This is a genomic window from Bacillus sp. 204(2023), from assembly GCF_037027505.1.
Classification (GTDB): domain Bacteria; phylum Bacillota; class Bacilli; order Bacillales; family Bacillaceae; genus Bacillus; species Bacillus subtilis.
Genome location: NZ_JAXCHE010000002.1, coordinates 576,716 through 623,177 on the forward strand (window position 1 = coordinate 576,716; position 46,462 = coordinate 623,177).

Consider the following 46,462-nt stretch of genomic DNA (forward strand, 5'->3'; position numbering starts at 1 on the left):
GGATGCTTGCCAAGATACTCCCTGTTTCTTTTATATAAGGTTTGATGTTACCTAAAACTGCCCACGGGTCTATTAAGTGCTCCAGAACATCACCGAAGATAATGTGATCAAATGTGTTTTTTTGAAAAGGCAGCTTCAGTGTTTCAATGTCTCCCGTTATTACTTCGTCAATATAATGTGTTGCTTTTTCGGCAGCTGGTGGATAAGACTCGATCCCGTAATAGGAGCAATTCGTTTTTTCCTTCACAGCTGCGCCAAACAAGCCTTCAGCACATCCGACTTCAAGAATGGTTTTCGCATGCGGTTCTACCAGATCAAACAGTTTCCAGTTGATGCCTTTGTAATACTCTTTATCTTTTAGCTGATACTCTTTCATAGACTCAGCTAGTGACCTTTTATTGCTTTCCATGCTGTTCACCTCCGGAGCTAGCTTGCTGCTGAAGGATATCTTCAAAATATTTTTTGTTGGCTAGCATTCTTGAATCATGGGGACGGTATTGTAATGCCGATTCATTATGCTGATAGGCAAGCTGATGTTGGCCGAGTTTATCGTAGCAGACGGCTAATTGCAGGTGGGGAAGCCAGGTCGCGCAGGCGCGGTTTTGAAAAGCCAGGTTTTCTGCTCCTTTGTTTTCTATTGCTTTTTCATACCAATAGACAGCACTTTGAAAATCGTTTTTTTCTAAAAAAGAGTATCCCAGCCTGCAGCAGGTTTCTGCTCTAGGCGGTCCGTAGACGAGCGTGTGGAGCACCCAGCTTAATTCTTTTTCCTTCAGCCCCAATGAATGATAGCAGTCTGCTAATTTATTGCACGCTCTGATATTATCCTCGACCCATCCCTGCTTCGTTTGTAAAAACCGTAAATAATACTCAATCGCTTGCTCCATTTTTCCGTGATCACACAACTCGTTCGCATAGTAAAATAAATCTCTTGGAGAAAAATCCTTTCCTGACGAGGCCATTTTTTCATAAATTCGGAGGTTGCGATCCGCGTCATGGCTAAGTGGCAGGTGAGAAACCGCTGCATCACTGTGGTGAAGTTTCCCATATACTTCTAGGTATTCATGAACCGCGCCGATCCATTTAAAGCTCTTTTCCCGTTTTACGAGCCGGTATCTCCTTAAGCTGGATGTGACGTTATTTTCTTCATCAAAAGCCAAATGGTATTTCATTGAGACCGCGTCTATATCCGGGTCAAGCGTTCTTTTTAAATCCAATAACAGCTCTTGATCCTTCTTGGTAAACACGTCGTCGGCGTCAAGCCATAAGATATAGTCGGATGTCGCCTGCTGAAACGAAAAATTTCGGGCTGCCGCAAAATCGTCAATCCATTTAAAATCAAAGATTCTGTCTGTATAGCGAGCAGCAATGTCTTTCGTCTTGTCACCTGACCCGGTATCCACAATATTGATCTCATCAGCTATCTCCTGCACAGAATCTAAGCATCGGCCAATAACAGCCTCTTCATTTTTTACAATCATGCATAAACTGATTGAAATCACATCGCCACCTCCGTTTTATTCTGTTTTTTCTTTATGGCATGGACAAACATGTAATCAATATGGGCATGTTTTGACAAGTGATCCATAGACAAACCAAATTGCCCGGCAAGGAATTGAAGTTCTTGTAAAAAGAGCTGTATGTTTAATTCAGTACCGGAGGAATGGGAGGTGATGGATTTTATGTCATAAAGATATTCAGGAAATAGGGTATTTACGTTGCGAGGTGTGATGAAATGTGTGTACGTCGATGCACCACATAATAAAGAGAAAAATGTATCTGCATAGGCAGTATTTGGGATGCTGCAAATCAGCGAGCCAGATGGCTTTAGATAAACGGCAAGAGTCTCAATTGTATGTCTGGGATTTTTCGAGCAGTTTAAAAGGTCACCGATCAAAATGACATCGAAAAAGGCCTTAGGGTAAGGGAGGTCGCATGTTTCCACATCTGCCGAAATGACTTGTTCGTAATAGGGGCTTGCAATGGTCTGTAATAACTCATCCTTTTCAATCCCATACAATAAACAGGATTGCCGGTTCAAAAGCTCTGTCCCCGCAGCTCCCGTGCCGCAACCGATATGTAATATAGAGTCGGCTTCCGCTGGCACAAGTGCTGTCAGCTGGGGCTGGGAGTCAAAGAATGTTGTTACATCCACCTTCCATTTATCGATGAAGCGTTGCCGGTTTTCTTCATATAATTGACTGATGCTTAAATCTGGATTGCCTGTAAACGTGGCATGACCGTGATGGTGGACAAACGAATCAAGAGCGATTTTTAGCTGATACCCCGCTTGCAGTACGCGAAGGCTTAAATCATCGTCCTCAAATGAACCGCCTACAAAACGTTCATCAAAACCGCCGACTTGATCCAACACCTTCTTTTTGACAAGCAGGCAAAATCCGACCAGTCTCAATACAGCTTTTGACCTGCCTCGCTGCTGCAGACAGTAAAGACGAGAAAAATCTTCAATTTCTTCAACTTTTGTATAGTTAACGGGAACTTGTTGCGGACCGCTGACATAATTGCTTACAGGCCCGACCATACCGATTTTATCATCCTGATAAAGCAGCTTGATCATTGGCTCCAGCCATTGATTTGTTACAACAGTATCATTGTTTAAAAAAAGAATATTGTCCCCTGAGGCAACTTCAAGGCCCTGATTACAGGCTTTTGCGAAGCCTTCGTTCGTTTTATTAAAAATCGCCTTAATTGAAGTTATCTGTTTGAGGTAGTCACGTGTACCGTCATGAGAGCCGTTATCTATAACAATTACTTCTATACAGTCATTATTCGTATGCTTCCATATGCTCTCCAAGCATTGTTTTGTTAAAGCTAATTGATTATAAGTCAGAACAATAATACTCGTTTTCACCATAACCTCCGCCCTTCGCCATATCATTCGGATACTATATGTATATCGTAATGTTCAGACGGAATGATTCTTTCCTGTAAAAAGGAGAACGCTGCTTAAACGTAAAAATGTGAATGGTTTTTTAAAGAAAAAGTCGATGAATTTGTTTTACATTTAGTTTTCCCTTAAGGGGATCAACAAGGTTGGGGAATTCAGGGAAATAGGGATGATAAGTTGCCTTAACCAGTTTGTATGAAAGTCATATTTAATTCTTTCTGTATTAAATGGTGAATTAGGAGTTATATATTTAGATCTTCTAGTCTATGAGGGACTTGAATTTAACAAAGAATTGCTATCGAGACTATTTGAGATGCGTCGCAAATCCACAAACTTTAGAAGAAGAGATCATTTGCTCCAACACAAGCCCTCCTATATTAAATATGTAATATTTTATCATATTTAAATGAATATGGAAGACTAATGTTATATTAAAAAACAAAAAAGCCTCCTGTTAAATTAAGAGAAGGGTAAGGGAATTATTTTGGAGAATCATATTCCTTTGCTTCTTCATAGTCAGAAATCCTTGAGTTGTTCTAGCAAGAGGCAATATTGTTGAATAAGGATAGTTTTAAAGAGGTTATTGTTGTCTTAATATCGAAATAAAGATCAAGTAAGCATGAGGGGAGTTACTTTAATGCACATAACAACAAAAAGGTTATTGATACGTGAATTTGAATTCAAAGATTGGCAAGCTGTATATGAGTATACATCTGATAGTAATGTAATGAAGTATATACCTGAAGGGGTTTTTACTAAAGAAGATGCAAAGGCATTTGTAAGTAAAAACAAAGGTGATAACGCTGAAAAATTCCCTGTCATACTAACAGATGAAGACTTTCTTATAGGCCATATTGTTTTTTATAAGTATTTTGGTGAACATACATACGAAATTGGGTGGGTGTTTAATCCCAATTATCAAAATAAAGGGTATGCTTCTGAGGCAGCCCAAGCTATCTTGGAATATGGATTTAAAGAAATGAACTTACATAGGATTATAGCTACGTGTCAACCTGAGAATATTCCTTCATACCGAGTTATGGAGAAGATCGGAATGAGAAGAGAAGGATTTTTTAAAAAATGTATTCCGAAAGGCAATGAATGGTGGGATGAATATTATTACGCTATTTTAGAGGAAGAGTGGAATTGTAAGAGGGGTAATGCAGGAATTTGAAACCATAACAGCTATAGAACGTATAGTGATAGTAGGGCTTATAGTGGTTAATATGAATGATGTGAGAGGGGTATCCAAATGCAAATTCATCTCACCAAAAGCGGAAAACAAGACAATCATCATAAATGGTTAGGAACTGTCTTGCTCAGTTGGGGAACATTCGTATTTGCTTTGTTTTTTGCTACTTTAGTCGGTTCACTGGCTAGCCAAGCAGGAGCTTCCAAGCTTTTGAAGCAAGGCATCCAAGCAGGTTTAGTCACATTAATAACTGTCCCGTTGCTCTATATTCTTCTTAAACGGATGTCTAGTAGACCCTTTTATTCTATAGGACTGTCTGGGTGGCGGCAAGCCATTCCGAAAGCCATAATAGGAGCAATATATGTGATTGTATTATCCGGGTCTGGTTTCGCTATCGCCCATTTATTAGGCTGGATCAAAGTTACGCAATTCCACTTCTCTGTCCATTTAGTGACAGCATTGCTCTTAAATATGATTATTGCATTCTTTTATGAAGCTTATCCAGAGGAATTAACTTTTCGTGGGACGGTGTACTATGCTCTAAATAAGCGTTGGAACTGTTTTATGGCCTTACTCCTACAACCAATCCTGTTTGTGCTTGCACCAATAATTGTAAGTGTTTTGCAATATATAGTTGGAATTGAATCACCTGCTATCACATTAGATTACATCGTTTTATTGTTGACTTTTGGATGCATCCTTCAACTCCTGCGTATTGTAACAGGAAGCTTATGGACGTCTATCGCTTTTCATCTGGTCTTTCTCGAAAATTCTCGGTTCTTCGTCCTGCAGGGGAAGGAGCGCTTTATTACCTATGAAGAAATTGTTCCGGGAACAGGTGCGCTGTTTGTGATCTTTTTTATGTTGCTTACTGTCGGTACTCTACTATTAATACCTGTTGCAATAACTCGCCGAAATACTATTCCATGGCGGAAGAATGAAAAATGCGACCAAGATGTTTAATTTCTAAGTAGAACAGTAGTTTTAAAGTGATTTTAAGGAGGATCTAGACAATGTTGAAGAAGCATTCATGATGAAAGATTAGTAGATTTTGATTCTCAAGGTGGAAAACATATTAGTGTTTATTTAGCTACTCACTTTGAGTTATCTGATCAGTCGTATAAAGATGTATTAAGCTTTAATGATGATCTTTTGGGTATGAAGCATAACTGTTCGTATGCAATGGATATTCTAAGCGTTAAAGAGGAATTTGATTTCGATTTCCTATTTAATATGCTTGCAATAAAAAGCTACGTACAAGTATTAATAAAATGTTAGGGATTGATATAACTCTGCCTGAAATGAAAGAAAGAGATTTTGACAAACTTTCTCAAGACTAAATAAAACTACAATTTTAAGGAGAACGGAGACTTGCTTTCAATATGAATATTAGAAAAGCTACCAGCTATTTTTTTAATCACGATTCCAATTATCTCAGCTATCTTAATTATTAATTTTTTTACAGGAGTTATGTCAATTCCATGGCAAGGAATGCCGGTGTTTTTTCCACTATTACTTTCCCCTATAGGAATCATTTTAGCGTTCGTTTCAATAAAGACAAATAAACGGTGTGCTGTATAGGATTGTCTTAAATGCAATTATGTTTCCATTTCCTTTTTTCTGGTTTATAGGAGGGACTTTGTTATTTGGAGTTTAAAATTTAAAGAATAGCGGAGGTACCATTTTGTGGTTATATAAACCGTTAGGCAGTTACGCTTATACATTGGTATTTTCAAGCTTATCATATGGTCTAATCTTTGGCTTGTATATGTTTGTTTATTCAGGTTTTATGGCGATCGCATTAATCACAATAGGAATCATAGCATTCTACTCATTTATCACTTACTTATTATTTGCTATTCCTTTGCAAAAATTACTAAGAAGAAGGCCCAGAAAATTCAGTTTGATCAATTTGTTAATTTATGCTGCAGTAGCCTTTTTAGCTGTGTTTTTTTTCTGGTTTGTTGATTATCCGTCAAATGCTCTTACCGTATTCAGAAGCTTTGGGTATTACATTATGAGCATTATTGCTGCGTTAATTTATTGGTTCTGGGACTCAATATTTCTGCGAATTTAAATTTGATTTAAATAATGTGTTTACACCGTTCACAATAAGTAAAGGCTGCTGAAACAAGCAGAGTGAATATTCAGATTGTTTAATTAATCCGAGAGCATAAGAAGTGTTATTTTTAATTGGGGGAATTGACTTGAATTTTTTTATTTGGATTTGTAATATTATAGTTATTTTTGGCGGCCTCTATGCAGGTTACAAAAGGAATAGGAAGAACTTTTAAAAATGATGAAAAGTTAAATACATAAATTTCTTTGTATATGACTGTCGGATACCAAAAGCAAAAAGAGCATTAAACTAAATGCTCTTTTTCATTCCACAACATCGGCATTCACGCATCAAAAGGAGGGGAATACCACCATGAAAAAATTAGTTTTATTATCCAGCTTTTTCGGGATTTTGCTATCAATTATTGGACAATTATTTGGAGTCCTAACAGATTTCTTTATTTTCAGGTATTGCACGACTTATAGGGGTTTTAGCCGGTATCCTAGTATTACTTAGCCTGAAGTCAAGAAACACAGAAATGCAGGCATTTATAGTGAGTTCAAGTACTGCCCTGGGAATAATGGGTGCAGGAATTTTATATTTTCCAGCAGCGATTGTCAATGTCTTAATTGGGTTTAAGCTAAACAAAAAGTTAAAAGAAGAAAACACTAAGGAGCAGATCTGAATAGACTGCTTTTGGTTGGAGAACTTGGGGGAATGAAGTATACTATGAATTTAAAATTCTATACACTTATTACAACAAATGGAACCGATTTTTTTAAGTAATACAAAAGGCTTTTTAGATGAAAGCATTCTTTTAAAGTGGAGATTGTAAAAATGATCTTCAGGGTTTTTAGAGTTTTAAAATCTCGCCTGTTTAAACTTTCTGAAAAAGATGTTGAAAAAGTCGAAAGGATTTTATAATATTAAATCAAGTTAGTTTGTTCGATCAACAAACTAATGAGATGAACTTTCATTGTCCACAAGATAAGGTCTTACTAATATGGATGGAAGGGGGATAAGAGGATCGATTTAATGGAGCTAAACAATATAAAAAACGAAAGAATGAGGCTTTTATCCTTTTCCAGGTATATAAGGTATGACGAAAAAAGATGAATTTTTTGCTTGCTGATCACCATATTTTTTTGCACTGTTTTGAAAGCGCTTTTATAAACGTTTACTGACCGTACATTCGAGAAATTGTTATACCGTTTCACACTGTTCCATATTAAAGGATCGAAAAGGGGAGAAATCATGCTCAGTGAAAATGTAAAGAAGATTAGCATGGTTGAAAAAGTTGGATATGCGTCTGGAGATTTTGCTTGTAATTTAATTTATGCAACAGTGTCTACGTATCTTTTGTTCTTCTATACAGATGTTTTTGGTTTATCGGCAGCAGCAGCCGGTACTATGTTTTTAGTGGTTAGAATAATTGACGCTCTCGCTGATCCTTTTATCGGAACAATAGTTGACAGAACGAACAGCAGATTTGGACGCTTTAGACCGTATCTTTTATTCGGAGCTTTTCCATTTGTCATACTGGCAATACTCTGTTTTACAACACCAGACTTTTCGGATATGGGGAAATTAATATATGCCTATATAACCTATGTTGGCTTGTCGCTTACATACACAACGATAAACGTTCCATATGGCGCGTTAACTTCTGCAATGACTAGAAATAATCAAGAAGTTGTTAGTATAACTTCTGTTCGCATGTTATTTGCGAATCTTGGGGGACTTGTCGTTGCATTTTTTGTTCCCTTACTGGCTGCTTATTTAAGCGATACGTCCGGCAACGAGTCTCTTGGCTGGCAACTAACCATGGGTATTTTGGGAATGATAGGCGGGTGCCTTTTAATCTTTTGTTTTAAAAGCACAAAAGAGCGGGTCACTCTTCAAAAATCCGAAGAGAAAATTAAATTTACGGATATATTTGAGCAGTTTCGTGTTAATCGTCCACTTGTTGTATTAAGTATTTTCTTTATTATTATTTTTGGAGTGAATTCCATCAGTAATTCGGTTGGCATTTACTACGTAACGTATAACTTAGAAAGAGAGGATTTGGTGAAGTGGTACGGTTTGATAGGAAGTTTGCCCGCTTTGGTCATTTTACCGTTTATTCCAAGGCTTCATCAATTTTTGGGGAAAAAGAAATTACTAAACTATGCATTATTACTGAATATTATCGGCCTCTTAGCTTTACTGTTTGTTCCGCCAAGTAATGTTTACCTCATACTTGTCTGCCGATTAATCGCAGCTGCTGGAAGTCTCACTGCCGGGGGATATATGTGGGCGCTTATTCCTGAAACAATTGAATATGGAGAGTACAGGACTGGGAAAAGAATGGGTGGGCTCATTTACGCTATAATCGGATTTTTCTTTAAGTTTGGTATGGCCTTAGGAGGAGTTGTTCCGGGTCTGGTTCTTGATAAGTTTGGATATGTAGCAAATCAGGCACAAACCCCGACGGCATTAATGGGGATTTTAATTACAACAACCATTATTCCCGTGTTCTTGCTTGTTCTAGCTTTAATTGATATTAATTTCTATAACTTAGATGAGAAAAAATATAAAAACATGGTTCGAGAATTAGAGAATAGAGACAAAGTTTATTTGGATCATATTGATGATTTCAAGGCTTAAAAAAGAAAATAAACTGAGGAGGAGTCCCAAATGAAGATTACCAATCCAGTACTCAAAGGATTCAATCCCGATCCAAGTATTTGTAGGGCAGGAGAGGATTATTATATCGCTGTATCTACATTTGAGTGGTTTCCGGGAGTCCAGATACACCACTCAAAAGATTTAGTAAATTGGCACTTAGTTGCACATCCATTACAGAGAGTTTCACAATTAGACATGAAAGGAAATCCAAATTCAGGTGGGGTTTGGGCACCATGTTTAAGCTATAGTGATGGGAAGTTTTGGCTGATCTATACGGATGTTAAGGTAGTAGATGGCGCATGGAAAGATTGTCACAATTATTTAGTTACTTGTGAAACGATTAATGGTGATTGGAGTGAGCCGATTAAATTAAATAGCTCGGGGTTTGATGCTTCTTTGTTCCATGATACGGATGGAAAAAAGTATTTATTAAATATGTTATGGGATCACCGTATTGATCGGCACTCATTTGGAGGAATTGTTATACAGGAATATTCTGATAAAGAGCAAAAATTAATCGGTAAACCAAAAGTTATATTTGAAGGAACTGATAGAAAACTGACAGAAGCTCCGCATCTTTATCATATCGGGAACTATTATTATTTATTAACTGCAGAAGGAGGAACACGGTACGAACATGCTGCTACAATTGCCCGTTCTGCAAATATTGAGGGGCCATATGAAGTTCATCCCGATAATCCAATTTTAACGTCATGGCATGACCCAGGAAATCCATTGCAAAAATGTGGTCATGCATCCATTGTTCAAACACATACAGATGAGTGGTATTTAGCTCATTTAACGGGACGTCCTATTCATCCTGACGATGATTCAATTTTTCAGCAGAGAGGATACTGTCCTTTGGGCAGAGAAACAGCTATTCAAAAACTTTACTGGAAAGATGAATGGCCCTATGTAGTAGGTGGAAAAGAAGGAAGCTTGGAGGTAGATGCACCTTCTATACCCGAAACAATATTTGAAGCAACGTACCCGGAAGTTGATGAATTTGAGGATTCAACATTAAATATAAATTTTCAAACTTTAAGGATTCCATTCACGAATGAATTAGGTTCATTGACTCAAGCGCCAAATCATTTACGATTATTCGGTCATGAATCATTGACCTCGACATTTACTCAGGCATTTGTAGCCAGACGCTGGCAAAGTCTCCATTTTGAAGCCGAAACTGCTGTTGAGTTTTATCCGGAAAATTTTCAACAAGCCGCTGGATTGGTGAATTACTACAATACAGAGAACTGGACGGCTCTTCAAGTCACGCATGATGAAGAACTTTGCCGCATTCTTGAATTAACAATATGTGACAACTTTTCTTTTTCACAGCCATTACACAATAAAATTGTTATTCCTCGTGAAGTAAAGTATGTATATTTAAGAGTAAATATTGAAAAGGACAAATATTATTATTTCTATTCTTTTAACAAAGAAGATTGGCACAAAATTGACATTGCACTGGAATCGAAAAAATTATCAGATGATTATATCCGTGGGGGAGGATTCTTCACAGGGGCCTTTGTAGGGATGCAATGCCAAGATACCAGTGGTAATCATATTCCGGCCGACTTTAGATATTTTCGTTATAAAGAAAAATAATTTGCACATGAAAAAGGAGATTTCTATTTTAGAACTCCTTTTTCATACGAGAAGGTGCCTATATCAATATTGCTTCAGAAATATTCCTAGAATAAAAAAGCTCATCTTTAAAGATGAGCTGTCCATTCCATTAAAATTACATTGTAACCATGTCCAGAAAATGATCAATCACAATGGAGGACATTCCTAATGCCGGCGCATTCTGTCCTAAGGAAGATGGCAATAATTCATAGCTATTGCCTAATTGGGAATAAACCCTTGACGATACTTCACTTCTCATTGAATTTAAAACCATAGGATGCGATTCAATTATGCTATTTCTTAAAATTACGGCTTGTGGGTTGAAAGTATTTAGAATATTGGTAAGGCCTATTCCTAAATAGAATCCAAAATTTTGTAATGCATTTAAGGTTCCGATATCATTCAGATGGGCGAGGTCTATGATATCTTGATAGGACAGTTTTTTCTCTTTGGTCTGAAGAGATTTTAATAAAGCCTTCTCTGAAGCATACAATTCCCAGCAGCCTCGGTTTCCGCAACTGCATTTAGGACCATTAAAGTCTATTGTCATATGTCCCATTTCTCCAGAAAAGCCGCTTACTCCTCTATATAAATGGTTGTTGATAATAACACCGATCCCTATCCCTGTGCTGATACTTACGTAAATAATGTTATCGTGATTTTTTGCAGCTCCAAATACTTTCTCTCCATATGCGCCAGCATTTGCCTCATTTTCAATAAAAACAGGCACATTGTACTTCTCTTGTATCGAAGATTTTAAGTCAATATCTCTCCAGTTGGAGTTCGGAGTGAAAACAATTTTTTGATCTTTATCAATGAGTCCAGGCACGCAAATACCTATACCAATAAGCCCGTATGGAGATTGGGGCATATGCGTTATAAAGTGATGAATCATATCAATCAAAATGTCTTTCGTTATTTCTGGAGAATTGGATTCCAAATGACGGTATTGATCAAGAACGATCGTTCCTTCAAGGTCTGTTAAAATGCCATTAATATAATCCACACCAACATCTATTCCTACGGAGTATCCTGCCTTTTTATTAAAAACAAGCATGACAGGTCTTCTTCCGCCACTTGATTGTCCTTGACCTATTTCAAATACCAGATTTTCTTTCATTAACGTGCTTACCTGTGATGAGACAGTTGATTTATTTAATCCAGTCATTTCAGATAATTTTGCTCTTGAAATAGGTGAATTTTTAAGTATTTCTTTTAATAATAACTTTTGATTTACTTTTTTGACAAAGGTTTGATCTGCGATATCCACTTCATCCACTCCATTTGTTTAATCTTTAAATTAAGTATGAACATAGTACATAGCGAATCTTCCCTTTATTATATCTAATGTGTTCATAAAAAACTAAAAAAAATATTGAAAATACTGATGAGGTTATATAAGATGAAAATAAGTTAGTTTGTTTAAACAACAAACTAATAGGTAATGTACTTACTATATGAAATAAAATGCATCTGTATTTGAATGAATTTATTTTTAAGGGGGAAATTACATGGCTCAATCTCATTCCAGTTCAATCAACTATTTTGGAAGCGCAAACAAAGTGGTTTACGAAGGGAAAGATTCGACTAATCCTTTAGCATTTAAATATTATAATCCTCAAGAAGTAATCGGCGGAAAAACGATGAAAGAGCATTTGCGATTTTCTATTGCCTATTGGCATACATTTACTGCTGATGGTACAGACGTATTTGGAGCAGCTACGATGCAAAGACCATGGGATCACTATAAAGGCATGGATCTAGCGAAGATGAGAGTAGAAGCAGCATTTGAGATGTTTGAAAAACTAGATGCACCATTCTTTGCTTTTCATGACCGGGATATTGCACCAGAAGGCAGTACGCTAAAAGAGACAAACCAAAATTTAGATATGATCGTAGGCATGATTAAAGATTACATGAGAAATAGCGGCGTTAAGCTATTATGGAATACCGCAAACATGTTTACGAATCCCCGTTTCGTCCATGGTGCCGCGACTTCTTGCAATGCAGATGTGTTTGCGTATGCTGCAGCACAAGTGAAAAAAGGGTTAGAAACAGCAAAAGAGCTTGGCGCTGAGAACTATGTATTTTGGGGCGGCCGTGAAGGATATGAAACATTGTTAAATACCGATTTAAAATTTGAGCTTGATAATTTGGCTAGATTTATGCATATGGCAGTGGATTATGCGAAGGAAATCGGGTACACAGGGCAGTTTTTGATTGAGCCAAAACCAAAAGAGCCGACCACCCATCAATACGATACAGATGCAGCAACAACCATTGCCTTTTTGAAGCAATATGGCTTAGACAATCATTTTAAATTAAATCTTGAAGCCAATCATGCCACATTAGCCGGGCATACATTCGAACATGAATTGCGCATGGCAAGAGTACATGGTCTGCTTGGCTCTGTTGACGCAAACCAGGGTCACCCTCTTTTAGGCTGGGACACGGATGAATTTCCGACGGATTTATATTCTACGACATTAGCAATGTATGAAATCCTGCAAAATGGCGGTCTAGGAAGCGGCGGATTAAACTTTGACGCGAAGGTCAGAAGATCTTCTTTTGAGCCTGATGATCTAATATATGCCCATATTGCAGGGATGGATGCATTTGCAAGAGGATTGAAAGTTGCCCACAAATTAATCGAAGATCGTGTGTTTGAAGATGTGATTCAACATCGTTACCGCAGCTTTACTGAAGGGATTGGTCTTGAAATTATAGAAGGAAGAGCTAATTTCCACACACTTGAGCAATATGCGCTAAATCATAAATCAATTAAAAACGAATCTGGAAGACAGGAGAAATTAAAAGCGATATTGAACCAATACATTTTAGAAGTATAACAGGATAAGCTCCAGATCCTGCTATCAATACCAAGTCACTGAATTACCCGTCATGATTCCTTTCCTATTGCTTGTTGTTATGACGGGTAACTTCTATAATTAGGATTTATTTAGAGTGAATGGTTTTTTAAAAGGGCAAGGAGTGAAAAAATGAAGTATGTCATTGGAATAGATCTTGGAACGAGTGCTGTTAAAACCATTTTAGTTAACCAAAACGGCAAGGTTTGTGCAGAAACGTCCAAAAGGTATCCGCTCATCCAAGAGAAGGCGGGATATAGTGAGCAAAATCCTGAAGACTGGGTGCAGCAAACAATTGAAGCATTGGCTGAATTGGTTTCTATATCCAATGTTCAAGCCAAGGATATTGACGGGATAAGCTATTCGGGACAAATGCATGGATTAGTCCTGCTTGACCAAGATCGTCAGGTGTTACGTAATGCAATTCTTTGGAATGATACCAGAACAACGCCTCAATGTATCCGGATGACCGAGAAATTTGGCGATCATCTTCTTGACATCACAAAAAACCGTGTTTTAGAAGGGTTTACATTACCTAAAATGTTATGGGTGAAGGAACATGAACCTGAACTTTTTAAAAAAACTGCTGTGTTTTTGCTTCCGAAAGACTACGTGAGATTCCGTATGACCGGTGCCATTCACACCGAATACTCCGATGCAGCAGGAACTTTACTTTTACATATTACTCGCAAGGAGTGGAGCAATGATATTTGCAATCAAATTGGTATTTCTGCAGATATATGTCCTCCGCTTGTTGAATCTCATGATTGTGTAGGGTCGCTGCTTCCGCACGTTGCCGCGAAGACCGGGCTATTAGAAAAAACAAAAGTGTACGCTGGGGGAGCAGATAATGCTTGCGGCGCTATTGGAGCAGGTATCCTTTCTTCCGGAAAAACTTTATGCAGTATTGGGACCTCAGGGGTCATACTTTCCTACGAAGAAGAAAAAGAAAGAGACTTTAAAGGCAAAGTCCACTTTTTTAATCATGGAAAAAAGGATTCTTTTTATACGATGGGCGTCACGCTCGCTGCAGGATACAGCTTGGACTGGTTTAAAAGAACGTTTGCACCAAACGAATCGTTTGAGCAATTATTGCAGGGGGTGGAAGCTATTCCGATAGGAGCCAATGGACTGCTATACACTCCTTATTTAGTTGGTGAAAGAACGCCGCATGCTGATTCTTCTATTCGGGGAAGCTTGATCGGAATGGATGGAGCCCATAATAGAAAGCACTTTTTGAGGGCAATAATGGAAGGTATCACATTCTCTTTACATGAATCAATTGAGCTATTCCGCGAAGCGGGAAAATCAGTTCATACTGTTGTTTCTATTGGTGGGGGAGCTAAAAATGATACGTGGCTGCAAATGCAAGCTGATATTTTCAATACGAGGGTAATTAAGTTAGAAAATGAACAAGGGCCAGCTATAGGGGCTGCAATGCTGGCTGCCTTTGGAAGCGGTTGGTTTGAATCACTTGAAGAATGTGCAGAGCAGTTCATTCGTGAGGCTGCTGCATTTTATCCAAAGGCGCAAAATGTTCAAAAATATAAAACACTATTTGATTTGTATAAGAACATTTATACTCACACAAAGGATCTCAATACAGCTTTGAAGAGCTTTCGAAAAAACTAATGATGTTATTGTCCGGAGATCAACCGAAAAACAATTAATGATCAATCATCATCAAAGGCCTTTGATGACATGGCTGCCTTCTTTTGAAAAGATGGTGAGAATAAGGTATCGCAACCTTTAAACAGTATTGGAGTGTCCAGCAGACAAAACGAACGAGCGGAACCGTATTCTGTCAGCGAACACTTCAAGAAGTGGGGAAGCTTAGGAATGCCAATGGGTAAGATGTATGAAACCGCGCTAACGACGGTAGAGGGATCTCTTGATTTATGATGAAATAGGAAGGATGTTTACACACAAATAACCCCCTCACATTGACGTGAAGGGGTGTTTTTTATTGTTACTATACAGCGGAAATTTTACAGGCTAGTTGCATGATTTTAGCTTGATAAGCAGAATGAAAACTAGACACGCCATCATCTCTTTCTCATTATTTGGAAACTGCATTCTGCTAGGTTTGCTGCTTTTTTTAACAAACAGTGTTTTTCTATTTCACACAGCCATTAAATCCTCTGTTCGTCACATAACCGCTCTTACTCCAAATTGATTGTTTATCTGATTTTGCTTCTTGCTCATCTAGTCTGAATTGGTCTATGTATTTTGTGTTAGGCTCATATACATATGCTACTCTGGCCAATCCCTCTTTCAATAATGTCTCTTGAACAGATTTGCCGTCAACATAAACGTATGCTAACAGTCTTCCATACTTATCTCTGCGATCGCCTTTATCAAATTCCAGCTGTAGCTTACCACTGTTGACCAATTCTTTATTTCGTTTCGACGCATCCTCACCGTATGGTTGAACACAAGAATTTGGTTTCTTCGTCTCAGGTGTATCAACGAGCAAGTAGCGAACTGTGTCTTTCTTTCCGTTGTAAATAACCTTAATCGTATCTCCATCTATTGCTCTATCTAATGTAACATTGACCAATTTCTTCTGCTTTTTTGAATGAGGCGTGCCGGCCTTTTGTTCTGTCTGATTATATTCATTAGATTGAGTATCTTGAGAGACTTGCTCCGTCCCATTAGAATCTGAATGGTTTTTGGCTGCGTGATGTGATCCGCAAGCTGCCAAAGTAATACTTAAAACGATTGCGATCATACTGATCAAAATCTTCTTCATATTGATTCCCTCTTTATCATTTTCTCTTTTCGCGATTAAACATCATCATTATAACGATATGGACATTTTTTGTGAATGGAAAACTTCAAGGGAACTTATAACATTCAAATTGCCTTTGGTTAACTTCACAACGAGATGATCAAAACATCACCACCACATAGCGGAAATAAATAATTCTGAAAATAATATTGACTGAAAATGCTTTTGGAATTATGATAATATGAGAAATGACAATAATGTGACAAAAACATTACTACAATATAACAACTAATAGCTTAGGTATTCTATTGGCTAAAAATGTAAACGGTTACAAATCCAGAGGCGAAAATCTAAGATAGAGATGACTTTAGTTTTGACTCAATATCCACACTGAAAGAGCTTATTAAGTATTCTTAATAAAGGCAGGGGAAATGGATATGAATGAACATCGAAATCGAAGGTTGAAATTAATAATGATTTCAGCAACTTTTGGAGGGCTTCTCTTTGGATATGACACCGGAGTTATAAATGGAGCTTTACCTTTTATGGCAAGGCCAGATCAGCTTGATTTAACACCGGTTACAGAAGGGCTTGTTACGAGTATTCTTTTATTAGGTGCCGCGTTTGGAGCGTTGTTATGCGGAAGATTGGCTGATCGATATGGCCGCCGTAAAATGATCCTTAATCTTTCCTTTTTATTTTTCCTGGCATCACTGGGAACAGCGTTAGCACCTAATGTTTTCATCATGGCGGCCTTTCGTTTTTTACTGGGGCTGGCTGTTGGAGGAGCCTCGGCGATGGTGCCGGCCTTTTTAGCAGAAATGGCACCGCATGAAAAGAGAGGGCGTATGGTAACCCAAAATGAACTAATGATTGTTGGCGGGCAATTTTTAGCATATGTTTTTAATGCGATCCTCGGTGTAACAATGGCAAATACGGGACATGTTTGGAGATACATGCTAGTCATTTGTGCTGTACCGGCTATCATGTTATTTGCCAGTATGCTTAAGGTACCAGAAAGCCCCCGATGGCTAATCTCCAAAGGCAAAAACAGTGAGGCGCTGCGAGTTCTTAAACAAATTCGAGAAGATAAACGTGCAGAAGCTGAATGTAGAGAAATTCAAGAAGCGGTAGAAAAAGATACAGCACTAGAAAAGGCATCACTCAAGGACTTTTCTACACCATGGCTGCGCCGTCTTTTATGGATTGGAATCGGTGTTGCCATAGTGAATCAAATTACAGGTGTGAACTCGATTATGTATTATGGCACACAAATCCTTAAAGAATCTGGTTTTGGTACAAAAGCGGCTTTAATCGCTAATATTGGAAATGGGCTGATATCAGTTATTGCAGTTATATTTGGGATTTGGCTGGTCGGAAAAGTGAGACGGCGTCCAATATTATTGATTGGTTTGGCGGGGACGACTACAGCTCTCCTATTGATTGCGATTTTCTCAATTGTGCTTGATGGATCTATGGCACTTCCTTATGTAGTGCTTTCTTTGACCGTTTTATTTCTTGCCTTTATGCAAGGGTGTGTAGGACCTGTGACTTGGCTTGTCATAGCGGAAATATTCCCTCAAAGGTTAAGAGGACTTGGTTCTGGGATAAGTGTTTTTTTCCTTTGGATATTAAACTTTGTGATCGGTTTTGCTTTCCCGATCTTGCTTAGCTCTGTAGGTTTGTCTTTTACATTCTTTATATTTGTGGCTTTAGGTGTATTGGCAATCGGTTTTGTGTACAAATTCATGCCGGAAACAAAGGGGCGTACACTTGAAGAATTAGAAGCGCATTTTCGTTCTCGACACGATCATAATACTCCTGAACAATCAATTATTGAGGTATAAATATGTTGAAAATCTCTCTTCTTATAGGAGGGATTTTTTTAGTCTCAGAAAAAACAAAATCCCTCTGGTAGAGGGATTTTGATTCAGCATTTTAAGATGTTCTACACGTATAATACTGGAGTTGATACTTTAAAAATCTCGCCATCTCTTATATAAAAACGAGGGATGCGGCGGCTTAATGTAGACACGACTTCATAGTTAATCGTATTGAGCATTTCAGCCACTTCATCAACGGAAATCTCGGCTCCTTTTTGCTTACCGTAAATCACGACTTCTTCTCCTTGTTTACCTTCACCGTTTTCTCCTAAACTGACCATGATCATATCCATTGTTACTCTTCCCGCCACTGGCACTCGTTTTCCGCGATGAAGAACAAACCCGCGATTGGAAAGGGCACGAGAATAGCCGTCAGCATAGCCAATCGGGAGTGTAGCAATTACTTCATTAGGTTCTGCGACGTATGTAGCACCATAGCTAACGGTTCGGGGTTCTGTACGCATGGTTTTCACATAAGCGATGCGCGCCTTTAAACTTAACGCAGGTTCAAGCTTAACGAGATTTAGTTGTTTAATATAGGCTGAAGGATATAAACCATATAAGCCGATACCTAAACGGATCATATCAGCGCTAAATTCCGGAAATGCGATAGCTGCAGCCGTGTTGCACATATGCACGGTGGGCAGCTCAATCCCCTGTTTTTTTAAAAAGCTGAGAAAACTGATGAATTTTTCGTGCTGCAGCTTTGTGAGTGTTGTGTCCGGTTCATCAGCTGTCGAAAAATGTGTGAAAATCCCTGTCCATCTGAGGAATTCACTTGCCTTTAAGGCTTTCACTACTTCTAAAAGTTCTTCCTTTGTGCGTACACCTAATCGTCCCATGCCGGTATCCACGTTAATATGAATGGCCAGCCGGTTAGCACTCGCTTCTTTTTCCAATATCTCGTTTGCTTCTTTCATCCAATCAACCTGAAATGCTGATAATGTTATATTCCAAGCTGCTGACTTCTTTACACAACTAAGGGATGTAAAACCAAGCACAAGGATAGGCGCTGTAATCCCAGCTTTTCGTAAAACGATTCCTTCCTCCACACTGGCAACAGCGAGCTCACTCGCCCCGTGTTCCAGTGCATGGCGTGCCACTTCTATAGACCCGTGACCATAACCGTTCGCTTTTACGACAGCCATAATTTTGCTCTTATGTGGAATATGACGGCGAATCGCTCGCAAATTCTTTTTAACGGCATCAAGATTGACTTCGATCCAAACTTCTCGGCAAAGCTTTATCATCAACGCTTCCTTCCTTCTTATGGATTATAAATACCACCTATTGCCGCAAGAATAAATGTTAATTGTTGGATGATTCGATCTTATTTTATTCAACTTTATTTGAAATCATTCAACAGCAAATCCATGTGATACGAGAAGGTGCTTATCAATGTTCGAATAGCAAGTACGGGATACATGAGGCTTGTAAGTGGGGTGTTAATGGGTACGGCGACCGAAGATTACAAAAATGATTATTTGTTTTGGGACATTTTTTTCTAAGGGTAGATGATAACGAGAAATCTAATCAGGAAATACTTACCGTTGTTATGAACATTGGAAGAACCTTTTAAATGAGAAGGGCTGAGAAAATTCTGTAAAAGATAATCGGTTGAAAAGGCAGTCGATTCCTTGTTCCATAAACCTAACATCAGAGTATATAATTAAACTCGTATTCACAAAAATCGTTTAAGTAAGGGGTATACATGAATAGGGGAGTTAGTTTTCAAATACCGAATGAATATGGAAATTTTCTATGGAGAATACTGCAGCCGGTAGAAATAGCTAATTATAGGTGGCAAACGAGTGGGGAATCTTATTTTGTTGTAGAAGGAGAGCTCGATGATGAGGAGCTTTTTCATGACTACGCAATTGTTGAAGGGGCAGTTTTTGAGCAACAATTAAAAACGAATCAGTACTATACCATTTTCGTTGAACTGAAAGCATTTCCATATGGAAAAATGGTTAATCAAGTCAATACATATGAAGAGTTTGCTGACAGTGATTGCGAACTTGTCCTTTTGATAGCAGATAATAGCTACGTTTCGATTTACTGTAAAAACAAAAAATTCATTGAAAAACTTTACTTCAATGCTTTACAGAATGATTTTGAAGACGTTCAATTTATAACTGATGAAAATGACACAAGAACAAGCCTTACTGTATGATAGTCAATAAAAATTAAAGGAGCTAGTACATGACAATGCAAATTAAAATCAAGTATCTAGATGAAACACAAACAAGAATCAGCAAAATTGAGCAGGGAGACTGGATTGATCTTCGGGCAGCTGAAGATGTAACAATCAAAAAAGATGAATTTAAGCTTGTCCCATTAGGTGTTGCAATGGAGCTGCCTGAAGGTTATGAAGCACATGTCGTCCCTCGTTCAAGTACATATAAGAACTTTGGCGTTATTCAAACAAATTCAATGGGTGTTATCGATGAGTCATATAAGGGTGACAACGATTTCTGGTTCTTTCCTGCTTATGCATTGCGTGATACTGAAATTAAGAAGGATGATCGTATCTGCCAGTTTAGAATCATGAAGAAAATGCCGGCGGTTGAATTGGTTGAAGTCGAGCATTTGGGAAACGAGGATAGAGGAGGACTCGGTTCAACTGGTACTAAGTAAACAAAATAAATCCTTGGCTGTCTTCATGCTGTGTGATTGATCAATGGAGGTTTCAGCCAAGGTACATATAAATATTATGTATAAAATGAATATTTTAATAAGAAGGATTTAATTAAAAACACATTTTAAAAAGGGAAGTTTTGAAAAAGTGAAATAGTAATAACTAAAGTCGATAAAGAACCTAAAGATGTCAAAGAAACAATTTTTCTGGTGCTTTGCTTTTTTGAAGGTTTACTTAGCTCGTGGATAACTGCCCCCCATAAAAGCATGGATGCTAAAATTATAATACTTATATACATATAGATGCTCCTTTTATTATATTTACATTTTTATCGATTTTACCACTTTTAGGATTGAGTTGTCGATGAAACAAGCATCTCTATAAAGAAATACTTTTATCTAAATTTTTATAAGTAGTGGAAGGCAACTAAAAACTAGTAATGCCACTAATAATAAGCCAAGTTAAATGACATGTGTTCATTAATAATTGAATTTACAGCAGCCATGAGACAAGTTCAAAATATAAGATGAAATGAGACATAAGACTTCACAAAAAAATCTGAGTATCGTCGATAAATATCATAAAAAAGCCCCCGGTATGTCGCCGGGGAATAAATAGACGTTTAAGAGATTTAGTGATGTTTTTTATATGATTCGACAAAATCATAATAATGATCATCGTCATCATAATACTTTTTTTCGTAATGATAATCGTGATCATCGTAATACTTTTTATCATGGTCATCATACTTTTTATCATAATCATAATGTTTTTTATCATGATCATAATACTTGTCGCAATCATAATGTTTTTTATCATGATCATAATACTTGTCGCAATCATAATGCTTCTTATCATTGTCGTAATACTTTTTGTAATATGTTTTTTTCCAAGTGTAATACTCTTCTTTATATTTTTTATAATAACCCAATTAAATTCCTCCTTTATGTTATTCGAATTTAATTTATGAAGTTTAAATGATATGGTATGGTCAAATGAAATAAGAATAGTAAAAAGAGGCTGTTTAAAACACTTTCTGAAAAACAAAACGGATAGCTGTTTAAGAGCGAGAGAGAGCACTCAATCACTGTAAAATAATAGTAAAGTGTATAGAGAAGATTAGTATACGTAAACTGGGACTTTCTCATTGAAGAATATTTGAACGTTATGGTTAAGATTCAAGAGCTCTATGATGTGATTTTTAACACTGCTTTTGAAGGGGATTTAGAGTTAGACATCAAAAACAAACAGCAAAACCGGTTAGAAACAGATCATATAAGGAATAAACCGCTGCCAAATATCATAAAAAAGTTGTTAATGATCAAATGAATGAAATTAGAGAGAATTTATTTTAAAGAAAGCCCAATTGCACATGGACAAATGACAATTGATATTGAGGTAAAATACAATACATTAAATCAGAAAAAGCTATTGGAGGATTTAATGTGTTTAGACAATTTCCAATTTGGTATACACAAACACCTAACTATTTGAATTTTTATGTGCCGCAATATCAAACCATTTCTTATAATCCTCAACAATGTTATCAACGGTGTATGTACCAAACTGGCGGTAACTATGAGCTATGTGACAGACTATGTTATGGAGAAATACAGGTGTAAAAGAGGGGGGGGATTAACTCCTCTTTAAACACACAGTGATTGGAATAAGAATCTCATTTTATCTGCGAGTGCTTAGTATTTGCGATAATATTGCATTCGTAATAAATTATGCTTAGCAACTGAAAATGAAAGAAGGATATGAATAGTCATGACGCAATTCGATAAACAATACAATTCAATTATAAAGGATATTATAAATAATGGAATCTCAGACGAAGAGTTTGATGTAAGAACCAAGTGGGACTCAGATGGAACACCGGCACATACTCTAAGTGTAATGAGTAAGCAAATGAGATTCGACAACTCAGAGGTTCCGATTTTAACGACAAAAAAAGTTGCCTGGAAAACAGCGATTAAAGAGTTGCTCTGGATTTGGCAGCTGAAATCGAACAATGTTAATGATTTAAATAAGATGGGCGTACATATTTGGGATCAGTGGAAACAAGAAGATGGCACCATTGGACATGCATATGGATTTCAGCTGGGCAAGAAAAACAGAAATCTAAATGGAGAAAAGGTAGATCAGGTTGATTATCTTCTTCATCAATTGAAGAACAATCCATCTTCACGCAGAAACATTACAATGCTGTGGAATCCTGATGAACTAGACGCAATGGCCTTAACGCCATGTGTATACGAGACACAATGGTACGTTAAACAAGGGAAACTCCATCTGGAAGTAAGAGCGCGGAGCAATGACATGGCGTTGGGGAATCCATTCAATGTATTCCAGTACAATGTGTTGCAGCGCATGATTGCTCAAGTCACTGGCTATGAGCTTGGTGAATATATCTTTAATATTGGGGATTGCCATGTGTACACACGTCATATCGACAATTTGAAAATTCAAATGGAAAGAGAACAGTTTGAAGCACCTGAGATATGGATCAATCCTGAAGTGAAAGATTTTTATGATTTTACAATTGATGATTTCAAGTTAATCAACTATAAACATGGGGACAAGCTTTTATTTGAGGTAGCAGTTTAATGCTGCCTTTTTATTGTGCAGTGAATGGATAGCAGGTATCCTATTTTCATTAAGCAATCTGGAAGATGAATAAAAATTGAAGGACAAACACGTATAATACATAAAAAAGATTAACTCTACAGTTAATCTTTTTTATTCAGAAGAAAATATTCTAACTTTGAAACTAAATACAAAGTAAAAGCAATCATTACAGTTCTAGATATTACAATTCCATGAATAGCTAGATCATATCCAGCAGGTACCAACGCATTTGTATTACACATAAAATATATAGATATTAGAAGTGCTACAATAACTAAAATCATTCCAAAAAGACTTGTTTTTTCATATTTCATACCAATTTCCACCCTTATTAAAGTTAGGTTTAAACAAAAGAGCTGAAGAAACGAACTATGACCAGTATGCTCCAAAGAAAACCGCCAGACAATGCTGGCGGATTTTTGCGGCTTCGTTTATTTATTAACAGAGATCGTAACGTTATTTCCTGCAACTGAAACCTTTGCGAAATCCTGTGTATCTACCACAGGAGTGACGGCTTTATTGTCGATTGTGATGTTGTTAAAAGATGTCGAAAAGGTTGCTTTGATCGCATCACGCTGGCTTTCATACGAAACAGCCGCGGTAGCAAGGGTTTTCCATTTTGAAATCGTGCCGATGTTGGTTCCTTGAATTTCTGTGATAATCCGTCCGGTGTAGCCGTCATTGTTCGTTCCCCAAAGGGTCATGCGCGTATTGCCGCTTAAATTTTTATAGATTGTCATTTGGACTGTGCTTCCAGGGCGGAAGCCTTTATTGTATGTGAATTTGTCTTTTCCTTCGATGTACGTTTCTTCATTTTTGGACCCAACCTTCATGAGGGGCTTCCAGACGTTGTATTGTTTGCTGTACTGAAGCCCGATATCGGCTTCAGTTCCGCTTGTTGCCCTAAAGCCAGAATAAATATAGGGAGTAGAGACCGAGTCGTTGTTTTTGACAGTTTCAGGAAGTGTGATTTTAGCTGTAAAAACGGTGCCCGTACTGTTCAGGTAGACACGGCCGCCGATTCCGTTAGGCAGCTGGGATGCTGCTTTTGCGACTTGAGCGTCTACCGCGCGTAAGCCTGGTATACCTGATGAAAGGGTTCCGAAAAGAACTGCTGTTCCTACTGCACCTGCAATCAATACTTTTTTCACCAAAATTCCCCCTTTAGATAGTGGTTTCGCTATTTATTATACCTTATTTTGGAACTGGATTAATGTATATAAATCGACAAAATATTTCATTTTGAGTGAAGTAAGGGACGAAACGCTTCGCCAATCTGAAAGCTATATACCTTTATCAGAGGAAAGAATGAGATCAAAATCGTTTTAACCGATTTGAAATTTTCCTCAAAATAAAAGTACAAATGCTTAAAGAAACGATTATTAAAAGAATGCCCGCTATCGTTTCCCAGCCTGTAAAAAAGAGGTGACGTTTCATCAATGTCTGTTCTTGTAAAATGATAAAAGCACAGATACCGACTAAGAAAAGAAAACAAATACTTAGGATTGCTAACGCTTTACGTGAGTATGTTTTCATTTCATCTTTAAAATACAGCAATACGAAAACAAAGCAGATAACATTGGCTATTGTGCTTATCACCTCAAAGCTTTTCATGACAACTGATATAAATAGACAAAGTAAAATGAGATAAAATACGATGTTTCTATACAAAAAACCTCTCCTTTTATGTAAAATCCTCAAAGAGTTTATAAAAGTTTTTTTGTAACTGCAATAAACTGAATGCGCTCACTTATGAACTAACTAAACTATGTACTAAATATTTATTATTCTTTTTTAGATTCAGTAACCAAGGTTTTCATAGAAAGAGAAGCTTCAGAAATATACATATAGTCCACAAACAAAAAAGACCCGGCAATAGCCGGGGGAAGTAAAAACGAGGAGATGTTAATGGCGTTTAGTAGTGTTTTTTATGCTTTTTATACTCTACAACATAATCATAGTCTTTTTTATCGTGATCATAATATTTTTTATCATAGTCATCATATTTTTTGTCGTAATCACAGTCATCATATTTTTTATCATGGTGGTCATAGTATTTTTTATCATATTCGTAATACTTCTTATAATACGTTTTTTTGACCGTATAATACTCTTCTTTGTATTTTTTGTAATAACCCATATATACCCCTCCTTTATTTTTACTACGCTTTATTATACGGCGAGTAGATTTTGCGGCTTGGACAGTTAAAATCATAGAAGGAAAAAAGGGCTGTCCAAATGATAAAAAAAAAGACAGATGACACAAAAACAAATCAAAATAAAAGAGCCGATTTTTCATCGGCCCAAACGATTTATCCTACATTTGTTTATCTTCTTTGTTTTCTGAGTCATTTTTTCTGATATCCTGAGTCAGTCCGCTTGTTGCTTGTTTAAATTCTGATAAGGCTTTTCCTGCTGCACGGCCAAGCGCCGGCAGTTTATCAGGCCCAAATACTAAAAAACCCACAAACAAAATAACGAGTATTTTTGTGAAGCTTAATTCCATATCCTTTTCCCCCTGATTGAAGTACAACCTTTTAAACAAATTATAAGAGATAGCAGTACAAATGGGAATGCATTTATTTTGAACATTTTAAAACCAGCACAAAGGCAGATTCATAAAACGGCTGCTGCTGAATATAATGTCCAATGTCATCTGCCTAAGAAGCAGTGAGGCAGGCTGGATCAATTATGTAGCTCTGCCGGAAATGATACAAACGTATCTGCGGCTATTATTGAAATAGAGGAGTGGTGTAGCTGATGAGATTCACTAAGGTAGTTGGATTTTTGTCTGTTTTAGGATTGGCTACGGTTTTTCCATTAACGGCACAAGCAGAAAAAGCCGGAACTGCGGGGGCTGGAGAGTGGGATAAGTTGGGGACTTACACATATACTTACTCAAGTCCGACGGTATACTCGACCGGAGGAGATTTTAGAGTGTGCCTTTCAGGAAGCACTCCTTTTTCTGTTTCACTGCACTTATATGAGGATGATCCCGGTGACAATCCTGATGATTATGTAGGGGCAAACTATTTTTCACCCGGAGAATGCCACACCTTTGGCAGTATTGGAAAATTTGTAGATGGGAGCAATAACAAGGCCGAGTTCTTTGTTACCGATTACTCTGGTAAATCTAAAACTGTTACGTTTTATGATTGATGGACTCAAATTGTGAAGTATGACCCTTGGGAAAGAACAAAAAAGAGAGATACCTCTCTCTTTTTTATGCTTCGATAGCCTTACGAAGCCGTTCATTTACAATGCCAGTCCAGCCGCCATCCATCTTGCCGCGAACGACGGAGCTTTTCTCGTTTGCTTTGCCGATCACTTCATTCGGCTCTTTCCAGCCGCTGTGAATAAGGGTAAACCCTGTCTTTTCCCCCAAGTCTTCTAATTGAAAGGTAACGACCCATCCTTCTGTATCCCATTCAAAAGAAAGTTCAGTTGGAGCTTGAACAGCCAAAACTTTACAAGGGGACGGCCCAAACGGTGATTGTAAGTGAAATTCTTGTCCTTCTTTGAGCTGAAAGTCATTGGGCATAAACCACTTGGCAATGCCTTCTGAAGTAGAGACTGTCTCCCAGACTTTCTGAATGGGAGCCTCTAGGGTAATGATTTTTGTAATATCTGGTAATGTATTTTCGTTGTTTTTAGCCATTTCGTTTACCTCTTGACATATGATGTTTTTTCAATTCAATCATATAATAACTAATAAGATCATGTCCATAGCGTGCATTATTTATGCTAGAGCTGCTGTTGAACAGCGTGTCAGTCGCCAGTCTGATCTGTGAATGGGAGAATTCTGCATGTTCGAGAAAGAGAGAGATGTGTATGTTGTCATTTCGTTCATGCTTGTTTGCTCAGCCGCAACTGTTATGTTTGAACTGGAATTCCTGTTCAGCCAATTTATTTTGCGATTTTTGTTTTAATAGTAAATGAGCCATTTTCTAAAACAGGAGGTTTTTTATGCTTGGAAAAATCAAAGCAGCCATTGATAACAGTCCAGGGAAGCCGGCCAGAATTATAGTTAGTGAAAAAGCGTTTCAGCAATTAGAGGAAGAAATGCGCTTTGTTTACGTTTCCAAACCGAAAACGATAATGGGGATTCCTGTGGAAGTTTCAGATCAGGAAGAAAGCTTCAAGCTGGAATTTTAGTTTATCCCAGACTGCTAAAAGGCTCATTTTGTGTTAATTATGCAAAATGGTCAGGTTGATTTCTTTAAAAGCATGATGAAATGTTCATCATGCTTTTTTTATTGAGAAAAAAGACGAACATAAAAAATAGGTATACGGGAAAAATAATCCTATTAGAGAGAGGGGCAATGACAGATGGATAACATGATATCAACACTTACTGATTGGAATGTGTGGTTTCAAGCGTTAGTAGTATTTCTCGTTCCATATGTAATCTATAAAGTGTTTACTTGGATTCATGTATAAGAAGGTGCAATGATGAGGTGGCGGAACAATCAGTACAAAACACAGAAGCAGCATAAATCAGATTATTCGACAGCTGAAAAGCAGGATCAGGATGTGTTAACCGGTAACATCGGATGCGATTTAGAACATGTAAAAAGAAAAATAGGACATAACGGGGACGTTCACTTCCGTGAGCTTGAAATCACTCATTTACATGTGAAAGCTGCATTGATCTTTGTTGAAGGACTGTCTGATCAGGACTTGATTAATAAAGGACTATCAGTGTTAGTCATGAATCAACCTAATCAGGTAAGCGATGAAATTTCTCAATCCGGCAAAGGTATTTTAACTTCGAAACAGATAAAAAATCAAATCGTATCAATCGGTGATGTCATAGAATCAGAGAAAATCAGTGATATCGTGTTGAATGTTTTCATGGGTTCGACAGCGCTTCTCATTGATGGAATACCGCAGGCCTTTCTTCTGGGAACTGTAAAAAAACAAAATCGAAGTATCGAGGAGCCGCTTTCAGAAGCGCTTGTCAGAGGGCCGCGCACAGGCTTTACAGAAGAGTTGAGTACGAATACAGCTCTTTTGAGACAGCAAGGAAAAAATGATCAATTAACATTGCAGAGATTTGAAGTAGGAACACGATTAAAAAAGGATTTAATCATCGCTTATATGAATGACATTGCAGATCCAAAAGTAGTCGAGGAAGTAAGAAAAAGAGTGAGAGGGATTGAGATCGATCATTTGCCGGAGTCAGGCTACGTTGAACAGTTAATTGAGGATAATTACTTGAGCCCATTCCCGCAAGTACAGAGTACAGAACGTCCTGATCGCGTCATAAGCGGACTAATGGAAGGAAGAGTAGCTATTCTGCTTGACGGCACTCCGTTTGCTTTGATTGTTCCAGTCACTTTCAGCATGATGCTTCAATCGCCTGAAGATTATTATGAACGGTGGTTCCCGAGCTCGCTCATCAGATTGCTGAGGTTCATCGCAGCAATGATAACGTTATTTGCACCCGCTTTATATATATCATTTATTTCTTTTCATCCTGGGTTAATTCCGACCAAGCTGGCGATTTCAATTTCCGGGACGCGCCAAGGTGTTCCGTTCCCATCCCTCATAGAAGCCTTATTTATGGAAGTCGCGATCGAAATTTTAAGAGAGGCGGGGCTTCGTCTGCCAAAACCGATTGGACCCGCAATTGGCATAGTTGGCGGATTAATCATCGGGGAAGCAGCTGTGCAGGCGGGGATTGTCAGTCCAATCATGGTCATTGTTGTTGCGCTCACAGCAATTTCTTCATTTGCCATCCCGCATTATAGCACAGGTATAGCACTTCGGATGCTTCGGTTTGGCGCGATGTTTTGTGCGGCGGTGTTTGGATTGTTTGGAGTCATTATGTATTATCTGCTGCTAAGCAGCCATGTCGTAAAACTAAAGAGCTTTGGTGTGCCATACGCAAGTCCGGCAGTGCCCTATCAATTAAAAGATTGGAAAGACTTTGTTATCAGAATGCCTCTTTTAGTTATGAAGCGCCGGCCTAAAATGATGAATACAGATAATACAAAACGGGTGAAGTGATGAACTCGACAGGATGGTGATAAAGTCTCATGTTCAGCCCAACCAGTAAAATCACAACCGCTCAGGCAACGATTATCATCATTAATTATATGCTTGCTGCCGGAGTTCTTACGCTCCCTCGGACAGTAACAGAACAAACACAATCTCCTGATGGATGGATTTCAATTTTATTAGGCGGGGTCCTAGCGGTAATAGCCGGGATGATTATCGTTAAATTAAGCCAGCAGTATCCTAAGGAGACCTTTTATGAATACTCCCGACATATTGTAGGAAAATGGCTCGGGCATCTGATCAGTATTGTTTTTATTACTTATTTTCTGGCACTCGGTGCATTTGAAGTCAGAGTCATGTCCGAAATCGTGGATTTTTTTCTCCTCGAAGGGACACCGTCTTGGGCCATCATTATGACAGTTCTTTGGATTGGGATTTATTCAATTACACAAGGCCTAGATCCGATTGCACGGCTTTTTGAAATGATTTTTCCGATTACGGTCATCATCTTTTTAACGATAGCCCTCATGAGTTTAGGCATATTTGAGATCAACAATTTGCGCCCTGTATTAGGTGATGGAATCATGCCGGTTCTTAGAGGAGTAAAGACAACGAACCTTTCATTTACATGTTCAGAAATTATGTTTATTTTAGTAGCATTTATGAAAAAGCCGAAAAATGCGGTGAAAGCAGTTGTGATCGGAACAAGCGTTGTGACCAGTTTTTATATGATTACACTGATTATGGTCATCGGTGCACTATCAGTTGAGGGAGTTGTGACGAGAACATGGCCGGGGCTTGATCTGATGAGAAGTTTTGAAATACCTGGTTTAATATTTGAACGGTTTGAATCATTTCTGCTTGTGATTTGGATTATGCAGCTTTTTGCCACGTTTATTATCACTTTTTATGCAGCTTCCCTGGGAGTCTCACAAGTTTTTAAAAAGAAACCCCTTTCATGTATGTTTGGGCTGCTTCCTGTTATTTATATCCTCTCTTGCATGCCGAAAAATGAAAATGACGTCTTTATATTGGGCGATACGGTAAGTCATATCGCTTTGTATATATTTGGCGCATTGCCGATTTTGCTGTTAGTCATTTCGAAATGGAGGAAAAGAGGTGAAAAGTAAACTAAAACGTCAATTGCCTGCTATGGTCATGGTATGTTTGCTGATGATTTGCGTAACAGGATGCTGGAGCAGCCGAGAAATAGAAGATCTGGGTCTCACATTCGCTATCGCAATTGATAAAGGAAAAGAAACGAACACTGAAAAAGAGTTAAAAGAAGAGGGCGGGAGCTATCCGAAAAAAGACAACATTACGCTGACCTATCAATTTGTTAATGAAAAAGCGGCAGGCGCGGGCACTGGCGGGGGAGGCGGTAGCGGACAAGGAGCGCAAAAAGCGTATATTAATATTAGTGAAACAGGGGATTCATTACAGCAGATCGGAAGTGAGGTTGCACTAAGGCGGGACCGAGAAGTGTTTAGCCCGCATTTAAAAGTTGTTGTCATGAGTGAAGATGTGCTGCACACATTTCCTATCGACGAAATGCTGGATCAATTTTTTCGTGATAATGAAATCAGGCTAAGCTGTCTTGTTTTATCTGCTAAAGGGGAAGCAAGAGAAGCTCTCCAGCTGAAAGAGAACGGAGAAATTCCGGCTTTTCGGCTGATTGGATTAGGTGAAAATGAACATAAAGTTTCCAAAATTCTTTCCCCTGTGACACTCGCGAAACTAATTGGAAAACTGCATTCTGGCAGCAGCTTTTTACTGCAAAATGTGGTCGCGGCGAATGGAGCGATCAAGTATGCCGGAGCAGCTGTAATTAACGGAAAGTCGAAAAAAATGATCGGCACCTTAAATGAATATGAAACTGAGGGGATTACATGGATTAGAGGGGAAGGAAAAGGCGGGGTTGTCAAAAGCCATGATAAAAAGAGCCAACAGACGTTAGCGTACGATATCAATAAAATCAAAAGCAAAATTCATCCAATCGTAAAAGGGACGGATATTTCATTCCATGTCGATATTGAATCAGAAGGCGATTTGGTTGAAAACTGGAACACAAAAGAGGCGTTGGACACCCAGTTTATAGATCGTCTCGAAACGACTATTGAAAACGAGGTAAAGAAAATAGTTGGTCATGTATTAAAAAAAATTCAGCATGATTATAAAGCAGATGTTGCGGGTTTTGATGAATCTTTAAGACTTACATATCCTCACTTATGGAAAAGGGTGAAAAATAACTGGGATGACACCTTCAGTAAAGCCGACATCACATATAGTGTGAACGTCACAATTACTCATTACGGCACGGTTAAAACTCAGTAATGAATCCCAAGGAAGAGAAGGAAACCTCTCTTCTCTTTTTTATGCATTTTTTAGGATAAAGATACTTTTTTTGGAGAGATATACACTTTTCAAATCGACCAATATGCTAATATAGGAATTGCTTGAAATAGAAGGGAGAAGGGGCTGTGAGGCAGAAACCGATTTATGTAGAAATCGAAATGAAATCTGATCTGGATACACTCTGGGAATATACACAAAACCCATCACTGCATAAGGAATGGGATCTCCGGTTTTCAAATATTACGTATTTAAATAGACAACCATGCGAAAAACAGAAGTTTCTTTACGAAACAAAAATAGGCTTTGGATTAAAGGTGTCAGGTACAGGAGAAACCGTCGGTGTTTTCAACAAATGTTCATCTGAAAGGTCTTCTTCACTGGCTTTTGGCTCTGATCATCCATTATCTCTGATTCGGCATGGAAGCGGCTACTGGAAGTATATACAGAGAGAAAATGGGAAAATGACGTTTTTAACACAGTACCAATACAAAACAGCCTACGGACTGCCGGGAAGATGGATCGATCGTTTATTATTTCGGCCGCTGCTTGGCTGGGCGACTGCCTGGAGCTTTGATGCATTAAGGCTTTGGGTAGAGCAAAATAAACATCCGAAGCGCTTCATGCGATCCGCTATCATCTATGTGTTCATGTGTCTGTTTTTCAGCCTGTTTTGGTTCTATCAAGGCTTTGCAGGTGTTGAAACAAGCATATTGGCAGGAACAGCGGAGATAGGCTTAGCTATTTTGTGGCTGATTCCTTTAAAAAGAAAATGGATCATTCATGGTGTCCAGGCTTGTATCCTTGCGGGGTTTGCTTGTCTAGGTTCCGAAATATTCATGTGGGTTCTGTTGAGTGTGCTTTCCGCAGCAAGCGGCGCTCTTAGCCTGCAGCTCCCCAGTGCCAGGCGCACAAAACGAAAGAGAAAGAAGTGACATTGTGAGTTCGATTTATGAAAAATCAATTATTAACTATCATTTGCTGCATCCCAAGCTGCAGAAACGGTACCAATTAGAAGGGTCTCATACATTCAGCGGGACGGGAACGATGTCAGAAATAAGCGGAGGCTCTCTTCTGGTTAGAATGCTGTTAAAGCTGGGTGTTTTTTTCAGATGCTTCTTTTCAGAAAGAGGCAAAGACATTCCATTTACAATACAAAATAGAACTTGTCTTTTGAAATCGCAACATACAGGAATAGAATGGAATCGTACATTTTTCTTTAAAGGCAAAAAACGTTTCTTTGACGCGATAATGATATATGACGAGAAAGAAAATAGAATACTTGATTTCTTCGGTAAACCTCATCTGCTGTTGTCTGTTTTGACGTTCGAGGCATCTCTTGACGGCTCTCTTACAATCACATCGGGAAAGCAATGGCTATTGATATGTGGAAAAAGAATCCCGCTGCCGAAATGGCTGACCGGTACATCCGTAGTTTGCGAAACGTTTGATGAAAAAAAGAATTGTTTCACCATTGAAGTGCATGTGCAAAATACAATTCTTGGCACTCTTTTCTTTTATAAAGGAACGTTTCAGGAGGAAGAGAGAGAATCATGAAACGAAATGGCATAGTCAGTGCGCTTTGTTTTATAGGATTTCTTGCAGCGGAAGCACCGGATATTTCAGTGGCAGAGGCACTCGTTTTGTTATCCATTCTTTTTTTTGTGCCGGGAATTTTCCCTTTTGTTTTTCGTCAATCGCCGGTTCGTGCTGCTCAGTTTATGGAATATGGGCTAATCCAGTGCTATCCGGTAGCCGCATTCTTTGCGGTGCTGGCTCTAGTGACGGAGGTTGGAGGTTTCGCGCTAATCTGGTGGATGTACACAGTTTTTATTGCATTGTATGCGATCCTCCGCCTTTGGGAAACAAAGATACATAGAATCGAAGAAACATCAGTTTTGTTCGGTCTTATTTATTTGGCGGGAGGAGGATTTTGGTTTTTTGCTTATGCTGCCCATTTGCAGATCATGCAATTTGGCCCTCTCATCATTTTGCTGACTGCTGTCCACTTTCACTATTCTGCTTTTCTGATCCCGATCTTCAACGGCTTACTCGGCAGAACCATTAGAAAACATCGGATGTTGTATAGTTGGATAACATGGGTGATTTTGCTTTCGCCCCTTCTTATCGCACTGGGCATCACATATTCAAAAACACTTGATGTCATTGCGGTTAGCATTTATATGGCGGCGATTTATCTTCATGCATTTTTGGTGTTCACGGCAGCTTTTCGCACCAAGATGGGGACATTTCTTATTCGGCTTTCTTCCGCTGTTTTAATGATAACGATTGCTTTCTCGATGATTTATTCATTTGGTGTATTTCGGCAAGAAGTTACATTGACCATCAATCAGATGATTTGGATTCACGGTTTTGTCAACGCGTTTGGTGTTATCTTGCCCGCTCTCATAGGGTGGAGAATAGAGGATCCGAAGCCTTTTGATGCAGACAGTGTAAAGACATTCAGCCGTATCTACGGAAAAAGAAAGATTGGAGAAGAATTTTTAGCTAACATTCAAGCTGAAAATAACGCTCGGTACAGCGGACTTGTGGATGATATGGACAGCCTGCGTTCAAAAGATTTTTCACCAGAAAAACTGGCGCCACTCATTCTTTCGTTTTATGAACAAACCATCGAATACAATATTAAAGCAAAAGTAACATGGAGCACGTGGTTTTGGCCGCTTGCAATTATTTACGAATGGTTCAGCAGAAGAATCGGCCAAATACATCTTTCGACGAACCCTGACTGGTATAGGATGTACAGCAAGATAAAAGGTGTTCCTTCGAAAAAAGACGGAAGGGAAAGAGTTCGTGCCTGGATTAGAACAAATGAAAAAAACGAAACCATTTTTACTGCGCTATATTCAATGTACCGTTCAAATGGAGAGGGGTATATGAATATTTCTTTGCCGCTTCCATTCAGCAGCATGACAGGTATTTTAAAACCATATCATCATCAGGAGAAGCTGGTTTTAACAAGCAGGCGGAGAAAAAGCAGAGCGGGGGATGAGGGAATTTATCTACAAACAAGAGCGGGAACTTGTCCGCTTCCTTTATCTGAAACCTTTCTGATAGAAGCTGCACATGACAACAAATTAACCGCTGTTCATCATATGTGGCTGTTTGGAATAAAATTTCTAACTGTTCATTACAGCATTACACATATTAACCGGCCTATTGAAAGAACCTAACCAAATTAAGAAGCTTCGTCTGCCAGTTGTAATAGATGCACTGTTTTAAAAAAATTCTGCGCCGCATCAAGACAGGAAAGGAAGGGTTTATGGTGTTTTATATCAGTTTATTTCTGATTCTTTGGCTGGCTGCGGGGTTTGCAGTGGGAATGAAACAAGTGTATGTCGATCAGCTGTTTGATAAAACTGTGATCGAAAGGCTGGAAAAAGAAGCGAATGATCATGGACACGCTGACCGGATGATCAAACAGCGCGCCCTTTATATTGCAGCAGTGACATTAAGCGGGTTTATTTCTGTTTATTATGAAATGAAAACAATCCCGCAAAGGCGAAACATAAGAAAAATTGAAAAAAACATCATGAAATTAAATCAAGCAAAAAAACGAAGAATGAAGAGAAAATAAAAAATGCACAGGCCAAAGAGCAGGTGCATTTTTGTTTTGTATGGAAATGGGGGAGGTGGTGCCAGCTTACTTTTCATAAATTCAAAAATGAGAAGAACAGCGCCCGGGCTAATGGTATATAATATTGTGAATTTAACAAAAATTTAACAAGGAGGACGAGAGAATTCGTGCTAAAGCCTCAAAGAGACCTACATCCTGTTGATTTGGACTTAGAGGCGGAGTAGATGAAACCGGCCAAAGTATCCCTGCTCCGCCGTTTGCTCCATTCCTTGAAGCATGTTGATTGTAACATAGCCAAACGTTTTCCATCAACTATTAAAATTGTAAAATTATTGTTTATTTTCATGGTATTTACTCCGATTTCTTCAATTTATGCTGAAGATGTATATCAGAATTTTGAGGAATTAAAAAACAATGAAGATCCTTCTGATTACGACATTGTTACGAAAGAAACCGGAAGCCCTGTTCTTGTTTTAGCTATTCACGGAGGAGGTATTGAAGGCGGGACAAGTGAAGTAGCGAGAGAGCTCAGCAAAGAGTACTCGATGTATTTATTTGAAGGCTTAAAATCGACAGGAAACTCAGTCCTGCACATTACGAGCACGCACTTTGATGAACCTCGGGCCCTTAAAATGACGGGAAATCATGAATATGTCATTTCATTACACGGGTACGCAGAAGAATATCAACAGATCGAAGTCGGCGGTACAGATCGCGTAAGAGCGGCAGATTTAGTTGAGAAATTGCAGCATGCCGGTTTTCCTGCTGTACTGCTCAATACGGACCATCCGCATGCGGGCATTAGTCCGAATAACATTGCAAATAAATCAAAAACAGGTTTAAGTATCCAGATAGAAATGAGCACAGGCTTTAGAAAGTCTTTGTTCGGCATCTTTTCTTTAAAAAGCAGAGCTGTTACTCAAAATGAGAGGTTTTATAAGTTTACAGAAGTGATGTTCCGTTTTCTCAAAAATAGCTACTGAAAAATAGGAGGCGATAAGACAGCCTCCTATTCCTTATGCTTCTCATTCGTTTCGGGAAACAACTCGTCCGCGGCTTCCGTTTGATACTGCAACGTGTTATCTCTCGCTGACAGTTCATTTCGGAAATTTTCATCAAGTACATTTTTCAGTAAATACCGATGAAAAAAGTATTCAAAAACAGTAAGACAGGCAGCAGAAAGGAGAGCTGCTCCAAATGGTGAGAAATCGTTTCTTGTTTGGGTTAAAACAAATACCCAAAGAATAACGAATGAAAGGCCAAAGTCAGCCAATGAAGCTGTAATATTGTTTGTTCTGGGTAAGATGAGCATGTCACCAGAAAGATAGGAAACAAAACCTAAGAAAAGTGCAATAAACATCACACTTAAAAAGGATGCGTGATAGACTCTGTCCAATATCACATATAAAAGGGCGAGAGTGAAAGCAATCTTTGAAGCAAGCGCAATGATATGTTTCATTTGACCACCTAATTTGTTATTTTTGAAGAAAATTCTTGGACGTAAACAAATGATAAATAATGCAATTCAAAACCATTCATAATGGTCATGTTACTATTTTAAACAGTCCGTTTTTGTTTACACTGGTATTTTTTTTCAGCAGTATGAAACTTTCTTATGAAAAAAGACGTATATGTGGATGATCAGCTTTCAAGGGGGGAATGATTTGTGGAGATAAAAGGAATCAATCACTTGCTATTTTCAGTTTCGCATTTGGATACATCGATTGATTTTTATCAAAAAGTGTTTGATGCAAAGCTTTTGGTAAAGGGAAGAACAACTGCATATTTTGACATGAACGGCATCTGGCTAGCGCTTAATGAAGAACCAGACATCCCGAGAAATGACATTAAGCTTTCTTATACCCATATTGCTTTTACAATTGAAGATCATGAATTTGAGGAGGTATCAGCTAAATTAAAAAGACTTCATGTCAATATTCTGCCTGGCAGAGAACGAGATGAACGCGATCGAAAATCAATTTATTTTACCGACCCTGACGGCCACAAATTTGAATTTCATACCGGAACCCTTCAAGACAGGCTTCGATATTACAAACAAGAAAAAACGCATATGCACTTTTATGATGAAACGGCCTTTTGATATCACACACCATATTTCATATAAGGTTAAATTGAAAGAAGGGTGTTGGTGGAGACTTTATGTTTGGGGAAGGTTTCTACCCGATTTGTTCAACGATGCCATATCTTTTGAACTGCACAAGTGATTGAGTGAAGGTGAAATTGAAATACATATTACATTTTATATGAAGAAAGCGAGCTGTTTTAACAGAGTGTTGAACTACCTAAACTATGTACTAAATTTTCAGTTATATCAATTGCCTCGCCCTTTAATTAAATATAAAACCGCATCCTTTCACGACCTAAAAAATGAAACGTTTTTAAGAAGATAGCGTCTAATATTCTAAACGTTCATATTTTGAATAAAAGTTTCCTGAAGGAAAGAAATTTCCTTGACTTCAACAATTGTTTGGTGGATAATTATGGTGTAAACATGATGTTCTTTTTCCTCCTATTCAGGCTCGCACCCAAAAGTCAGGGCGAGCCTGCTTTTTTTGAACAACAAACCCCCTCTCCGTAAAGGAAGAGGGGGTTATTTCATGCATCTGATAGATCAATAGATTAATGGACGGTTCTGAACACGCCAATCACTTTCCCTAGAATGCTGACATTCTGCAAAATGATAGGTTCCATCGTTGGGTTCTCAGGCTGCAAGCGAATGTGGGTATCCTCTTTATAGAATCGTTTTACAGTTGCTTCATCATCTTCTGTCATCGCAACTACAATTTCCCCATTGTTCGCTGTGTTTTGCTGTTTAACGATGACATAATCCTTATCGAGAATACCGGCATCTATCATACTGTCTCCCATAATCTCCAGCATAAATACATGCTCGTCTGGAGGAACCATGCGGTCAGGGAGCGGAAAATATTCTTCAATATTTTCTACTGCAGTAATAGGAGATCCCGCCGTGACTTTCCCGATGACTGGTACATTAACGACCTGGCTTTGCGGAATGTCTACTTCTTCATCAAGAATTTCTATTGCTCTTGGTTTTGTCGGATCCCGTCTGATCAGCCCTTTTGTTTCCAAGCGGGCCAAATGGCCGTGGACAGTAGAGCTGGACGCAAGCCCGACAGCCTCTCCGATCTCTCTCACGGAAGGCGGATATCCTTTTGATTTAACCTCTGCTTTAATAAAACGGAGGATATCAAGTTGCCTTTTTGATAGCTTCGTCATTTTTCGCACCTCAAAACGTCGATTTTAAGAAGATTATAGCATGATTTTCCTTACAGTACAAACATAGGTTCGAAAAAACAATTGACAGAAACGTTTGTTCGTATATACTGAAATTATAAAAATGCGAACAAACATTCCTGTTGGAGGTTATGATCATGAGTAAAGAATCTATTATTTTTGTCGGTCTGTTCACAGTGATTTTGAGCGCGGTTATCCTTATGCTGTCATATACAAGCAGCGGCCAAGAGCTTAATCAGTATGTTAAAATAGAAGTCCAGCAAGGCGACACACTCTGGTCAATTGCTGATCAGGTAGCAGATACAAAAAAGATAAACAAAAATGATTTTATTGAATGGGTAGCTGATAAAAATCAACTTCAAACCTCTGATATCCAGCCGGGTGATGAGTTAGTGATCCCATTGAAAAAGAAGCATCAGGATGCATATGAATTGGCAACTGTAAGATAGAGAGGAAAGAGAGATAAAATGAAAGCACTCATTTATGCCCGCGTAAGCACAAATAAAGAACAGCAGGAAACGTCATTAAAGCGGCAGGAGGAGGAGCTTACGGCCATTGCAGCGGAGAACGGCATGGAAGTGGTCAAAGTGATTTCAGAAAAAGCCAGCGGATATGAAATGGATCGGGATGGTGTATTTGAGCTGCTTGATGAGATTAAGAACGCTGGAATTGATGTCATTTTGGTTCAGGATGAGACAAGGCTCGGACGGGGAAACGCAAAAATCGCACTGCTTCATTGTATTTATAGAGAAGGTGTGAAAGTCTATACAACGGCTCATAGAGGTGAACTGGAGTTATCGGAGGCTGACTCAATGGTCTTGGAAATCGTCAGCATTGTGGAAGAGTATCAGCGAAAGATTCACAACATGAAAATCAGACGGGGAATGAAGCGTGCAGTAAAAAACGGTTTTAAACCGCAAAAAAACTTAAAAAACCAACATGGGAACAGTGGAAAAGAAAAAATAGAGGTGCCAATCTCTGAGATCGTCCGCCTGAGAGCGAATAAACTGACGTTTGCTGAAATCGCGGCTACCCTAAGAGGGTTTGGCTATGATGTCTCTAAAGCAACCGTTCACCGGCGTTTTCAGGAATACATAGAGAATGAAGAGACAGCAGAGTGAATCAGTTGTAAAACTTTTTTTGATCTAGTACTATATAGACAAAATGCAATAAAGGAGTTTAACATGATTTCAAACGCGAAAATTGCCAGAATTAATGAACTTGCTGCCAAAGCTAAAGCTGGCGTTATTACAGAAGAAGAAAAAGCCGAACAGCAAAAGCTCCGTCAAGAGTATTTGAAAGGTTTTCGTTCTTCTATGAAGAACACGTTAAAAAGCGTGAAAATCATTGACCCAGAAGGCAATGATGTAACACCAGAAAAGCTAAAAAGAGAACAAAGAAATAACAAACTTCACTAATATAAGAGGAATACGGCAATATCGTATTCCTCTTTTGCATATACTATAATCAAAACTCTTATGTGACAAAATTCAACAAGTTTCTCTCAAATTTAAGCTGAAACAGTTGAGAAAAAGTCGTCAGACATTTATGATGTAAGGGTACAACACATAAGGAAGGGGATTTTTATGGATACAATTGAAAAGAAATCAGTTGCTACCATTCGCACACTGTCAATAGACGCTATTGAAAAAGCAAATTCTGGTCACCCAGGGATGCCGATGGGGGCCGCTCCAATGGCATACACGCTGTGGACAAAATTTATGAACGTAAGTCCGGCAAACCCTGGCTGGTTTAACCGTGACCGTTTTGTTTTATCTGCTGGACACGGGTCAGCACTATTATACAGCATGCTTCATTTAAGCGGGTTTGATCTTAGTATTGAAGATCTTAAGGGATTCCGCCAGTGGGGCAGCAAAACACCAGGACATCCGGAATTCGGACATACTGCCGGTGTTGATGCTACAACAGGTCCGCTTGGCCAAGGAATTGCCATGGCAGTCGGTATGGCAATTGCTGAACGCCATTTAGCGGAAACATACAACCGCGATTCATTTAACGTAGTCGATCATTATACATACAGTATTTGCGGTGATGGTGATTTAATGGAAGGTATTTCTTCTGAAGCCGCTTCACTCGCAGGCCATCTTCAGCTTGGCCGTCTGATCGTACTATACGATTCTAATGACATCTCTCTTGATGGAGACCTCGACCGTTCATTCTCTGAAAACGTGAAACAGCGTTTTGAAGCAATGAATTGGGAAGTTCTTTATGTTGAGGATGGAAACAATATTGAAGAATTAACAGCGGCTATCGAAAAAGCACGCCAAAATGAAAAGAAACCTACATTAATTGAAGTGAAAACGACAATCGGATTCGGTTCACCTAACCGTGCCGGTACATCCGGTGTTCACGGTGCGCCGCTTGGTAAAGAGGAAAGCAAATTAACAAAAGAAGCTTACGCGTGGACGTATGAAGAAGACTTCTACGTTCCGTCAGAAGTTTATGAGCATTTCGCTGCAGCTGTTAAAGAATCAGGTGAGAAAAAAGAACAAGAATGGAATGCTCAATTCGCTAAATATAAAGAAATTTATCCTGAACTTGCTGAACAGCTTGAACTGGCAATCAAAGGAGAGCTTCCGAAGGACTGGGATCAAGAGGTTCCTGTGTATGAAAAAGGAAGCAGCCTGGCATCCCGTGCATCTTCCGGTGAAGTTCTCAACGGACTTGCGAAAAAAGTTCCTTTCTTTGTCGGAGGTTCTGCTGACCTAGCGGGATCGAACAAAACGACAATTAAAAATGCCGGTGATTTTACAGCGGTTGATTACTCAGGCAAAAACTTCTGGTTTGGTGTACGTGAATTTGCGATGGGGGCAGCCTTAAACGGTATGGCGCTTCATGGCGGTCTTCGTGTATTCGGCGGAACTTTCTTTGTCTTCTCTGATTACCTGCGTCCTGCGATTCGCCTTGCAGCGCTAATGGGCCTTCCTGTGACATATGTCTTCACACATGACAGTATTGCGGTAGGTGAAGACGGTCCGACGCACGAGCCTGTTGAACAGCTTGCTTCACTCCGTGCGATGCCTAACCTTTCTTTGATCCGTCCAGCAGACGGCAATGAGACAGCAGCAGCATGGAAGCTTGCAGTGCAAAGCACTGACCACCCAACAGCGCTAGTGCTTACACGTCAAAACCTTCCTACCATCGATCAAACATCTGAAGAAGCATTGGCAGGAGTAGAAAAAGGTGCATATGTCGTTTCTAAATCTAAAAACGAAACACCTGACGCTCTTCTCATCGCTTCCGGATCAGAGGTAGGTCTTGCAATTGAAGCGCAGGCTGAATTGGCAAAAGAAAACATCGATGTTTCTGTTGTCAGCATGCCTTCAATGGACCGTTTTGAGAAACAATCTGATGAATACAAAAACGAAGTTCTTCCTGCAGATGTGAAAAAACGTCTTGCAATTGAAATGGGCTCATCATTTGGATGGGGCAAATACACGGGGCTTGAAGGTGACGTTCTCGGCATAGACCGATTCGGTGCATCTGCTCCTGGTGAAACCATCATTAACGAATACGGCTTCTCAGTTCCGAACGTAGTGAATCGAGTTAAGGCATTAATCAATAAGTAAGCTTTTGAAAGAGGATGAGTCAAATCATCCTCTTTTTCTTGTTTATCCGACAAAAATAGTATTGGCTGTTTAACAGTAATAGACAATTCTTTCTTTTCTTCTTTTGTATAATAGAGAGCAAATGAAATGCTGCTGGAAAAGGGGATGAAAAGATGGAACGTCACTACTATACGTACCTGATCAAAGAGGAATTTGCCAATCACTATTTCGGCCGGGAATCGGTTATGTTTGAGCTATTTCAAGACTATCATTGGACAAGCCTTGAAAAGCAGCAGTATGAAATGACAGAGAAACAGATTCAATATATTACACAACCAATCCCGATTTTACATATGCATCAGCGGTTAAAAATGAATTTAAACAAGACGGATTACAGGCAGCTGGATTATATTTATAGAATAGCTTTGCCGAAAGCAAAAGGCCACGCGACGTTTATGATGAAGGAGCACATGATAGAAATTGTGGCTTCGGGAGATTACGAGGCAGAAACGATATTCTTTGAAGTGTTAAGAAAAGTAAGCCCTTGCTTTTTAGCAATGGATTTCAATTCGAAGCGTTACGGATGGCTAAATCCGGTGAAAGAAAGAAATTTTGTCTAAAACCGAAGAAAAAGAGATGTAAATGTTGTATAATAGCTTTTGGTTTAGTACACTTTAAACTAGACAACATGAAGGAGGAAATAAAATGACTTTATGGGTTGGCATCCTAGTGGGCGTTGTTGCATTGCTCATAGGTGTTGCACTCGGGTTTTTTATTGCTCGTAAATATATGATGAGCTACCTGAAAAAGAATCCGCCTATTAATGAACAAATGTTACGCATGATGATGATGCAAATGGGAATGAAACCTTCTCAAAAGAAAATCAATCAAATGATGAAAGCCATGAATAATCAAACGAAATAATACGTAAAGATTATGATATAGAGAAACATGGTTATAAAATAAAAAACCCTTATACGGGTTTTTTATTTTGCAATCATTCATCACCCGCTACTGCTCGAAGGCGCTGCTTTTGATATTGTATGAGAAGATGGTCAAGCTCCTGACTGAGCTCTATCGTAATATGAGATGTCATTCCGTTCGCCATGACAATTTGCAGCAGCTCTGCTCTTTTTTTTTCAATTTCTTTTAATAGATGCTCTCTAATCACAGGGATGTATCCTTTCATACATTAGATCTTCAAAGTGAATGTTTATATTATATCCATATTTATACTAATTTTCAAATGAGAAGGAGTATAATGTCTCAATGTCAAATTAAATTATATAAGTTTTTTCTGAAAATAGAAATCCTTCAAGTGAAAGTGTTAAAAAAATGAAATGATTTTGTCATAACTTGAAGGAATGTCAAATCATGAAGGGATGATGACATGGGAGACGTGAATTATTTTTTGACATTCGGTGCGGGGTTTTTATCCTTTATTTCGCCTTGCTGCCTGCCGCTTTACCCAGCTTTTTTGTCATATATTACAGGGGTCAGCATGGACGATGTAAAAACAGAAAAGCTGCTGCTGCAGAAAAGAAGCCTGTTTCATACTTTGTGTTTTTTGCTTGGCTTTTCAGTCATTTTTATTGCTTTAGGCTATGGAACATCTTTTATTGGCAGCCTGTTTAGGGATTATCACGATGCGATTCGGCAAATTGGCGCGTTGCTTATTATTTTGTTCGGTTTCATTACACTCGGTGTGTTTCGGCCTGAGGCTATGATGAAAGAGCGGAGAATCCATTTTAAGCATAAACCAAGCGGGTTTTTAGGGTCGGTCTTAATCGGAATGGCATTTGCAGCTGGATGGACACCATGTACCGGTCCGATATTAGGTGCTGTTATCACACTTGCAGGCACCAATCCGGGTTCAGCGGTGCCATACATGATGTTATATGTACTCGGTTTTGCGGTACCGTTTCTTTTATTGTCTTTTTTTATCACAAAGCTGAAGTGGATAAGGAAGAACCAGCTTTTCATTATGAAAGCTGGCGGCGTTTTGATGATTGTGATTGGTGTGCTGTTATTCTTTAATTGGATGAGCCTGATCATTATTTTGCTGTCAGATCTTTTTGGAGGCTTTACTGGTTTTTGACGGTAAATTACTTTCGTACTACTACTAATCCTTTTGTTTTTGGTACAATAAGACTATTATCTGTGGAAATCGATTGTTGGAGGGGAATATGACAAGAGTTTTAGTTGTAGACGACGCCAAGTTCATGAGAGTGAAAATCAGAGAGATCTTGGAAGAGGCAAATTACATAATCGCAGGCGAAGCGGCGGACGGTGAACAAGCAGCGGACCTGTATAAAAAACTGCGACCGGACCTTGTGACAATGGATATTACAATGCCGGTGAAAAACGGCATAAAAGCGCTTCGTGATATCTTAACCTTTGATCCTAAAGCGAAGGTCATCATGTGCACCGCCATGCGCCAGCAAAGAATTGTAACGGAAGCAATTGAGCTGGGGGCAAAGGATTTTATTGTTAAGCCGTTTGAGGAAACAAAAGTGCTGGAAGCTGTAAGCCGCGTTATGGGACATTAAAGTCATTTCTTTTCAAAATGGTTTTTTTTATTGTTTTGGAGTATAGTATATAGTATCAACACTCCGAGAAACAAAGGAATGATAAGTATGATGATTATAGTTTCATCGATTATTGCTGTGTTAATGGCTGTAGCTGTGATGGTGGTCAGAATAAAGTCCTCTGACAAGCCTGTTTCACCAAAAAAAATCATTCTTCCGCCGATTTTTATGAGTACGGGAGCGTTAATGTTTTTATTTCCGGTATTTTGGGTAACTGGTGCAGAGTTTTTGGAAGCATTCACTTTAGGTGTGATTTTCTCTATTTTTCTAATCAAAACTTCTAAGTTCGAAATTAAAAATAATGAAATTTACATGAAACGCTCTAAAGCATTTGTTTTTATATTAGTCGGTCTTTTGGTGATCAGAATTGTGATGAAATCAATCTTGAGCACATCAATCGATTATGGTGCACTGAGCGGAATGTTTTGGATTCTGGCTTTCGGTATGATTGTGCCTTGGAGAATCGCCATGTATTTATCATATCGAAAACTTCATAACGAGCTGCAGTCAGCTAATATTCAAATGAATTAAAAAACCTTTCCTCTTGTCAGGAAAGGTTTTTTATTTGAGAAGGGTCTGATAAGGTTCCAAATCGATTTTTTTGTCCCGCAGATGCCTTTTTAAGAAGGTATGGTCTCTTTTAGGAGTTGCGAGAATATAGCCTTTGATCATAAGTTGCTGATCAATCTTTGCTACCTTTTCTTTTAATGCAAGCTCACCGATTTTGCCTGCGATTTTGGCTTTTGCTGCATCTCTGAACAGCTCTGGCACCGGCGCAGTCAATTCATCTAGAAACTGTTTGTTTTCATCGTTCCATAAATGTCTGCTGTTTTCAATATAGTAATCCTGCCAATCAAGCTCTGATCTGCCGTCCTCTTTTGGTAAACGCTTTAAAAACTTTCGAAACATGAAAAAACCGCCGATTGATAATAAGACTACCATCATGATCACCCAAAACAGAATAAACCATAAAAACCATCCTTCCAGCATCAAGCATTCCCCCTTATTCTAACCATATTGTATACGAAGAGAGATTAGAAGAACACAGTAAAAAAAGAATAGAAAAAAGTGATAGACGTCTAGTCAAAAGAGATAGTAGATCATATTCTATTGTATAGTGAATCTGCTATTTGGCCATGGGAGAGTCACTAGAGGGTATTTGACGATAAATGGACGGAAAAAAAAGTCACTTTCATAATAGGGGATGAAAGTGACTTTTTATGTTTAGCTGAGAGGAAATTGAAGAGAAAAAGAAGAGCCATCTTCTGTTTCTTTATTGACGGCGACTGTGAGTATTTGATTTTCGCATTCGGCTTGAATGGTTTTGTCATTAAAATAAAAAGGAAGCATCATTTGTTTTTCAAAAGTCTGTCCTGACGATTTGACAGTTAAGATGAACTCGCATCCAGAAAGGGTAACTGTTACTTGTGTAGGCTGTAAAAAAGTCAGATCCGCTTCTATAATATACTGCTGACTTGTTTCATATAAATCAATAGGCAATGTTTCGTCGTACCAGGCGAAGGGGTCTTCAAAAAATTGCCGAAGCCATTCATCCATACTATCGAAATCATTCGCATCGTTGCGTTTTGAATGGTTCATGGAAGCATTCCTCCACATATCAACCTTGCTTAACATCATATGCGGTGGATTATAAATGGGTGAACGCATAAAAAAACAGACACTAAGGTCTGCCAGCTTGTAGAGAAAACGGTGTTTTTTTCTACAAGCTTTTTTGTTTTGGGCTGTTTCTTTACATATTCATCTGATTTCAGGTGCAGAAAAAGCACTCCCACATGCCTAGCCTTGCTTGGCTAGGTATGTGGCAATCTTCTTCATGTTTTGGCATGCGGCTGTGAGGAGAACTTGTT

Annotated in this window: 51 protein-coding genes and 5 pseudogenes (1 of these 56 only partly in view); 38 read left to right on the top strand and 18 right to left on the bottom strand. The window is 38.6% G+C overall.

Annotation, left to right across the window (positions count from 1 at the left end):
- The 3 genes in view from WA279_RS07050 to WA279_RS07060 are tightly spaced (each overlapping or abutting the next) and all read right to left on the bottom strand, a layout consistent with a single transcriptional unit that may run on beyond the window.
- Positions 1-409 carry the 5' portion of a class I SAM-dependent methyltransferase gene (locus tag WA279_RS07050; protein ID WP_336154796.1) on the bottom strand. 299 nt of this gene lie to the left of the window's left edge, so the window shows 409 of its 708 coding nt (coding positions 1-409); its start codon is at positions 407-409; the stop codon falls past the left edge of the window.
- Positions 396-1,502: a tetratricopeptide repeat-containing glycosyltransferase family 2 protein gene (locus tag WA279_RS07055; protein ID WP_336154798.1), complete on the bottom strand. Its 1,107-nt coding sequence runs from the start codon at positions 1,500-1,502 to the stop codon at positions 396-398. Before WA279_RS07055 ends, WA279_RS07050 begins: the two co-directional genes overlap by 14 nt.
- The gene (locus WA279_RS07060) at positions 1,499-2,875 is read right to left on the bottom strand and encodes a glycosyltransferase (protein ID WP_336154799.1); all 1,377 of its coding nucleotides are present in this window, start codon (positions 2,873-2,875) and stop codon (positions 1,499-1,501) included. Before WA279_RS07060 ends, WA279_RS07055 begins: the two co-directional genes overlap by 4 nt.
- A gap of 670 nt (positions 2,876-3,545) precedes the next feature.
- On the opposite strand from WA279_RS07060, the gene WA279_RS07065 reads away from it, so the two are divergent.
- The 7 genes and pseudogenes from WA279_RS07065 to xynB all read left to right on the top strand — a co-directional run bounded on the left by WA279_RS07065 (position 3,546) and on the right by xynB (position 10,437).
- Positions 3,546-4,082 carry a GNAT family N-acetyltransferase gene (locus WA279_RS07065; RefSeq protein WP_335389025.1) on the top strand — a complete coding sequence of 179 codons (537 nt, stop codon included), beginning with the start codon at positions 3,546-3,548 and terminating at the stop codon, positions 4,080-4,082.
- 78 nt (positions 4,083-4,160) lie between these two features.
- Positions 4,161-5,063 carry a CPBP family intramembrane glutamic endopeptidase gene (locus WA279_RS07070; protein WP_335389026.1) on the top strand — a complete coding sequence of 301 codons (903 nt, stop codon included), beginning with the start codon at positions 4,161-4,163 and terminating at the stop codon, positions 5,061-5,063.
- 63 nt (positions 5,064-5,126) lie between these two features.
- Positions 5,127-5,440: pseudogene (locus tag WA279_RS07075) on the top strand (hypothetical protein).
- Between the two features lie 42 nt (positions 5,441-5,482).
- A pseudogene (locus WA279_RS07080) lies at positions 5,483-5,757 on the top strand (hypothetical protein).
- Between the two features lie 24 nt (positions 5,758-5,781).
- Positions 5,782-6,177, top strand: a complete 396-nt coding sequence (locus WA279_RS07085) for a UPF0715 family protein (RefSeq protein ID WP_336154845.1) — start codon at positions 5,782-5,784, stop codon at positions 6,175-6,177.
- Between the two features lie 1,236 nt (positions 6,178-7,413).
- Positions 7,414-8,805, top strand: a complete 1,392-nt coding sequence (locus tag WA279_RS07090) for an MFS transporter (RefSeq protein WP_032725796.1) — start codon at positions 7,414-7,416, stop codon at positions 8,803-8,805.
- 30 nt (positions 8,806-8,835) lie between these two features.
- Complete coding sequence (gene xynB, locus WA279_RS07095) at positions 8,836-10,437, top strand: xylan 1,4-beta-xylosidase (RefSeq protein ID WP_336154802.1); 1,602 nt, start codon at positions 8,836-8,838, stop codon at positions 10,435-10,437.
- A gap of 136 nt (positions 10,438-10,573) precedes the next feature.
- Here the strand turns inward: xynB and xylR are convergent, their stop codons facing one another.
- Positions 10,574-11,728, bottom strand: coding sequence for a transcriptional repressor XylR (gene xylR, locus WA279_RS07100; protein WP_336154804.1), 1,155 nt, complete (start codon positions 11,726-11,728; stop codon positions 10,574-10,576).
- Between the two features lie 241 nt (positions 11,729-11,969).
- Here xylR and xylA point away from each other — a divergent pair, with 241 nt between their 5' ends.
- The 3 genes and pseudogenes from xylA to WA279_RS07115 all read left to right on the top strand — a co-directional run.
- A complete protein-coding gene (gene xylA, locus WA279_RS07105; protein WP_015383743.1) occupies positions 11,970-13,307 on the top strand; it encodes a xylose isomerase in 1,338 nt (445 codons plus the stop codon).
- A gap of 150 nt (positions 13,308-13,457) precedes the next feature.
- Positions 13,458-14,957 carry a xylulokinase gene (gene xylB, locus WA279_RS07110; protein WP_336154805.1) on the top strand — a complete coding sequence of 500 codons (1,500 nt, stop codon included), beginning with the start codon at positions 13,458-13,460 and terminating at the stop codon, positions 14,955-14,957.
- A gap of 104 nt (positions 14,958-15,061) precedes the next feature.
- Positions 15,062-15,227: pseudogene (locus tag WA279_RS07115) on the top strand (glycoside hydrolase family 11 protein); the annotation flags it as partial.
- A 214-nt stretch (positions 15,228-15,441) separates the two neighbouring features.
- Here the strand turns inward: WA279_RS07115 and yncB are convergent.
- Complete coding sequence (gene yncB / locus WA279_RS07120; protein WP_336154807.1) at positions 15,442-16,077, bottom strand: endonuclease YncB; 636 nt, start codon at positions 16,075-16,077, stop codon at positions 15,442-15,444.
- 410 nt (positions 16,078-16,487) lie between these two features.
- On the opposite strand from yncB, the gene WA279_RS07125 reads away from it, so the two are divergent.
- On the top strand, positions 16,488-17,903 hold the full coding sequence (locus tag WA279_RS07125; protein WP_336154808.1) for a sugar porter family MFS transporter: 1,416 nt from the start codon (positions 16,488-16,490) through the stop codon (positions 17,901-17,903).
- A 101-nt stretch (positions 17,904-18,004) separates the two neighbouring features.
- On the opposite strand, the gene alr is transcribed toward WA279_RS07125, so the two are convergent.
- A complete protein-coding gene (alr, locus tag WA279_RS07130) occupies positions 18,005-19,189 on the bottom strand; it encodes an alanine racemase (RefSeq protein WP_327829754.1) in 1,185 nt (394 codons plus the stop codon).
- 461 nt (positions 19,190-19,650) lie between these two features.
- Between alr and WA279_RS07135 the strand changes: the two genes are divergently transcribed.
- The gene (locus WA279_RS07135) at positions 19,651-20,112 is read left to right on the top strand and encodes a DUF2691 family protein (RefSeq protein ID WP_021479222.1); all 462 of its coding nucleotides are present in this window, start codon (positions 19,651-19,653) and stop codon (positions 20,110-20,112) included.
- 29 nt (positions 20,113-20,141) lie between these two features.
- Positions 20,142-20,576, top strand: coding sequence for a dUTP diphosphatase DutA (gene dutA, locus WA279_RS07140; RefSeq protein WP_133953858.1), 435 nt, complete (start codon positions 20,142-20,144; stop codon positions 20,574-20,576).
- A 632-nt stretch (positions 20,577-21,208) separates the two neighbouring features.
- Here dutA and WA279_RS07145 read toward each other — a convergent pair.
- Positions 21,209-21,508 (bottom strand): hypothetical protein, encoded by a 300-nt coding sequence (locus WA279_RS07145; protein ID WP_336154811.1) that lies wholly within the window; start codon positions 21,506-21,508, stop codon positions 21,209-21,211.
- Positions 21,509-21,906: 398 nt separating this feature from the next.
- Between WA279_RS07145 and WA279_RS07150 the strand changes: the two genes are divergently transcribed.
- Entirely contained in the window at positions 21,907-22,071 is a 165-nt protein-coding gene (locus tag WA279_RS07150; RefSeq protein WP_139327911.1) for a hypothetical protein, read from the top strand.
- Positions 22,072-22,347: 276 nt separating this feature from the next.
- Positions 22,348-23,187 (top strand): thymidylate synthase, encoded by an 840-nt coding sequence (locus WA279_RS07155; protein ID WP_335389032.1) that lies wholly within the window; start codon positions 22,348-22,350, stop codon positions 23,185-23,187.
- A 122-nt stretch (positions 23,188-23,309) separates the two neighbouring features.
- Here the strand turns inward: WA279_RS07155 and WA279_RS07160 are convergent, their stop codons facing one another.
- The 5 genes from WA279_RS07160 to tatAC form a co-directional block, all read right to left on the bottom strand.
- Positions 23,310-23,597 carry a hypothetical protein gene (locus tag WA279_RS07160; RefSeq protein ID WP_336154815.1) on the bottom strand — a complete coding sequence of 96 codons (288 nt, stop codon included), beginning with the start codon at positions 23,595-23,597 and terminating at the stop codon, positions 23,310-23,312.
- A gap of 42 nt (positions 23,598-23,639) precedes the next feature.
- Positions 23,640-24,362, bottom strand: a complete 723-nt coding sequence (locus tag WA279_RS07165; protein ID WP_335389033.1) for a YrpD family protein — start codon at positions 24,360-24,362, stop codon at positions 23,640-23,642.
- 160 nt (positions 24,363-24,522) lie between these two features.
- Entirely contained in the window at positions 24,523-24,879 is a 357-nt protein-coding gene (locus WA279_RS07170; RefSeq protein ID WP_335389034.1) for a YoqO family protein, read from the bottom strand.
- Between the two features lie 244 nt (positions 24,880-25,123).
- Positions 25,124-25,348, bottom strand: coding sequence for a hypothetical protein (locus WA279_RS07175; RefSeq protein WP_015713994.1), 225 nt, complete (start codon positions 25,346-25,348; stop codon positions 25,124-25,126).
- Between the two features lie 177 nt (positions 25,349-25,525).
- A complete protein-coding gene (tatAC, locus tag WA279_RS07180) occupies positions 25,526-25,714 on the bottom strand; it encodes a twin-arginine translocase TatAC (RefSeq protein WP_003231634.1) in 189 nt (62 codons plus the stop codon).
- A 78-nt stretch (positions 25,715-25,792) separates the two neighbouring features.
- Here tatAC and WA279_RS07185 point away from each other — a divergent pair.
- A pseudogene (locus WA279_RS07185) lies at positions 25,793-25,952 on the top strand (hypothetical protein).
- A gap of 16 nt (positions 25,953-25,968) precedes the next feature.
- The gene (locus WA279_RS07190; RefSeq protein WP_336154817.1) at positions 25,969-26,367 is read left to right on the top strand and encodes a hypothetical protein; all 399 of its coding nucleotides are present in this window, start codon (positions 25,969-25,971) and stop codon (positions 26,365-26,367) included.
- Between the two features lie 64 nt (positions 26,368-26,431).
- Here WA279_RS07190 and WA279_RS07195 read toward each other — a convergent pair whose 3' ends face one another.
- Positions 26,432-26,866 (bottom strand): SRPBCC family protein, encoded by a 435-nt coding sequence (locus WA279_RS07195; RefSeq protein WP_336154819.1) that lies wholly within the window; start codon positions 26,864-26,866, stop codon positions 26,432-26,434.
- A gap of 148 nt (positions 26,867-27,014) precedes the next feature.
- Between WA279_RS07195 and WA279_RS07200 the strand changes: the two genes are divergently transcribed.
- The 10 genes from WA279_RS07200 to pghL all read left to right on the top strand — a co-directional run bounded on the left by WA279_RS07200 (position 27,015) and on the right by pghL (position 36,144).
- Positions 27,015-27,137 (top strand): hypothetical protein, encoded by a 123-nt coding sequence (locus WA279_RS07200; protein ID WP_015713998.1) that lies wholly within the window; start codon positions 27,015-27,017, stop codon positions 27,135-27,137.
- Positions 27,138-27,174: 37 nt separating this feature from the next.
- Positions 27,175-27,363 (top strand): hypothetical protein, encoded by a 189-nt coding sequence (locus tag WA279_RS07205; RefSeq protein ID WP_015383754.1) that lies wholly within the window; start codon positions 27,175-27,177, stop codon positions 27,361-27,363.
- Between the two features lie 294 nt (positions 27,364-27,657).
- On the top strand, positions 27,658-29,220 hold the full coding sequence (locus tag WA279_RS07210; RefSeq protein WP_080286211.1) for a spore germination protein: 1,563 nt from the start codon (positions 27,658-27,660) through the stop codon (positions 29,218-29,220).
- Positions 29,221-29,249: 29 nt separating this feature from the next.
- Complete coding sequence (locus tag WA279_RS07215) at positions 29,250-30,341, top strand: spore germination protein (protein ID WP_336154823.1); 1,092 nt, start codon at positions 29,250-29,252, stop codon at positions 30,339-30,341.
- Complete coding sequence (locus WA279_RS07220; RefSeq protein ID WP_336154825.1) at positions 30,331-31,545, top strand: Ger(x)C family spore germination protein; 1,215 nt, start codon at positions 30,331-30,333, stop codon at positions 31,543-31,545. The genes WA279_RS07215 and WA279_RS07220 overlap by 11 nt, the downstream gene beginning before the upstream one ends.
- Positions 31,546-31,691: 146 nt before the next feature.
- Positions 31,692-32,498 (top strand): hypothetical protein, encoded by an 807-nt coding sequence (locus WA279_RS07225; protein ID WP_336154826.1) that lies wholly within the window; start codon positions 31,692-31,694, stop codon positions 32,496-32,498.
- 4 nt (positions 32,499-32,502) lie between these two features.
- The gene (locus tag WA279_RS07230) at positions 32,503-33,120 is read left to right on the top strand and encodes a DUF4166 domain-containing protein (RefSeq protein ID WP_336154828.1); all 618 of its coding nucleotides are present in this window, start codon (positions 32,503-32,505) and stop codon (positions 33,118-33,120) included.
- Positions 33,117-34,757: a YndJ family protein gene (locus WA279_RS07235; RefSeq protein ID WP_336154829.1), complete on the top strand. Its 1,641-nt coding sequence runs from the start codon at positions 33,117-33,119 to the stop codon at positions 34,755-34,757. The genes WA279_RS07230 and WA279_RS07235 overlap by 4 nt, the downstream gene beginning before the upstream one ends.
- An 89-nt stretch (positions 34,758-34,846) precedes the next feature.
- A complete protein-coding gene (locus WA279_RS07240) occupies positions 34,847-35,161 on the top strand; it encodes a hypothetical protein (protein WP_166668700.1) in 315 nt (104 codons plus the stop codon).
- 224 nt (positions 35,162-35,385) lie between these two features.
- Positions 35,386-36,144, top strand: a complete 759-nt coding sequence (pghL, locus tag WA279_RS07245) for a gamma-polyglutamate hydrolase PghL (protein WP_336154832.1) — start codon at positions 35,386-35,388, stop codon at positions 36,142-36,144.
- A gap of 26 nt (positions 36,145-36,170) precedes the next feature.
- Here pghL and WA279_RS07250 read toward each other — a convergent pair whose 3' ends face one another.
- Positions 36,171-36,620, bottom strand: coding sequence for a YndM family protein (locus tag WA279_RS07250; RefSeq protein ID WP_327829710.1), 450 nt, complete (start codon positions 36,618-36,620; stop codon positions 36,171-36,173).
- Between the two features lie 207 nt (positions 36,621-36,827).
- Between WA279_RS07250 and fosM the strand changes: the two genes are divergently transcribed.
- Both fosM and WA279_RS07260 read left to right on the top strand, forming a co-directional pair.
- Entirely contained in the window at positions 36,828-37,262 is a 435-nt protein-coding gene (gene fosM / locus WA279_RS07255; RefSeq protein WP_032725818.1) for a FosM family fosfomycin resistance protein, read from the top strand.
- Positions 37,171-37,387, top strand: a pseudogene (locus WA279_RS07260) (hypothetical protein); the annotation flags it as partial. The gene fosM and the pseudogene WA279_RS07260, both read left to right, overlap by 92 nt.
- 414 nt (positions 37,388-37,801) lie before the next feature.
- Here WA279_RS07260 and lexA read toward each other — a convergent pair.
- Complete coding sequence (gene lexA / locus WA279_RS07265; protein WP_003238209.1) at positions 37,802-38,419, bottom strand: transcriptional repressor LexA; 618 nt, start codon at positions 38,417-38,419, stop codon at positions 37,802-37,804.
- A gap of 149 nt (positions 38,420-38,568) precedes the next feature.
- On the opposite strand from lexA, the gene yneA reads away from it, so the two are divergent.
- The 6 genes from yneA (at position 38,569) to WA279_RS07295 (ending at position 42,930) form a co-directional block, all read left to right on the top strand.
- Positions 38,569-38,886 carry a cell division suppressor protein YneA gene (yneA, locus tag WA279_RS07270; RefSeq protein WP_003231598.1) on the top strand — a complete coding sequence of 106 codons (318 nt, stop codon included), beginning with the start codon at positions 38,569-38,571 and terminating at the stop codon, positions 38,884-38,886.
- An 18-nt stretch (positions 38,887-38,904) separates the two neighbouring features.
- Positions 38,905-39,558 carry a YneB family resolvase-like protein gene (locus tag WA279_RS07275; RefSeq protein ID WP_015714011.1) on the top strand — a complete coding sequence of 218 codons (654 nt, stop codon included), beginning with the start codon at positions 38,905-38,907 and terminating at the stop codon, positions 39,556-39,558.
- Between the two features lie 63 nt (positions 39,559-39,621).
- On the top strand, positions 39,622-39,855 hold the full coding sequence (locus tag WA279_RS07280; RefSeq protein ID WP_003231595.1) for a DUF896 domain-containing protein: 234 nt from the start codon (positions 39,622-39,624) through the stop codon (positions 39,853-39,855).
- Positions 39,856-40,023: 168 nt separating this feature from the next.
- Positions 40,024-42,027, top strand: coding sequence for a transketolase (tkt, locus tag WA279_RS07285; protein WP_216995730.1), 2,004 nt, complete (start codon positions 40,024-40,026; stop codon positions 42,025-42,027).
- Between the two features lie 152 nt (positions 42,028-42,179).
- A complete protein-coding gene (gene sirA, locus WA279_RS07290; RefSeq protein WP_003231591.1) occupies positions 42,180-42,626 on the top strand; it encodes a sporulation inhibitor of replication protein SirA in 447 nt (148 codons plus the stop codon).
- 85 nt (positions 42,627-42,711) lie between these two features.
- Complete coding sequence (locus tag WA279_RS07295) at positions 42,712-42,930, top strand: YneF family protein (protein ID WP_003221221.1); 219 nt, start codon at positions 42,712-42,714, stop codon at positions 42,928-42,930.
- A gap of 73 nt (positions 42,931-43,003) precedes the next feature.
- On the opposite strand, the gene ynzD is transcribed toward WA279_RS07295, so the two are convergent.
- Positions 43,004-43,177 carry an aspartyl-phosphate phosphatase YnzD gene (ynzD, locus tag WA279_RS07300; protein WP_010886518.1) on the bottom strand — a complete coding sequence of 58 codons (174 nt, stop codon included), beginning with the start codon at positions 43,175-43,177 and terminating at the stop codon, positions 43,004-43,006.
- 219 nt (positions 43,178-43,396) lie between these two features.
- Between ynzD and ccdA the strand changes: the two genes are divergently transcribed.
- From ccdA to WA279_RS07315, 3 genes are all read left to right on the top strand, one after another.
- Positions 43,397-44,104 (top strand): cytochrome c-type biogenesis protein CcdA, encoded by a 708-nt coding sequence (gene ccdA / locus WA279_RS07305; RefSeq protein WP_015383767.1) that lies wholly within the window; start codon positions 43,397-43,399, stop codon positions 44,102-44,104.
- A gap of 88 nt (positions 44,105-44,192) precedes the next feature.
- Positions 44,193-44,555, top strand: coding sequence for a response regulator (locus WA279_RS07310; RefSeq protein WP_003245707.1), 363 nt, complete (start codon positions 44,193-44,195; stop codon positions 44,553-44,555).
- Between the two features lie 78 nt (positions 44,556-44,633).
- Positions 44,634-45,125 (top strand): CcdC family protein, encoded by a 492-nt coding sequence (locus tag WA279_RS07315; RefSeq protein ID WP_072174017.1) that lies wholly within the window; start codon positions 44,634-44,636, stop codon positions 45,123-45,125.
- A 30-nt stretch (positions 45,126-45,155) separates the two neighbouring features.
- On the opposite strand, the gene yneK is transcribed toward WA279_RS07315, so the two are convergent.
- Positions 45,156-45,584, bottom strand: a complete 429-nt coding sequence (gene yneK / locus WA279_RS07320) for a DynA interaction protein YneK (protein ID WP_003231580.1) — start codon at positions 45,582-45,584, stop codon at positions 45,156-45,158.
- 234 nt (positions 45,585-45,818) lie between these two features.
- Entirely contained in the window at positions 45,819-46,211 is a 393-nt protein-coding gene (gene cotM, locus WA279_RS07325; RefSeq protein ID WP_015251997.1) for an outer spore coat protein CotM, read from the bottom strand.
- Positions 46,212-46,462 lie beyond the last annotated feature (251 nt).

Coding starts and splice junctions, on each gene's coding strand:
- tkt (WP_216995730.1), top strand. CDS start 40,024: ATGGATACAATTGAAAAGAAATCAGTTGCTACCATTCGCACACTGTCA.
- WA279_RS07275 (WP_015714011.1), top strand. CDS start 38,905: ATGAAAGCACTCATTTATGCCCGCGTAAGCACAAATAAAGAACAGCAG.
- WA279_RS07250 (WP_327829710.1), bottom strand. CDS start 36,620: ATGAAACATATCATTGCGCTTGCTTCAAAGATTGCTTTCACTCTCGCC.
- pghL (WP_336154832.1), top strand. CDS start 35,386: ATGAAACCGGCCAAAGTATCCCTGCTCCGCCGTTTGCTCCATTCCTTG.
- WA279_RS07280 (WP_003231595.1), top strand. CDS start 39,622: ATGATTTCAAACGCGAAAATTGCCAGAATTAATGAACTTGCTGCCAAA.
- xylB (WP_336154805.1), top strand. CDS start 13,458: ATGAAGTATGTCATTGGAATAGATCTTGGAACGAGTGCTGTTAAAACC.
- yneA (WP_003231598.1), top strand. CDS start 38,569: ATGATCATGAGTAAAGAATCTATTATTTTTGTCGGTCTGTTCACAGTG.
- WA279_RS07295 (WP_003221221.1), top strand. CDS start 42,712: ATGACTTTATGGGTTGGCATCCTAGTGGGCGTTGTTGCATTGCTCATA.
- WA279_RS07195 (WP_336154819.1), bottom strand. CDS start 26,866: ATGGCTAAAAACAACGAAAATACATTACCAGATATTACAAAAATCATT.
- WA279_RS07235 (WP_336154829.1), top strand. CDS start 33,117: ATGAAACGAAATGGCATAGTCAGTGCGCTTTGTTTTATAGGATTTCTT.
- WA279_RS07150 (WP_139327911.1), top strand. CDS start 21,907: ATGAAATTAGAGAGAATTTATTTTAAAGAAAGCCCAATTGCACATGGA.
- WA279_RS07155 (WP_335389032.1), top strand. CDS start 22,348: ATGACGCAATTCGATAAACAATACAATTCAATTATAAAGGATATTATA.
- lexA (WP_003238209.1), bottom strand. CDS start 38,419: ATGACGAAGCTATCAAAAAGGCAACTTGATATCCTCCGTTTTATTAAA.
- WA279_RS07315 (WP_072174017.1), top strand. CDS start 44,634: ATGATAAGTATGATGATTATAGTTTCATCGATTATTGCTGTGTTAATG.
- WA279_RS07240 (WP_166668700.1), top strand. CDS start 34,847: ATGGTGTTTTATATCAGTTTATTTCTGATTCTTTGGCTGGCTGCGGGG.
- dutA (WP_133953858.1), top strand. CDS start 20,142: ATGACAATGCAAATTAAAATCAAGTATCTAGATGAAACACAAACAAGA.
- WA279_RS07215 (WP_336154823.1), top strand. CDS start 29,250: ATGTTCAGCCCAACCAGTAAAATCACAACCGCTCAGGCAACGATTATC.
- ccdA (WP_015383767.1), top strand. CDS start 43,397: ATGGGAGACGTGAATTATTTTTTGACATTCGGTGCGGGGTTTTTATCC.
- tatAC (WP_003231634.1), bottom strand. CDS start 25,714: ATGGAATTAAGCTTCACAAAAATACTCGTTATTTTGTTTGTGGGTTTT.
- WA279_RS07200 (WP_015713998.1), top strand. CDS start 27,015: ATGTTCGAGAAAGAGAGAGATGTGTATGTTGTCATTTCGTTCATGCTT.
- WA279_RS07060 (WP_336154799.1), bottom strand. CDS start 2,875: ATGGTGAAAACGAGTATTATTGTTCTGACTTATAATCAATTAGCTTTA.
- WA279_RS07205 (WP_015383754.1), top strand. CDS start 27,175: ATGCTTGGAAAAATCAAAGCAGCCATTGATAACAGTCCAGGGAAGCCG.
- WA279_RS07210 (WP_080286211.1), top strand. CDS start 27,658: ATGATGAGGTGGCGGAACAATCAGTACAAAACACAGAAGCAGCATAAA.
- sirA (WP_003231591.1), top strand. CDS start 42,180: ATGGAACGTCACTACTATACGTACCTGATCAAAGAGGAATTTGCCAAT.
- WA279_RS07310 (WP_003245707.1), top strand. CDS start 44,193: ATGACAAGAGTTTTAGTTGTAGACGACGCCAAGTTCATGAGAGTGAAA.
- WA279_RS07125 (WP_336154808.1), top strand. CDS start 16,488: ATGGATATGAATGAACATCGAAATCGAAGGTTGAAATTAATAATGATT.
- WA279_RS07070 (WP_335389026.1), top strand. CDS start 4,161: ATGCAAATTCATCTCACCAAAAGCGGAAAACAAGACAATCATCATAAA.
- WA279_RS07135 (WP_021479222.1), top strand. CDS start 19,651: ATGAATAGGGGAGTTAGTTTTCAAATACCGAATGAATATGGAAATTTT.
- xynB (WP_336154802.1), top strand. CDS start 8,836: ATGAAGATTACCAATCCAGTACTCAAAGGATTCAATCCCGATCCAAGT.
- xylA (WP_015383743.1), top strand. CDS start 11,970: ATGGCTCAATCTCATTCCAGTTCAATCAACTATTTTGGAAGCGCAAAC.
- yneK (WP_003231580.1), bottom strand. CDS start 45,584: ATGCTGGAAGGATGGTTTTTATGGTTTATTCTGTTTTGGGTGATCATG.
- WA279_RS07065 (WP_335389025.1), top strand. CDS start 3,546: ATGCACATAACAACAAAAAGGTTATTGATACGTGAATTTGAATTCAAA.
- WA279_RS07090 (WP_032725796.1), top strand. CDS start 7,414: ATGCTCAGTGAAAATGTAAAGAAGATTAGCATGGTTGAAAAAGTTGGA.
- WA279_RS07175 (WP_015713994.1), bottom strand. CDS start 25,348: ATGGGTTATTACAAAAAATACAAAGAAGAGTATTATACGGTCAAAAAA.
- yncB (WP_336154807.1), bottom strand. CDS start 16,077: ATGAAGAAGATTTTGATCAGTATGATCGCAATCGTTTTAAGTATTACT.
- cotM (WP_015251997.1), bottom strand. CDS start 46,211: ATGTGGAGGAATGCTTCCATGAACCATTCAAAACGCAACGATGCGAAT.
- alr (WP_327829754.1), bottom strand. CDS start 19,189: ATGATAAAGCTTTGCCGAGAAGTTTGGATCGAAGTCAATCTTGATGCC.
- WA279_RS07190 (WP_336154817.1), top strand. CDS start 25,969: ATGAGATTCACTAAGGTAGTTGGATTTTTGTCTGTTTTAGGATTGGCT.